This is a genomic window from Pseudomonas sp. RL_5y_Pfl2_73 (assembly GCF_963970515.1).
Lineage (GTDB): Bacteria > Pseudomonadota > Gammaproteobacteria > Pseudomonadales > Pseudomonadaceae > Aquipseudomonas.
The window spans coordinates 1-57,671 of the sequence record NZ_CAXAPD010000032.1 but is presented as its reverse complement, the minus strand read 5'-3'; the positions used below and the strand labels follow the sequence as shown (position 1 = coordinate 57,671).

The following is a 57,671-nucleotide window of genomic DNA, read 5'->3' as shown; positions in this document are numbered from 1 at the left end:
GACCTGCTCGGGATGCCGCTGCGGGTACGCCTTGAGGTCCGTCAGCACCGGCTGGTAGGTATTCAAGGCATTGAGCAGCCAGAACAACGACACATCGGCCACGGCAAAATCGGCCATGCGCTGATTGCTTTCCCGACGCATGCTCATCAGTCGTTGCCGCTTGGCCGACAACTGCGTCAGCAGGTTATCCAGCTGGCCCAGGAGCCCCGGATGCGCGGCGAAACTGAGCAGCGGCGGCACGTAGGTCGAGTCGAGGCTCCACCCCTCCTGCCCCTCGCGCACCAGGCGCGCGATGGGGCAAGTCAGGTAATCGCCGTTGTCGTCCTTATCCAGGCGTAGGCTCAGCACGTGCTCCAGTACGCCGATCGACTGCACTTCGTCTGCATAAAGATCCTGTACCGCTCGCCAGTCCTGGCGATAACGGGTCGGCCGATCAGCCCGGCCTTCCTGCAACAGGCAGTTGTTACCGTTGGCCTGCTCCAAGGGCAAAGCCAGCAGCACGAGCGTTTGCTGGATATCGTCAGGCAGCAGCCGCGCCAACTCCAGCCCTGGCGGCAAACGATCCACCCTTTCACTATCGAGCAGGGTTCCATCGGGCATGCGCACACTCAGCCGGGTTGCCTTGAGCTTGCCCAGGCGCAATGCGTCCAGGTCAAACGCAACAGCCTTCACCCCCCATGGGTGTGCCAAGGCCAGGTGAGCAAGCTGTTCGTTGGCCCAAGCTTCCCAGCGCGCCTGCTGCTGGAACTGTTGCGCAGACAACAAAGTCCCGGACGCCCACAAAGGACGATCGATTTTCATGGCATCGTTTCCTTGGGAGTGAGTCAGGCTTTTGCCTTGGGCATCTGCGAAACCAGTGACAAGTTGACGTCCATGCCCTCGACTTGAAAGTGCGGCACCGCGTACAACTTCACGCGGAAGAAACCGGGATTGTCTTCAATGTCTTCTACGGTCACTTTCGCGTCACGTAGCGGATGGGATGCCTGCAGGTCATCGCCCGGGTCGGTCATCTCGGTGACCAACCCGCCGATCCATTTATTGAGTTCCAACTCCAATAAACGACGGTCCTTGGTGGTGCCGATGTTTTCGCGCTGGATCAGTTTCAAATAATGGGCGATGCGCGAGAGCAGGAAGATATAAGGCAGGCGCGCGTTGATTCGGCTGTTGGCGGTGGCATCCGGGGTGTCGTACAAAGCTGGCTTCTGGGCGGAACTGGCGGAGAAGAAACACGCATAATCACGGTTCTTGTAATACGACAGCGGAATGAAACCGAGATTGGCGAATTCGAATTCGCGGGTTTCCGGAATCATCACCTCCGAAGGAATCTTCACCTGGTTACCGGTACCCAGGTCGTACAAATGGATCGGCAAGTCTGTAACCGCACCGCCGGACTGCGGCCCTCGAATCTGCACACACCAACCGTTCGCGATAAAGCTCTTGACCATGTTCGCAGCGAAGGCAAAAGACGCGTTGGTCCACAGGTACTTATCGTGGTCGGGGCCTTTGACGCTTTCGATGTAGTTGAAGCTGCGCACGGGAATCGTATCCGGCCCATACGGCAGGCGACCCAGGACCTGAGGCAGGGTCAGGCCGATGTAGCGCGCGTCGTCACTGTCGCGAAATGCTTTCCACTTGATGTATTCGGCACGATCGAAGTAGTTACCGATGTCCTTGATGGCCGCTACTTCCTCCATGGACTTCTTACCAAAGAACGCCGGGCCCACCGCACCAATGAACGGCATGTGCGCCGCTGCCGACACTTTCGAGATGTTGCGCAGCAACGCGATGTCCTGCGGGCTGCGATCGAACTCGTAGTTGGAGATGGCTGCCGCAATCGGCTCCCCACCCGGCGTGTCGTATTCGCGAGTGTACGTGTGCAAATACAAACCGCTCTGCGCTATTTCCGGTGCATCTTCGAAGTCCCGCACCAGATCGTCCTTGCTGATATCCAGCAATTCTATGCGCACGTTCTGGCGAAAATCGGTCTGGTCGATCAATGACTTCACGCCACGCCAGGTTGATTCGACTCGTTGAAAGTCGGGGTGATGCATCACTACGTCGAGTTGGCGACTGATCTGCATGTCCAGCGAGGCGATATGCTCATCGAGCAGAACCTTGTCCAAACGCTCCACTTTTTGCGATGACTGTTTTAGCAATTTCAAGAACACGCTGACAGCGGCAGTGACCCGTTCATCAGTCGACGCCTCCGACAAGGCCTCGGCGTGCTGGAAAGTTTCGATATCTGCCAACTCTGCGACAGGGCTTAGATTGATCTTGCTGAAAAGCGCAGCGTAGACACCACTTTCTTCGGACAACACTGTAGCGCCGCGCGATTGCACGTTAGAACTTTCAACGGACATAGTTAATGTACTCTTCTGGGCTGCCGGCAATTTTAATTAACGAACGGTTTCTGGCGCCAACGCTGCCAACTCGGCTCGCAACTCATCGCTGAGCGCATCATCCTTGAGGATGCGCTCCAACTCGTGACGAAAGGTTACGTTATCCAACAAGTTAGATTTCAGGTCACGTAATAGATTGCGCATGGCCAGCAATGCGCGCAATTGAGGAATCTGCCGTGCTACCTGCTCCGGTTCGAAATCCTTCATACTTTGAAACTTCAACTCGACAGACACGTCGGAATCATCATCAGCCAGGGTATTATTCGCTCTAAGTTTCAGTCTTGGAGAAAACTCACCCAAGACGCTATCGAAGTTATTTCGGTTGATGTCGATTTTTTCTCGCTCCGACAACTGGCGATGCTCCTTGCCGTTGCTGTAGTCACCCATCACCATCAATTTCAGTGGCAACTCGACTTTTTTCTGCGCGCCTCCGGTGTGCAAGTCGAGTTTGATATTGACCCGCGCTTTGGGCACCTCATTTTGGAAACTGTTTGAAGCCATGTTTTTGCTCCTTGTTTTCAACGGCCATTGCCGCATCTGAAGACGGCTCATGTACCGTCTGCTTGATCTTGCTCCCGCTGCCGATATAACCCACTTGCCCGCTCGCCCTCCCCTGTAGCCAGCCACACCTCACTGACACTCAGCAAACGCGCGAGCTGCTCCACCCGCAATCGAGGTACGCCTCGTCTTTTCCAGTAGCACAAACATTGAGGAGTTATACGCAGTACCTCGGCAAAACCCGAGGCAGGGATGCCGTACTCCTTCAGCAGGCCACTCAATCGTTGTGCGCAAGCTCGCCGGGCGCTGGACTGCGGATTACTTTGTTTCCACCAAACATTGACCATCGTGATTGCCCTGCATCTTGCTCGTACATTCAGTGGTACTGACTGTAAGCAACGCAGCACAAAGCTGGATAGGTTTAACAAGGTGGTCGCCATCGAAAAAGGAACAACCCCACAATAAGCAAACGGGGGGCTTACAGAAAATTCCCACAACAGTGCTCACCCATACGAATGTATGGGCGAGCGCTCAAATATTTAGGAAACAAATTACAGACGCAAAGCCGGACACAATGAGTTCCGCTTTGCACGCTCATTCTGGGAACTGATAACAAAAGACAAAGTTCAAGATTTTTGGCGGTCGGATGATTTATACCGTCAGATAGACGCGACCAAGCATCGGGGTTTCGGACACCGCGTCGATGACATTTTTCAGACGCTGCTCGAATTCACCCTTGACCCCGGCAACGCCTTTCCACGCAGGACGGCGCCCCGAACACATCTCCTGCCCGCTCGCCCTCCCCTGTGGCCAGCCACACCTTACTGACACTCAGCAAACGCGCCAGTTGCTCTACCCGCAACCGAGGTATGCCTCGCGCACTCCAATTCGTCAGGCATTGAGGGTTGATACGCAGCACCTCGGCAAACGCCACGGGATAAATGCCGTATTCCTCCAGCATGCCTCTCAAACGTTGCCCGCAAGCCCGTCGGGCACCTGACCGCGAATTACATTGCTGTTGCTGTTCCCACCAAGCATCAATCATTGCTATTGCTTTTCATCCTGCCTGTTCGTTTAGCGGGCCAAATGTAAGGAACTCGGCGCAAAACCGGGTAGGTCCAAGTACTGGTCCATCTGAATAAAAGGAATGCCCCCACAAACAGACAGGAGAGGGATTACAGACTGCACCTACGAACAGGTGCGTGCGTGGCCGAATCCTCAGATCTGTAAGAACAGGATTACGCAGGGATGCTCATACAGATACGCCTGGCGACGTGGCGAGGGAGCCGGAGCTTGCTCGCGCTGGGCTCCGTAGGAGGTGGCGAAGCCTGCGATCTTTTGATCTTTCGCTGGGGACTCACGTGGCTGGGGAAAGATCGCAGCCTCTTTGCACTCGACAGCGCCTACACAGCGTTCAATCAACCGCCGTGATCCGGCGTCAACTTGCAAGACCCAAGGCTTTTGTCGACGGGATGATCTATACCTTCAGATACACGCAGTCAGGCCGATGCAACAGACGGGCCTGTCCAGATAAAACGGTTGTGGCGAATCCGCTTTTTGGGGGGCTGCATCACATAAAATCGGCCAACAACACGCTGTTTCCTGCGCCGCCCCGTAAAATGGCGCACCACTTTCCAATGCCTGAAGTATTGATCATGAGCCCGAGCAAGCGCGTTTTGAATGCCCCCACCAGAGCGCTATCCAGGCTTTGTCTGTTGTTACCGCTGCTGGTTGTCGATAACGCGTGCGGTGAACCCCTGACGATTGAACTGCACATTCTGGATGCGCCCCCGCTGACCTTTGTCAACGACCCCAGGGGCCACGGCATCGTTGGCGATGTCGCCGTGGCAGCCATGGCCAAAGCCGGGTATGTGATGAAAATCCATGTACTGCCCTGGGCCAGGTCGCAGAAACACGTGAGCGAGGAGCATGACCACCTGATCGCTCCCCTGTCGCGCATACCGGAACGTGAAGAACGCTTCACCTGGATCGCCTCGATCATGCCCATGGAGCGGGCCTTCTTCAGCCTCGACCGGAAAGTGAGCAGCTTTGCCCAAGCAAAAGAAACCTACCACAAGATTGGCGTCGGCCTGGGCAGTGCGCAGGAACAGATCCTGCGCAGCGAAGGGTTCAGCGAAAGGCAGATCCATACGCTGGCCATTGGCGACAACCCCGCCCAGATGCTTTTAATGGGACGCATCGATGCCTGGTTCAACGGCGTCCCAGAGAGTCGATATATCTGGCCGAGGGTGTCCAAGCGCAAACTGCTCATGAGCCCGGTCGGCAGCCATGCCGATCTCTACCTGGCCTGTTCCAAGCAATGCTCGCCCCAAATGGTGGAGGACTTGCGCGATGCCATTGACGCACTTCGCAAGGATGGTTCAATCAAGCGCATCCATGACGTCTACTTGCCCGAATAGCTGTTCCCTGGAGACCCGCCGACCATCAACTACATTGATAGCCCCCTAACAAGATCCCCGCAATAGAGGCCTTGTCGATGGCTTATATCATTCTGAATGATAGTTACCTTTGCTTCATTCGATTCGTTCCTCTGCCTTGCGCCACGCATCATCCGCCCATTCTCAATACATTGGCGGATGGTATCCATGGAACATTCACTTTCAAAACTGCGTTTTCCCCTCGCGCTGCTGGCGGTGCTGGTGGTGAGCGCCTGCGGCAAGACTCCCGACTCGACAGCCTCGATGCCGCCGGCCAAAGTCAGTGTGGCCAAGGTACTGGAACAGCCGGTCAACGAATGGGATGAATTCACCGGACGCCTTGAGGCGCCGGAAACCGTCGAGATCCGCCCACGGGTTTCCGGGCAGATCGACAAAGTGGCCTTCACCGAAGGTTCGCTGGTCAAGAAAGGCGATCTGTTGTTCCAGATCGACCCACGCCCCTTCCAGGCTGAAGTACGTCGTCTCGACGCCCAACTGGCTCAAGCCCGCGCCACCGCCACCCGCAGCAAGAACGAAGCCCAGCGTGGTGAACGTCTGCGCTTGAGCAACGCCATTTCCGCCGAGCTGGCCGACTCGCGCACCAGCGCCGCCCAGGAAGCCCGCGCCGCTGCCGCGGCTATCCAGGCACAATTGGACCTGGCCAAGCTGAACCTGAGCTTCACCCGGGTGACCTCGCCCATCAGCGGTCGCGTCAGCCGAGCGGACATCACCGCCGGCAACCTGGTGACCGCTGACGTCACCCCGCTCACCAGCGTGGTCTCCACCGACAAGGTCTATGCCTACTTCGATGCCGACGAAGGTGTCTTCCTCAAGTACACCCAACTTGCCCGCCAGGGCCAGCGCGGCCAAGCCACGCCGGTCTACATGGGCCTGTCCAACGAAGACGGCAACCCGCACCAGGGCCACATGAACTTCGTTGACAACCAGGTCAACCCGCAGACCGGCACCATCCGTGGTCGCGCCGTGTTCGACAACAAGGACGGCGCCTACACCCCAGGCCTTTATGCCCGCCTGAAGCTGGTGGGCAGCGGTACTTACGCCGCCGTGCTGATCAACGACGAAGCCGTCGGCACCGACCTGGGCAAGAAATTCGTGCTGGTGATGGATGCCGAGAACAAGCCGGCCTACCGCGCCGTCGAGCTGGGTCCGAAGATCGAAGGCCTGCGCATCGTGCGCAGCGGCCTGAGCAAAGACGACACCATCATCGTCAAGGGGCTGCAACGGGCTCGCCCCGGTTCGCCGGTCACGCCTGAAACCGTGCCGATGGCCAGTGAAGAAACCATCGCCGCCCTGGCCCAACAACGTAAAGCGCTCGAAGCCAGCAACCTGCCCCAAGTCGCGCCATCCAAGAACGCGTCAGAGTCGGCAGGCAATTTGGCCGCTGCGACCCCACGCGGTTAAGGGACTGAATCCAAGATGAAATTTTCCCAGTTCTTCATTTCGCGGCCGATCTTCGCAGCAGTGCTTTCGCTGCTGATCCTGATCGCCGGCGCCATCTCGCTGTTCCAATTGCCAATCAGCGAATACCCGGAAGTCGTGCCGCCGACCGTGGTCGTGCGCGCCAATTTCCCGGGCGCCAACCCCAAGGTCATCGGCGAGACCGTGGCCGCGCCCCTGGAGCAAGCCATCACCGGCGTCGAGAACATGTTGTACATGTCTTCGCAGTCCACCGCTGACGGCAAGATCACCCTGACCATCACCTTCGCCCTGGGCACCGACCTGGACAACGCCCAGGTGCAGGTGCAAAACCGCGTCACCCGGACCGAGCCCAAGCTGCCGGAAGAAGTGACCCGGATCGGCATCACGGTGGACAAGGCATCGCCCGACCTGACCATGGTCGTGCACTTGACCTCGCCGGACAAACGCTACGACATGCTCTACCTGTCCAACTACGCCCTGCTCAACATCAAGGATGAGCTGGCGCGCCTGGGTGGCGTGGGTGATGTGCAGCTGTTCGGCATGGGCGACTACTCCCTGCGGGTCTGGCTGGATCCGAACAAGACCGCTTCGCGCAACCTGACCGCCACCGACGTGGTCACGGCGATCCGTGAACAGAACCGCCAGGTGGCTGCCGGTGCCCTGGGTGCGCCGCCAGCACCCAATGCCCAGGCTTTCCAGCTGTCGATCAACACCCAGGGTCGCCTGGTGAATGAGGAAGAGTTCGAGAACATCATCATTCGTTCCGGCGCCAACGGTGAGATCACTCGTCTGAAGGACATCGCCCGGGTCGAACTGGGTTCCAGCCAATACGCCCTGCGTTCGCTGCTGGACAACCAGCCGGCCGTAGCGATCCCGATCTTCCAGCGTCCGGGCTCCAACGCCATCCAGATCTCCAACGACGTCCGCGAGAAGATGGATGAGTTGAAGAAGGGCTTCCCGGCCGGGATGGACTACAGCATCGTCTATGACCCGACGATCTTCGTCCGTGGCTCCATCGAGGCCGTGGTACATACCCTGTTCGAAGCCCTGATTCTCGTGGTGCTGGTGGTGATCCTGTTTCTGCAGACCTGGCGCGCCTCGATCATTCCATTGGTGGCGGTACCGGTATCGCTGATCGGTACGTTCGCGGTGATGCACCTGTTTGGCTTCTCGTTGAACGCCCTCTCGCTGTTCGGCCTGGTACTGGCGATCGGTATCGTGGTGGATGACGCCATCGTGGTAGTGGAGAACGTCGAGCGTAACATTGGCCTCGGACTGACCCCGGTGGAAGCGACCAAGCGGGCCATGGGCGAAGTGACCGGGCCGATCATCGCCACCGCCCTGGTGCTGTGCGCGGTGTTCGTCCCGGCAGCGTTCATCAGTGGCTTGACCGGGCAGTTCTATAAGCAGTTCGCCCTGACCATTGCCATCTCCACGGTGATTTCGGCAGTCAACTCCCTGACCCTGTCGCCGGCCCTGGCCGCCGTATTGCTCAAGGGCCATGACGCGCCCAAGGACCGTTTCTCCAAGTTCCTCGACAAGCTCTTCGGTGGCTGGCTGTTCCGGCCGTTCAACCGCTTCTTCGAGCGTGCCAGCCACGGGTACGTGGGCACCGTCGCCCGGGTGATTCGTAGCAGCGGCATCGCCTTGGTCCTCTACGCGGGCCTGATGGTGTTGACCTTCTTCGGTTTCTCCAACACCCCCACCGGTTTCGTGCCCGGCCAGGACAAGCAATACCTGGTGGCCTTCGCCCAGTTGCCGGACGCCGCGAGCCTGGATCGTACCGAAGACGTGATCAAGCGCATGTCGGACCTGGCCCTCAAGCAACCGGGCGTTGAAAGCGCCGTGGCCTTCCCGGGCCTGTCGATCAACGGCTTCACCAACAGCCCGAACGCCGGCATCGTGTTCGTGACCCTCAAGCCCTTCGACGAGCGCAAGGACTCGAGCATGTCGGCCGGCGCCATCGCCGGTGCCTTGAACGGCCAGTACTCGGAGATCCAGGAAGCCTACATGGCGATCTTCCCGCCGCCGCCAGTACAGGGCCTGGGTACGATCGGTGGTTTCCGCCTGCAAATCGAAGACCGGGGCAACCTGGGCTACGACGAGCTGTACAAAGAAACCATGAACATCATCAACAAAAGCCACAACGTGCCGGAACTGGCCGGGTTGTTCACCAGCTACACCGTGAACGTACCCCAGGTCGATGCTGCCATCGATCGTGAAAAAGCCAAGACCCATGGCGTGGCTGTCAGCGACATCTTCGACACCCTGCAGATCTACCTGGGTTCGTTGTATGCCAACGACTTCAACCGCTTCGGCCGTACCTACCAGGTCAACGTCCAGGCCGAGCAGCAATTCCGTCTCGAGCCGGACCAGATCGGCCAGCTCAAGGTGCGTAACAACCGTGGTGAGATGATCCCGCTGGCGACCTTCATCAAGGTCAGCGATACCTCGGGGCCAGACCGCGTGATGCACTACAACGGTTTCATCACCGCTGAAATCAACGGTGCCGCCGCCCCGGGCTACAGTTCCGGCCAGGCTGAAAAAGCCATCGAGAAACTGCTCAGGGACGAACTGCCCAACGGCATGACGTACGAATGGACCGACCTGACGTACCAGCAGATTCTCTCGGGCAACACCGCGCTGTTCGTGTTCCCGCTCTGTGTACTGCTGGCGTTCCTGGTGCTCGCGGCACAGTACGAAAGCTGGAGCCTGCCATTGGCGGTGATCCTGATCGTGCCGATGACCCTGCTGTCGGCGATTACCGGGGTGATCCTCTCCGGCGGCGACAACAACATCTTTACCCAGATCGGCTTGATCGTACTGGTGGGGCTTGCCTGCAAGAACGCGATCCTGATCGTCGAGTTCGCCAAGGACAAACAGCTCGAAGGCATGAACCCGTTGGCGGCGGTCCTCGAAGCGTGCCGCCTGCGTCTGCGGCCGATCCTGATGACCTCCTTCGCCTTCATCATGGGCGTGGTGCCTCTGGTGTTCTCCAGCGGCGCCGGTGCCGAAATGCGCCATGCCATGGGTGTGGCGGTGTTCTCCGGGATGCTCGGCGTGACCTTCTTCGGTCTGCTGCTCACCCCCGTCTTCTATGTACTGATTCGCAACTTCGTCGAACGCAGCGAGGCACGCAAGGCGGCCCGGGCTTTGAAACTGGAGGCGCAACAATGAGTCTGAAAGCGTTCGTGCCGAGCTTGCTGGTGCTGGCCTTGAGTGCCTGCGCCGTGGGCCCGGACTACAAGGCCCCGCAAACGGAGGCGGCGAATATCACCACCGCCACCGACGGCGCCGCCGGCCAGAAGAATTTCGACCGCGCCCGGTTCGAAGGCATCTGGTGGCAGCAGTTCGACGACCCGACCCTTAACTCACTGGTGACCCGATCCCTGGAGGGCAACCGCGAGTTGCGCGTGGCTTTCGCCCGCTTGCGGGCCGCCCGGGCGATTCGCGATGACGCCAGCAATGACGCCATGCCGACCATTACCAGCCGCGCCAGCAGCGAACTGGGCAAAGGCCAGAATCCGATGGGGCAAACTGACGACCGGATCAACTCCGAGCGTTACGACCTGGGCCTGGACATGGCCTGGGAGCTGGACTTGTTCGGGCGTATCCGGCGCAACCTGGAAGCCACCGATGCCGATCAGCAGGCCGTCGAAGCCGACCTCTATCAGTTGCAAGTGACAATGATCGCCGAACTGGTGGACGCCTACGGTCAATTGCGCGGTGCGCAGCTGCGGGAAAAGATCGCCCTGGCGAACCTCAAGAACCAGCAGGATTCGCGCAAGATCACCGAAAGCCTGCGTGATGCCGGCGTCGGCGATCAGCTCGATGTGGTGCGTGCCGATGCACGACTGGCCTCGGTGGAAGCCAGCGTGCCGCAGCTGCAGGCCGAACAGGTGCGTCAACGTAATCGCATCGCCACGTTGCTGGGCGAACGCCCGGACAAGCTCAGCGTGGACCTGAGCCCGAAACAGTTGCCAGCCATCGCCAAGGCCCTGTCCATCGGCGACCCGGGCGAACTGCTGCAACGGCGCCCGGACATTCTCAGTGCCGAGCGCCAACTGGCCGCTGCCACGGCGCGCATCGGCGTGGCCAAGGCCGATCTGTTCCCACGGGTCAGCCTGAGCGGGTTCCTGGGCTTCACGGCTGGACGCGGTTCGCAGATCGGCTCCTCGGCGGCCAACGCCTGGGCGCTGGGCCCGAGCATTACCTGGGCCGCTTTCGACCTGGGCAGCGTGCGGGCTCGCTTGCGCGGTGCCGGCGCTGAGGCGGACGGCGCCCTGGCGACCTACGAACAGCAAGTGCTGCTGGCCCTGGAAGAATCGGAAAACGCCTTCAGCGACTACGGCAAGCGCCAACAACGGCTGATCTCGCTGATCCGCCAGAGTGAATCGAGCCGCGCCGCCGCTGACCTGGCAGAGATTCGCTACCGCGAAGGCACCGTGGACTTCCTCGTGCTGCTCGACGCCCAGCGCGAACGCCTGGCAGCCGAAGACACCCAGGCCCAGGCCGAAGTGGACCTGTACCGCGGCATCGTCGCGATCTACAAGACCCTGGGCGGCGGCTGGAAACCGGAAACCGTTGCCAGCAACTGATCTCCCCTGCTCAACCGAGCTCCTTTGGTTGGCCGCAACCAACCAAATTTTTGCCCCGCGTCTCATTTGGACGCGGGGCTTTTTTTCGGCTAAAGGGTGCTGAGGAAGACCCCGTGGGAGCAAAGCTTGCTCGCGATAACGGTGTGTCAGATGCGTTGATGCTAAATGTGCCGCCCTCATCGCGGGCAAGCCTTGCTCCCACATTGACTTGGGCAAGCTTACCCAAGGCGCCTCAGAGGCTTCACAAGGTTTGACTCAAGCCCCCACCTGACCGAAGCTTGCGACATTTCACGCTCCTGGTTATGGATTACCTGCATGTCTTCGTCTCGCCGCCGCTATCTGCTCCTCAGCCTTTGTGTCCTGTTGGTGATTGGTTTTGTCGCGGTGTGGCTACGCAGCACCACGCCGCAGATCCCCGACGCGATCAAGCGTGGCTACAGTGAAGCCTTGGGAAGCGCCCGCAACGGGCAGCCAGGGGCGGCGCGGATGCTTTACCAGCAATTGGGGCGTCCGGACCTTTCGCCCAAGCGTCGTGTGTGGCTGCACGCCGAACTGCCCAACTATCCCAGCCCCCAAGCCCTGAAGCTGGCGGATGCGGACCTGCACAGCAAATCACCGGACGTGCGGCGGGCCGCCATCGGCAGTGTCGTCGGGCTGGTGCCGACAGGCCAGCGCAGCCTGTTGCTCGGCCCGCTCCTGGAGGATGATGACCAGAACGTCCGGTTCGCCGCCGTGAACGCGCTGCTGGGCTTGTCGCCGGATGACCTCGGCTTGTATTTCGGGGCGATGCAGTCAGCCATCGACACCTGGAAACAGGTGCTCGAGGACGGTCCGAAAACCGCTGAGACCCACTACCAGCTCGCCCGACTGCACCTGCACAACGCCGAACTGAAGAAAGCCCAGCGGGCCCTAGAACAAGCCTTGAGCCTGCAACCGGACAACCTGCCGGCGCTGGTCATGCAGATCAAGGTGCTGGACAAACAGGGCCAAAGCGAAGCCGCACGATTATTGCTCGCCCGACAGCTAAAAACCCAGCCAGCGTCGGCTTATCTGCAACACGCGCTGGGCATGTGGCTGCTGCAACACGGCCAGAACGAGTATGCAGTGCTCGGCTTGGCAAAAGCTGTGGAACTGGAGCCCGAGAACCGCCATTACCGCTTTGACCTGGCGACCACCCTGCATGCCGAGCAGGAAGTGGAGGCGGCGCAGAAACAGTTGCAGGAAATCGTCCAGCGCTATCCCGCCGACCGCAAGGCGCGGGTGCTGCTGATCAACTATTGGAAGGAGACCGGCCAGCTGCAGAATGTTCAAATCCTGCTGGCGCAACTTGAACAGTTGAACCCCGACGACCCGGCGCTGCAACAGGGTCTGTAGGCGCTGCCGAAGGCTCGGGCCGCGTTCGGGTGATCGTTTGATCTAGAGCGTTCGAGTGTTCGCTTGTCATTCAATTGGCTTGGTAAAGATCGCAGCCTCGCTTCGCTCGACAGCTCCTACACAGCGCCTACCAAAGTTGTGCAGTACTCCTCGTTTTATCGATGTAAGCGGAACCGCCATCACCGCCAAAGGTCAAGTGTTCAGGCAGTTGAATTCAGGCGTGACCCCGCCTGCTGCCCACTTCCCTAGTCATGAGAGGGCTTTTTTTGTCTACATCTAACGAGTTGATCAGTGCAAAAGCCGCCACCGGCATCGAAGGGCTGGACAATGTCCTTTCCGGTGGTTTGTCCCGCGGCCATGTGTTCCTGCTTGAGGGGGAACCGGGGACTGGTAAGACCACGGTCGCGCTGCATTTTCTGTTGGCCGGCGCCCAGGCTGGCGAGCGCTCGTTGTACATCACGCTATCGGAAACCGAGCGTGAACTGCGTCAGGGCGCAACCTCCCACGGGTGGACGCTGGACGACAACATTCATATTTTCGAACTGACCCCACCCGAAAGCCTGCTCAATGCCGAGCACCAGCAGAGCCTGCTGTACTCCTCGGACCTAGAGCTGGGCGAAGCAACCCGACAGATCTTCGAAGTGGTCGAACGGGTCAAGCCGACCCGAGTCGTGCTCGACAGCCTGTCGGAGATTCGCCTGCTGGCACAAAGCTCCTTGCGCTATCGTCGCCAGATCCTCGCGATCAAGCACTATTTCGTGCGTTACGACGCCACAGTCCTGTTGCTCGACGACCTGACCACCGAGTCCCTCGACAAGACTGTCCACAGTGTTGCCCACGGGGTGATACGCCTGGAGGAACTGACCCCCGACTATGGCGCCGAACGACGCCGGATCCGGGTGGTCAAGTATCGCGGACAGAAATACCGTGGCGGTTACCATGACTTCACCATCATGGGCGATGGCGTACACGTCTTCCCACGCCTGGTGGCCGCCGAACACCGTGGTCAGTACCTGCGCCAGCAACTCTCCAGCGGCATCGGCGAAATGGACGCTCTGCTCGGCGGTGGTATCGAGACCGGTTCCAGCACGTTGATCCTGGGTCCGGCGGGGACTGGCAAATCACTGATAGCGCTGATTTTTGCCGCAGCCGCCGTGCATCGCGGCGAAAAAGCCGCGCTGTTCATCTTCGACGAAGAACTGGGCTTGTTGTTCGAACGCATGAAAAACATCGGCATCGACCTGCAAGCCCTGCAAGAGACCGGCAACCTGCTGATCGAGCAAGTGGACGCTGCCGAGCTGTCCCCTGGCGAGTTCTCCCACCGCGTACGCCGTTGTGTCGATGAGGGCGACATCAAGACCGTGGTCATCGACAGCATCAATGGCTATCAAGCGGCCATGCCGGAAGAGAACGCCCTGGTGCTGCACATGCACGAATTGTTGCTCTATCTCAACCGCAAGGGCGCGGCGACCTTCATGACGGTTGCACAGCACGGTCTGGTCGGTGACATGCAGGCGCCCGTGGACATTACTTACCTGGCTGACACGGTGATTCTGTTGCGTTATTTCGAAGCACTGGGCAAGGTCCGGCGGGCGATTTCCATTATCAAGAAACGTACGGGCAGCCATGAATCGACCATCCGCGAATACCGCATCAGCGGCCAGGGCATGACCATTGGCGAACCGCTGGAGGCATTCCAGGGCGTATTGCGTGGCGTGCCGACCTACATGGGAGCGGACCACCCGCTGCTCAAGGATGATCTCCAGTGACCTTGACCGAGCCCCTATCAGAGCGAGCATTGATCCTCGCGCCGCTGGGACGGGACAGCCAGATCGCCTTGATGATCCTCAATGAAGCCGGTTTCACCGGTCTCATTTGCCGTCATCTGGGGCATTTGTGCGAAGAACTGGAAAATGGTGCCGGCCTGCTGGTGATTTCATCGGAAGCGCTGCTGGGGCCCAATCTGGAAACGTTGTTCCTGCACATCGAGCAGCAGCCGGCCTGGTCTGACCTGCCCATTGTCTTGCTGACCCATCACGGCGGCCCGGAACAGAACCCGGCGGCGCGCCTGGGTACGCAACTGGGCAACGTGACCTTCCTTGAGCGCCCTTTCCACCCTGTGACCCTGATCAGCCTGGTGACCACCGCCCTGCGAGGCCGTCGAAGGCAGTACGAAGCCCGCGACCGCCTGATCGACCTCAGCAACAGCGAACAGCGCCTGCAAACCACCCTTGAAACCCTCGAGCAACAGGTGGAAGAGCGCACTGCCCAGTTGCGCCATAACGAAGAAGCACTGCGCCAGTCGCAGAAAATGGAAGCGGTTGGCCAACTCACCGGCGGTATCGCCCACGACTTCAACAACATGCTCACCGGGATCATTGGCAGTCTCGAACTGCTGCGCCGGCGCCTGGCGCGGGGCCGCACCGAGGATCTGGACAGCCTGATCGACCTGGGCGTGACCTCGGCCAACCGCGCGGCCGGCCTCACCCACCGCCTGCTGGCGTTTTCCCGTCGCCAATCGCTGGACTCCAAAGCCGTCCAGATGAACACGCTGGTGCTGTCCATGGGCGAGTTGCTGCAACGCAGCCTCAACGAAAGCATCCGCCTGGACATGCAACTGGACGAGCAGCTCTGGGTCGCCGAAGCTGACCCCAACCAACTGGAAAGCGCCCTGCTCAACCTGGTCCTCAATGCCCGGGATGCCATGCCCAACGGCGGGACCCTGGTGGTACAGACCTGCAATCGGCACCTGGACGCCGATTTTACCGACGCCTCTACCCACCTGCAGCCCGGCGACTATGTGGTGCTGAGCGTGCAGGACAGTGGTTGCGGCATGCCCGAAGCGATCATCGGTCGTGCGTTCGATCCGTTCTTCACCACCAAGCCCATCGGCCAGGGCACGGGGCTGGGCCTGTCGATGATCTATGGCTTCAGCAAGCAATCGCACGGCCATGTGACCATCGACAGCGAAGTCGACAAAGGCACCACCGTAACCCTTTACCTACCACGCTTTGTCGGTGAAGAAACACACGAACCCCCGATCTTCCCCCCCCACACGCCCTATGCGCAGGACGGCGAGACCGTGCTGATCGTCGAGGACGATCCGGCGGTGCGGGTGCTGGTAAGCGCGGTGCTGAGCGAACTGGGCTATACCTTTGTGGAGGTGGGGGACGCCAACGGCGCGGTACCGATCCTCCAATCAGACCAACGCATCGACCTGCTGATCAGCGACGTAGGCCTGCCCGGCATGAATGGCCGGCAACTGGCAGAAATTGGCCGGCAGATCCGTCCGGACCTGCGGGTGCTGTTCATCACCGGTTATGCGGAACATGCCGCTGTACGCGGCGGTTTCCTTGACCCGGGGATGCAGATGATCACCAAGCCGTTCACCTTTGATTTGTTGACAGCCAAGGTCCGGGAGATGATCCGGAACCCTTGATTTCGTGGGAGCAAAGGCCTTGCCCTATCCAGACCATGCGTCTTGAACCTACGACAACATTGACTGCATGATGCTCTGCAGCTCATCCAGGTCGAACGGTTTGTCCAGGATCGGCGCCTTACGGGTAATGGGGCTATCGGTGTCGCGCACTTCCTGCGCGTAGCCACTGATGAAAATGACCTTCAGTTCCGGGCGCAACTTGACCGCAGGTTCGGCAATCTGCACCCCGGAGATACCACCCGGCAGGCGGAAGTCAGTAATCATCATGTCCAGATGAGGCTTGCTCGCCAGGATATCGAACGCCTGGGCACCGCTTTGCGCCTGCAGCACCCGGTATCCCTCGCCCGACAGGTAGGCCGACAGCACCATCAGGATCGACGGGTCATCCTCAACGATCAATACAACATCTTGCGCATCTTCACTCATGAGAAGCCTTTGTTCGATCAATAGCTGCTGATACGACCTTAGGGTCTCTCAGAGGTTGCGTCTGTTCGGCGGTTTTGTCCAAGGCTGTTTTCTGTAAAGGCAGACAAACACGAAACAAGGCCCCTTCATTGAGGCGACTGTTGACCGTGATCGTCCCGCCATGGGCCATAACAATCTGCTCGGAAATGAACAGCCCTAGCCCAAGACCAGCAGCAGCCGCCTTGGACGATACGCGCTCGAATTGCTGAAAGATACGTTTCTGGTTCTCCTCGCCGATGCCGATGCCGTGATCCTGAACCTCGATACAGGCATGGTCGGGCGTCTTGTAGACGCGCACCTCGATCGGCCCCTTGCCGCCGTAGCGCAACGCATTGGTCAACAGGTTCGAGATCACCTGCTCGATACGAAACTCATCCCAAAGCCCCTCCACCGACGGCTCGACCAAGCAGGTCAACGAGCACTCGGCGTCGGCGATCTGTGGCTGGAAATTACGCAGTAAATTTTCCAACAATGCCGTCAGGTTGAAGTGGCTCGGACGGATCGACAGCTTGCCGGTGCGAATCCGCGAGACATCCAGCATGTCCTCGATCAGCCGGATCAGGCTCTTGATCTGCCGCTCGTCGCGGTCGACCATTGCCCGCACTTTGTCCAGGCTGAAGGCCGCGGCGTTGTCCCGGGCCAGGTGCATTTTGCGCAGTTGTGTCTCGAGAATGAGCCCATTGAGGGGCGTGCGCACCTCGTGAGCAACGATGGACATGAAGTCGTCACGCATGCGCACTGCCTGCTCCAGCTCGCCACGAGTGGCCTCCAGTTGCTGCACCAGAACCTCCTGCTCGCGGCGACTCTGCTCAAGGGCGACGACCTGCTCCTTCATGGCCTTTCGTTGGCGGTATAACTCAACGAATACACTGACCTTGCTTTTGACTGCCTGGGTGTCCAACGGCTTGTACAGGAAGTCCACCGCACCGTTTTCATAACCGGTAAAGGCATAGTTGCGTTCACGACCAGCGGCACTGACGAAAATGATAGGGATGCTACGGGTCTTCTCCGTGCCACGCATCAACTCGGCCAGTTGGAAACCGTTCATGTCCGGCATCTGCACATCGATGATGGCCAGAGCAAAGTCGTGTTGCAGCAGCAGGGACAGCGCTTCGTCCGCCGACAGGGCCTTGAAGACCTCGCGGTTGCCCCCCTTGATCAGCGCTTCCAGGGCCAACAGATTCTCAGGCAGATCATCGACGATCAGCAGTTTGGCTTGCATATCTCTTGGCATGTGGTTCATTCCAGCCCGAGCAGCAATTGGCCGATGCCTTGCAAAGTAAGGATATGGTTGGGCTCGTGCAGGGCCAGCGCCGCTTCGGGCATGGTCGAGACCTGGGCCTCATCGGGGTCCTGGACCACCGTGATCCCGCCCAGCGCCCTGACCTTCGCCAAGCCACTGGCGCCATCGTCGTTGGCGCCGGTCAGCACCACGGCCAGCAATTTCTGGCCGTAGACATCGGCGGCCGATTCAAACAAAACATCGATGGACGGCCGCGAATGATGCACCGGTTCCTCCAGACTCAACGACAGGCTACGGTCAGCCTCGACCGACAAGTGATAGCCGGGCGTGGCGACATACAAGGTTCCCGGCACGATGTCCTGCTTGTCCCGGGCTTCCTCCACCGGCACCGCCAGACGATGTCCGAATACATGGGCCAGTTGGCTCACTCGCTCGTCCGGCAAATGCAATACCACCAGGATGGGCACGCCAAAGCCTTTGCGCAGGTATCCAAACACCCTGAGCAGCGCGTCGACGCCACCGGCCGATGCACCGACGACAATGGCCTCGATAGGCGGGTTGGATCTGTCCTTCGTCTGATTCATAACTTGCGATAGATCCGTTCCTGTTTGACCAACGGCTCGAATCGATGGCCGTAAGCCGAGAAATCCAACGTCTCCTTGCTGCCCAATACCAGGAAACCACGGTGACAAAGGGACTCATGAAACAGTCCAAACGCCCGATCCTGTAGTTTTTTATTGAAATATATCAATACGTTACGACATGAAATTAACTGAGTTTCTGAAAAGACACTGTCGGTCGCCAGGCTGTGATCGGCAAAGGTCACGTTCTCACACAGGGTTTTGTCGAACATCGCATAATCGTAGGCGGCGGTGTAGTAATCGGCAAACGAACGCCGGCCTCCGGCGTTCTGGTAGTTCTGAGTGTAGGTGCGCACGTTTTCCAGGGAAAAAATCCCCTGCTTGGCTTTCTCCAACGAGCGCGGATTGATATCGGTGGCATAGATGAATGTGCGGTCCAGCAGGCCTTCTTCGCGCAACAGGATCGCCATGGAGTAGACCTCCTCCCCCGTGCTGCAACCGGCGATCCAGATCTTGATCGAAGGATACGTTCTGAGTAGCGGCACGATTTCCTCGCGGATCGCGAGGAAATGCGAAGGGTCGCGAAACATCTCGCTGACCGGGATCGTCAGCAGTTGCAGCAGCTGCATGAACACCCCTGGGTCGTGCAGCACACGCTCCTGCAAGGCCGATATGGTCCTGCACTCGAACTGACTCAGCGCATGATGGACCCTGCGCTTGATGGACGCACCGGAATAATCGCGAAAATCGTAGCTGTACTTGAGGTAGATCGCTTCGATCAACAAACGAATTTCAATGTCAGTGTCACGTTCCACTAAATTCTTTCCATATTCGGCAACCACACGCGAATCAGCGAGAACAGACGATCCAGATCGATCGGTTTGGCCAGGTAGTCGTTGGAACCCGCCGCCAGGCAGCGCTCCTGATCATCTTTCATGGCCTTGGCCGTCACCGCAATAATGGGCAGCTTGCGCCAGCGCGGGTCCTTGCGGATCAGCGCGGTGGCTTCGAAACCGTCCATCCCCGGCATCATTACATCCATCAGCACCAGGTCGATGTCGTCGAATTCGTTCAGGCGATCGATCGCCTCCAGGCCGTTACGGCCGATGACAACGATCGCCCCCTTCGCCTCCAGGGCGCTGGTCAGGGCAAAAATGTTGCGCACATCGTCGTCTACCAGCAGTACCTTGCGGCCCTCAAACACCTTGTCGCGGCTGCGGGCCGTCTTGAGCATCCGCTGCCGTTCATGGGACAACCGGGATTCGACTTTGTGCAGAAAGAGTGTCACCTCGTCCAGCAGGCGCTCGGGCGAACGGGCGCCCTTGATGATGATCGAGCGCGAATACTTGCGCAGTTCGGCCTCTTCATCGCGGGTCAGGTTGCGCCCGGTGTAGACAATCACCGGCGGGAAGGAACAGATGTCTTCGCTGGACATGCGCTTGAGCAGGTCATTGCCGAGCATGTCCGGCAACTTGAGGTCGATAATCATGCAGTCGTAGACGTTGGTCCGCAACAGATCCAGGGCTTGTTGGGCCAGGCCAACGGCGGTGATCTCGATGTCATCGTCGCCGATCAGGCGGGTAATACTGTCGCGTTGCAGGTCATCGTCCTCCACCAGCAGCACCCGCTTGACCTTCTGGGTCAGCTTGGCTTCCAGGCGGGCGAACACCTCCTTGAGCTCTTCGCGGGTGGTCGGTTTGACGGCGTAGCCGATGGCGCCCATGTGCATGGCGGCTTCGACACGGTCTTCGACGGAAATCACGTGCACCGGGATGTGCCGGGTTTCGGCCTGCTCCTTGAGCCGCTGCAACACCGTCAGCCCGGAATGATCCGGCAGTCGCATATCCAGCAGGATCGCGTCGGGTGCCAGTTGCAACGCCAGGTCGAAGCCTTCGTCGGCACCGTGGGCCACCAGGCACTGGTAACCGAGCTCATGGGCCAGGTCGAACAGGATCCGGGCGAATTTGGGCTCGTCCTCGATCACCAGAATGCACCGGGTGTCGAACGGCGCTTTGTCGCGGTCGTCGGCAAAGCGGGCAATCGGCGTATCCACTTCAGCGATCAACGGCGCCGCTGTTGGCGCGACGGACGCTGGCGCCGAGGCGGTCGGAGTGAACGTCATCGGCTCTGTTGGCGAGTCTCCGGGCTCGACGTAACGTTCAGGCAACACCAGCGTAAACACACTGCCCTGCCCCGGTTCGCTGGAAACGGAGATCGAGCCGCCGAGCAACGTGGCCAGGTCCCGGGAAATCGACAACCCCAGGCCTGTGCCGCCGTAACGACGATTGGTCGTGCCATCGGCCTGGCGGAACGCTTCGAAGATGCTTTGCTGCTGATTGACGGCGATGCCGATCCCGGAGTCGCGCACCATGAACGCGATGCCCGAGCCCGGTTGCCCGGCCACCGTCAGGCTGACGGCGCCGTGCTCGGTGAACTTCACGGCATTGGACAGCAGGTTCTTGATCACCTGCTCCAGGCGCTGGCGGTCGGTGTAGAGCATCGTCGGCGCATCGGGCAACACCTGGACCTCGAACCCCAGGCCCTTATCGGCCGCCAACGGTTCGAACATGTCCCGCAGCCCCTCCACCAGACGCTGCACGCTGGTGTTTTCCGGGCGCACTTCCAGCTTTCCGGCTTCGACCTTGGAGATGTCAAGAATATCGTTGATCAGGTTCAACAGGTCGTTGCCGGCGGAGTAGATCGACTCGGCAAACTTGACCTGCTCCTCGCTGAGGTTCTGCTGCGGATTTTCGGCCAACAGCTTGGACAGGATCAGCGAGCTGTTGAGCGGCGTGCGCAGCTCATGGGACATGTTGGCCAGGAACTCGGACTTGTACTTGCTCGAACGCTGCAGCTCTTCGGCGCGCTCCTGCAACTGGATCTGGGCCAGGTTCAGCTCACCGTTCTTCTGGTCCATGGCGTCGCGCTGTTCGGCCAATTGCTCGTTGCTCTGCTCCAGTTCCTGCTGCTGGGTTTCCAGGTGAGCCTGGGACTCCTTGAGGATGCGCGACTGCTCTTCCAGTTCCTCATTGGCGGTCTTGAGCTCTTCCTGCTGCACTTGCAGTTCTTCGTTCAACTGCTGGGTTTCGGCCAGCACTTCCTGCAAGCGTTGGCGATAACGGGCGGCCTCGATGGAGGTGCCGACATTGCCGGAAATCAGCTCCAGCAGCTCAATGTCGCGCTCGGTCAATGGCCGCAGCAAGCCCAGTTCGATGACACCGTTGATCCGGCCATCGTCACTGGTGGGCGCCACCAGCACGCTGTTGGGCAGCCCTTGCCCCAATCCGGAGCTGACTTTCAGGTAATCGTCCGGTACGTCATCCAGGCGAATGACACGCCCCTGTTGCAAGGCCTGGCCAGCGATGCCTTCACCGTCGACAATCACCTGCTGCTGCTCGTTATCCTCCCGGGACAAGCCATAACTGGCAACGCGCCTGAGGACGCCATTGTCTTCCCGTACATAGAGTGCAGCGACCGCCACATCCAGGTACTTTGCACAGAACTGCAAGATGTTGCGACCCAACAGGTTCAGGGACAACTGCCCCAGGACCTGCTCGGCCAGCAGCATCTGGCCATTGCGCAACCAGGCCTGCTTCTCCAGGTGCAGGGCGCTACGTTGCTGGACTTTCAAGCTGGCGCTGTAGCTCTCGGACAGGCTCAACAGATCCCGGCGGCCGACGTAGGCCAGCAACCCACTGACCGCGGCGACGAACAGCAAGTACAGGGCGATACTCCAGACCGTGGTCGTGCGCACCTCCTCATTGCGCGCCGCACGCAGTTGCTGCTCGGTCTCGACAATGTCTTCGAAGGACTGGCGAATTTCGTCGATCAGGCGCTTGCCGCGCCCGGCCTTCACCGCTCCCCGGTAATCGCCACGGGTGCGTTGCAAGTCGATCACGCCTTGGGCGTAATTGGCCCACTCGGTCTGGAGTGCCTGTATCTTGTGCAGGCGGTCGGTCTGGACGGGGTTGTCGGCGGTCAATTCCAGCAGTGTGTCCAGCGCAACGGCGATCCGGGGCTTGGCGACTTCATAGGGGTCGAGAAAATGCTCGTCACCACTCAAGAGATAGCCGCGCATGCCCGTTTCCAGGTCCACGCTCAGCTTGAACGCCTCATTGACGTTATTGATCACCCGGTCGGTATGGCCGACCCATTGGATCACCGACAGCAGGTAGGTGATCAGGATGATGAAAAACACCGAGCTGAGGGCGCCCATGCCCAGCGGCAGACCGATATTGCGGCTCAGGAGCTTGCGAAAACTTTTCTCGTCGACCGAAGACGAAGTGATCATGGAAAAGGCCTTGGTGGACAGTTGAAAACCGTGGAGTTTGCCCGAAAAATGGCGCTTGGATCCACATTATCTGACGAGTCAAAGGCGCAAGTGCGCGACGATCCACCGAGTAGCAAGGAAGCGACTATCCTTGTCAGCTCTTGTACTATAGATCCTTTCTTGTACAACCCTGGGAACTTGTGCCGCCTCGGGACTTACTCATAAAAGAGGCTCATAAAAGAGGCTCATGAATGAGACCGTTTTTTTTTTGAGTCTCCCTCCCGTTCCCTTTTTCGAGAATGTCTACTATGTCCACCCCTGCCACTCCGCCCACCATCCTGGTCGTCGAAGACGATGATATTGTGCGGATGTTGATCGTCGACGTGCTGGAGGAACTGGAATACCGGGTGTTGGAGGCGGAGGGTTGTGAGCAGGCGCTGGCTTTTTTGCACAACGACGCGCAGCCCATCGAACTGATGATGACCGACGTCGGTCTGCCGGTCATGGATGGGCGCGAATTGGCAAAACAGGCCCAAGCCGTGCGGCCAGAGCTGCCTGTGCTGTTTGCCAGTGGTTATGCCGAAAGTATCGATGTGCCGAAGGGCATGAGTGTGATCAGCAAGCCCTTCTCGATCGATCAATTGCGAGACGAGGTCAAACGCATTCTTTCTTGCCCCCCTTCTTGAGCCGGATCGTATTGTTGGTCACTATCGGCGCCCCGTGCGCCAACAGCGCCTGATTCGCTTCGAGGAACCCTCTGCTCATGCATCACCCCACCGCCACCAAAGTACTGGTTATCGGCTACGTCTGGCCCGAACCGCGCTCATCGGCTGCCAGCGGGCATGTCATGCAGATCCTCGACGCCTTCCTCGGGCAAGGCTGGGACATCACCTTCAGCAGTCCGGCGGGTCCCGGCGAACACCGCGCCGACCTGGTCGCGCTGGGTATCCAGGAAGTGCCGATCGAACTCAATAGCAGCAGCTTCGACGCCTTCATCAGCGAGCTGGCGCCGGACATCGTGCTGTTCGACCAATTCATGATGGAAGAACAGTTCGGCTGGCGGGTCGAGAAGCACTGCCCCGGCGCCCTGCGGGTGCTCGAGACGTCAGATTTGCAAAGCCTGCGCCACGCCCGGCATCAGCGCTTGAAGGACCGTTTGAAGCGCGATGAGGCTAGCCAGGAGTTCAGCGACCTCTTCGCTCCCGCCCTGGGCGAGGAGTTCCAGCGGATGGCCGACACCGACCTGGCCAAGCGGGAAATCGCTGCACTGTACCGCTGTGACCTCAACCTGATGGTGTCCGAGGTTGAAGTCGAACTGTTGGTGGAACATTTCAAGTTGCCCCGCAACCTGCTGCACTGGTGCCCTTTGATGCTGGACCTGCCCAGCGAACAGTCGGTGCCGTTCGAGGACCGGGCGCATTTCCTGAGTATCGGAAACTTTCGCCACGCGCCGAACTGGGACGCCGTGCTCTGGATGAAAAACGCCATCTGGCCACTGATCCGCCAACAATTACCCGGCGCGCAACTGCACCTGTACGGCGCCTACACCCCGCCCAAGGCCGCCGTGCTACATAACCCGGCCCAGGGTTTTCACATCATGAACTGGGCCGAGGACGCCTTGCAGGTGATGTCAGCGGCACGCATTTGCCTGGCACCTCTGCGTTTCGGCGCTGGCATCAAGGGCAAGCTGATCGACGCCATGCTTTGCGGCACACCCAACGTCACCACCCCCGTGGGGGCCGAAGCCATGCACGGCGGCATGCCCTGGCCCGGCGCAATTGCCCAGAGCGCCGAAGGCATCGCCAGCGCGGCGGTGCAGTTGTACAGCGACCAGGGGCGCTGGACCCAGGCCCAGGATGCAGGCCTCGCCCTGCTGGCGAGCCGCTACCAGCAACAGGTTCACGGCCCGGCGCTGATCGACAGCATCAACGCTTGCCGGGCGGACCTGGTACAACGGCGCCGGGACAACTTCACCGGCAGCATGCTGCGTCACCACCAACACAAAAGCACCCAATACATGTCCCAGTGGATTGAGGAAAAAAACCGCAACGCCTAATCGTCAGAGTGGCACCTGCCTGGGGAAGGGGGCATTATCCAACGGCGATAACAATAAAAGCGCCAGGCCCATGACCCGAACTGCCAGAATCACCGACCCCTCCTACGAGTTGATGGACGACCATAATGGGTTATCCATCATCTACCGCCAGCACGGTTTCCCTTGCCCGCTGGTGCGCTGGCATTTCCACAAGGAATACGAACTGCACTTGATCGTTGCCAGTTCCGGCAAGGTGTTCATTGGCGACTATATCGGCAACTTCTATCCCCAGTCGCTGTTCCTAACCGGGCCCAACCTGCCCCACAACTGGATCAGCCAGGTGGCTGAGGACGAAGTGGTGCACAAGCGCGACATGCTGGTGAACTTCACCGACGAGTTGTTCGAAAGCGGCCATCAGGTATTCGCCGAACTCAAGGCTGTCGCACCGCTGCTCGAACGTGCTCAATACGGCATCGAGTTTCGCTGCAAGCGCACCATCCGCCAGGCCATGACCCTGATGCAGCGCATCGCCGATTCCCAAGGCATGAGCCGCCTGGGGCATTTTTTCATTCTGATGGAATTGCTGGCCGCCACGGATGACTATCAACTGCTTTCCGGCGCGACCTCCCCGCAGGCGGCGGACGAACACAGCGTCGACCGCACCAACCGCGCGGTGGACTACATCTTCGCCCACTACGCCCGGGAACTGTCCCTGGAAGAAGTGGCCGAGCACCTGAGCATGAAACCCACCTACTTCAGCCGGGTGTTCAAGCAGGCCACCGGTCGCTGCTTCATTGAGTTCGTCAATCGCCTGCGCATCAGCAAATCCTGCGAGTTGCTCGCCGACGGCGACAAACCGGTGACAGACGTGTGCTTTGAATCCGGTTTCAACAATATCTCCAATTTCAACCGGCGTTTCCAGCAGCTCAAGGGCATGACCCCTTCCCACTACCGGCGGTTGGCGGTGCAGCGGCTGACGGAGCAAAACCAGGGCTGACAATCTCGGATTGTCCCTGTGGCGAGGATTTATGTGGGAGCCAAGCTTGCTCGCGACGCAGGCGCCTCGGTTTCCCGGCAGACCACGTCATCTTCATCGCGGGCAACCCTTGCTTCCACAAAGCGGGACGGTGCGACATTTCGCTAAATTCCCTCGCCACAAATCTTCGCCAGTGCAAAAAAGTATCAGCACAAGTGCGACGGATGATTTGTCACGCCGCCCATTGAGGGCTGTAATCAGCGCACATTCTTCCCTTCATCCGGAAGACACAAAAACAATAACTGTCCTTCTGCAACCTTCGGGCGCAGAAAAGGAGTGCGCGATGAAACCTTCGGTAAAAGCTCTGTTTGTCTCCACCTGCATGACCCTCAGCAGCGTCAGTTTCGGCGCACAGACCCTCACCATTGCCACCGTCAACAACAGCGACATGATCCGCATGCAAAAGCTCTCGAAAACCTTCGAGGCCGAGCACCCGGACATCAAGCTGAACTGGGTGGTGCTCGAAGAAAACGTCCTGCGCCAGCGCCTGACCACCGACATCGCTACCCAGGGCGGACAGTTCGATGTGCTGACCATTGGCATGTACGAAGCTGCACTCTGGGGTGCCAAGGGCTGGCTGGAACCGATGAAGGACCTGCCGGCTTCCTACGACCTGGAAGACGTGTTCCCTTCCGTGCGCGATGGCTTGTCGGTCAAAGGTTCGCTGTACGCCCTGCCGTTTTATGCCGAAAGCTCGATCACCTATTACCGCACGGACCTGTTCAAGGACGCCGGGCTGACCATGCCCGAACACCCGACCTGGACCCAGATCGGTGAGTTCGCGGAAAAGCTCACCGACAAATCCAAGGAACAATATGGCCTGTGCCTGCGGGGCAAGGCCGGTTGGGGCGAGAACATGGCGCTCATCACCACCCTGGCCAACGGTTATGGCGCGCGCTGGTTCGATGAGAAGTGGCAGCCGCAATTCAATGGGCCCGAGTGGAAGCAAGCACTCAATTTTTACGTCGACAACATGAAGAAGTCCGGCCCGCCGGGCGCTTCCAGTAATGGTTTCAACGAAAACCTGGCGCTGTTCAACAGCGGTAAATGCGCGATCTGGGTGGACGCCAGCGTCGCCGGGTCGTTCGTCACCGACAAGACTCAGAGCAAGGTGGCCGATCACGTTGGATTCACCTTCGCCCCCCACGAAAAAACCGACAAGGGCACTTCGTGGATGTACTCCTGGTCCCTGGCCATCCCGACCAGCTCCAAAGCCAAGGACGCGGCCACGGCCTTTACCACCTGGGCGACGTCCAAGGAGTACAGCCAATTGGTTGCCAAGACCGACGGCATTGCCAACGTCCCGCCAGGCACCCGCACCTCGACCTACAGCGACGAGTACATGAAGGCCGCGCCGTTTGCCAAGGTGACCCTGGAATCGTTGAAAGTCGCCGACCCGAAAGCGCCGACCCTCAAACCTGTGCCCTACATCGGCATCCAGTTGGTGACCATTCCCGAGTTCCAGGCCATCGGCACCCAGGTGGGCAAGTTCTTTTCGGGTGCGCTGACCGGCCAGCAGACCGTGGACCAGGCGTTGACCGCTGCGCAGTCCACCACCGAACGCGAGATGAAACGCGCCGGGTATCCCAAGTAATCCGCGTCGCCGCTCTGCCTTTTGTGGGAGCGGGCTTGCTCGCGAAAGCGATCTGTCAGTCACATTGATGTTGGATGTGCCGCCCTATTCGCGAGCACGCTCGCTCCCACAGTGGATCTTCATAGGCCCGCAAAAATCGGTTCAATGCCATGAATAGCTCAACAACAACTGCCAAAGCCCCCATCGAGATTGCTCCGCCGGCACGCAAGCTCCGCCTGGCCAACCCCGGTTGGTTCCTGGTCAGCCCTTCGGTGGCCTTGTTGCTGCTGTGGATGATCGTGCCGCTGGGCATGACCGTCTACTTCTCGCTGATCCGCTACAACCTGCTCTACCCCGGTGAAAACCAATTCGTCGGGCTGGAGAACTTCACTTATTTCCTCACCGACTCAGGTTTCGTGCCCGGCGCCACCAATACCCTGTTGCTGGTGGGCAGCGTGCTGTTGATCAGTATCGTCCTCGGGGTGTTGATCAGCGCGCTGCTGGAGGCCAGTGAGTTTTTTGGTCGTGGCATCGTCCGTGTGCTGCTGATCTCGCCGTTCTTCATCATGCCCACCGTCGGCGCGTTGATCTGGAAGAACCTGATCTTCCACCCGGTCTCGGGCATCCTCGCCTCGGTGTGGAAACTGTTCGGCGCCCAACCGGTGGACTGGCTGGCCCACTATCCGCTGCTGTCGATCATCATCATCGTGAGTTGGCAATGGCTGCCATTCGCGATCCTGATTCTGATGACCGCCATGCAGTCGCTGGATCAGGAACAGAAAGAAGCCGCGCGCCTGGACGGTGCCGGCCCGATCGCGATCTTCTGGCACCTGACCCTGCCGCACCTGGCCCGCCCGATTGCCGTGGTGGTGATGATCGAAACGATCTTCCTGCTGTCGGTATTCGCCGAGATATTCACCACCACCAACGGTGGCCCCGGCTACGCCTCCACCAACCTTGCCTACCTGATCTACAACCAGGCACTGGTGCAGTTCGACGTCGGCATGGCTTCGGCCGGTGGCCTGATTGCCGTGGTCATTGCCAACATCGCCGCCATCATCCTGGTCCGGATGATCGGCAAAAACCTCACCGACAAGCATTGAGGCCGTCGCCATGACTCTTCAACAATCCCGTCGCCTGCAAAGCCTGCTGCTGGGCACGCTGGCCTGGGCCATCGCGATCCTGATCTTCTTCCCGATCTTCTGGATGGTGCTGACCAGCTTCAAGACCGAAATCGACGCGTTCGCCACACCGCCGCAGTTCATCTTCGCGCCCACGCTGGAGAACTACCTGCACATCAACGAGCGCAGCAACTACTTCAGCTTCGCCTGGAACTCGGTGGTGATTTCCTTCAGTGCCACCGCCCTGTGCTTGCTGATTGCGGTGCCTGCGGCCTACTCCATGGCGTTCTATGAAACCCAGCGCACCAAAGGCACGTTGCTGTGGATGCTCTCCACCAAGATGCTGCCGCCAGTGGGCGTGCTGATGCCGATCTACCTGCTGGCCAAGCAGTTTGGCCTGCTGGACACGCGTGTCGCGTTGATCATCATCTACACCTTGATCAACCTGCCCATCGTGGTCTGGATGATTTACACCTACTTCAAAGACATTCCTCGCGACATCCTCGAGGCCGCGCGTCTGGATGGCGCCACCCTGTGGCAGGAGATGGTCCGGGTGCTGCTGCCGATTGCCAAGGGCGGCCTGGCCTCCACTGTGCTGCTGTCGCTGATCCTGTGCTGGAACGAGGCCTTCTGGTCGCTGAACCTCACCTCCTCCAAAGCCGCACCACTGACGGCGTTGATCGCCTCTTATTCCAGCCCGGAAGGGTTGTTCTGGGCCAAATTGTCGGCCGTCTCGACCCTGGCCTGCGCGCCGATCCTGATCTTCGGCTGGATCAGCCAGAAACAGCTGGTGCGCGGTTTGTCCTTCGGCGCGGTGAAATGAACCGCCAGAAGATCGCAGGCTTCGCCAGCGCCCACCGGATCGCTGTAGGAGCGGTCGAGTGCAACGAGGCTGCGATCTTTCCCGGCCAACTGAATAAATAACAAGTGGAGGCCCATCATCATGGCCAACCTGAAAATCAAGAATTTGCAAAAGGCTTTCGAAGGCTTCTCCATCATCAAAGGCATCGACCTTGAGGTGAACGACCGCGAGTTCGTGGTCTTCGTTGGCCCATCGGGCTGTGGCAAGTCCACGCTGCTGCGGCTGATCGCCGGCCTTGAAGAGGTCAGCGACGGCACCATCGAACTGGATGGCCGGGACATCACTGAAGTCAGCCCGGCCAAGCGCGACCTGGCGATGGTATTCCAGACCTACGCCTTGTACCCGCACATGAGCGTGCGCAAGAACATGTCCTTTGCCCTGGACCTGGCCGGTGTGCCCAAGGCCGAGGTCGAGAAGAAGGTCAACGAGGCGGCACGCATCCTCGAACTGGGGCCGATGCTCGAGCGCAAGCCCAAGCAACTGTCCGGCGGCCAGCGCCAACGTGTTGCGATCGGCCGGGCCATCGTGCGTAATCCGAAAATCTTCCTGTTCGACGAACCACTGTCCAACCTCGACGCCGCCCTGCGGGTGCAAATGCGCCTGGAACTGGCACGCCTGCACAAAGAGCTGCAGGCGACCATGATCTACGTGACTCACGACCAGGTCGAAGCCATGACCCTGGCCGACAAGGTAGTGGTGCTCAATGGCGGGCGCATTGAGCAGGTCGGCTCACCGCTGGAGCTGTACCACCAGCCGGCCAACCTGTTTGTCGCCGGGTTCCTCGGCACACCGAAAATGGGTTTTCTCAAAGGCAGGGTCACCGGCCTGGACAGCCAGGGTTGTGAAGTGCAGTTGGACGCCGGCACGCGTATCAGCCTGCCCTTGAGCGGTGCCAGCCTGAACGTCGGCGGCGCGGTGACCCTGGGGATTCGCCCAGAGCATCTGAACCTGGCGCAACCGGGTGATTGCACCCTGCAAGTCACCGCCGACGTCAGCGAACGGCTGGGCAGCGACACTTTCTGTCACGTCGTCACCGCATCCGACGAAGCCTTGACCATGCGCGTTCGCGGCGACTTGGCGAGCCGTTTCGGCGAGCAACTGAGCCTGCACCTGGACGCCGAACACTGTCACTTATTCGATGCCGAGGGCGTTGCGGTGACCCGCGCGCTGCGCGCCGCCGCCTGATTGCCGAGACCTGCGATGAAACTCAACCGACAAAACCTGCACAACCTCAACCCTGACGTCGCCCTGCCCGCCTACCCTGTGGGCGACATTCGCCAGGGCATCGCCCACATCGGCGTCGGCGGTTTCCACCGCGCTCACCAGGCCTACTACACCGATGCGTTGATGAACACCGGTGCCGACCTGGACTGGGCCATCTGCGGCGTGGGCCTGCGAGCCGAGGATCGCCGTGCCCGGGACGACCTGGCCGCCCAGGAATACCTGTTCACCCTGTACGAACTGGGCGACACCGATGACACCGAAGTCCGGGTGATTGGCGCGATCAATGACATGTTGCTGGCTGAAGATGGCGCCCAGGCGCTGATCGACAAACTGGCCGACCCGCAGATCCGCATCGTCTCGCTGACCATCACCGAAGGTGGCTATTGCATCGACGACAGCACCGGCGAGTTCATGGCCCACTTGCCGCAGATCCAGCACGACCTGGCCCATCCTGAGACGCCGAAAACCGTTTTCGGTTTCCTCTGCGCCGCCCTGGCCAAGCGCCGTGCGGCCGGCACTCCGGCGTTCACCCTGATGTCCTGCGATAACCTGCCCCACAATGGTGCTGTGACCCGCAAGGCGTTGCTGGCCTTCGCCGCGCTGGGCGACGCCGATCTGGGGCAATGGATCGACCGCAATGTCAGTTTCCCCAATGCCATGGTCGATCGCATCACGCCCATGACCAGCGTGGCCCATCGCCTGCAACTGCATGACGAACATGGCATCGACGACGCCTGGCCGGTGGTCTGCGAACCCTTCGTGCAATGGGTCCTGGAAGACAAGTTCGTCAACGGTCGCCCGGCCTGGGAAAAGGTCGGCGTGCAGTTCACCGATGACGTCACACCTTATGAAGAGATGAAAATCAAGCTGCTCAACGGCAGCCACCTGGCGTTGACCTACCTGGGCTTTCTCAAGGGTTATCGCTTCGTCCACGAGACCATGAACGATCCGCTGTTCGTACGTTACATGCGCGCCTACATGGACCTGGACGTGACGCCGCAACTGGCGCCAGTGCCGGGCATCGACCTGAGCGACTACAAGAACACCCTGGTGGAGCGTTTTTCCAACCAGGCGATTGCCGACCAGTTGGAACGGGTCTGTTCGGACGGCTCGTCGAAGTTTCCGAAATTCACTGTGCCAACCATCAACCGCTTGATCGCCAACGGTGGCGAGACCCGCCGCGCGGCGCTGGTAGTGGCCGCCTGGGCCGTGTACTTGAAGGGTGTGGACGAGAACGGCGTGACGTATTCAATCCCGGACCCACGGGCGGCGTTCTGCCAGGCACTGGTGGCTGACGATGCGCTGGTGACCCAGCGGATGCTGGAGGTGGAAGAAATCTTTGGCACTGCCATTCCTCGCTCGCCGGAGTTCGTGGCAGCATTCGAATGGTGCTGCAACAGCTTGCGTGAACACGGGGTAACACGAACACTTGAGCGAGTGTTGGCTGACGGCGCTTAAACAGCAATCCGCTTTTGTGGCGAGGGAGCTTGCTCCCGCTGGGCCGTAGGAGCTGTGTAGGAGCTGTCGAGTGCAACGAGGCTGCGATTTTTCCCTGACACTTGAATCCCAAGCGAAAGATCAAAAGATCGCAGGCTTCGCCAGCTCCTACAGAGCCCAGCGGAAGCAAGCTCCCTCGCCCCGGGTTGTGTGTTTGCTGACCGAGCTGCTATTACCTGCTGGTATTGATCTGACGACCAAGGATTTCTATGGCAAACCAACAACTGTTCCTGGGCATCGACTGCGGCACCCAAGGCACCAAGGCGCTGGTCCTGGACGCGACCAGTGGCCAGGTCCTCGGCCAGGGTGCCGCGGCGCACGCCATGATCAGCGGCCCCAACGGTCGCCGCGAACAAGACACCCAGCAATGGCTCGAGGCATTCACCCAAGCCACTCACCAAGCCTTGGCTGTCGCTGGGGTCGATGGCCAGGCGATCCACGGTATCGGCGTCTCCGGCCAACAACACGGCCTGGTGTTGCTCGATGACCAAGGCCAGGTGCTGCGCCCGGCCAAGCTGTGGTGCGACACCGAGACAACGCCGGAAAACGATCGACTCCTGCTGCACCTGGGTGGTGAAGGCGGCAGCCTCGAACGCCTCGGCGTGGTGATCGCGCCGGGCTACACGGTTTCCAAACTGCTCTGGACTCGAGAGCAACATCCCCAGGTTTTCGAACGCATCGCCAGCGTCCTGCTGCCCCACGACTACCTCAACTACTGGCTCACCGGCCGCCATTGCAGCGAATACGGCGACGCCTCAGGAACCGGCTATTTCAACGTGCGCACCCGCCAGTGGGACGTGCAACTGTTACAACACATCGACCCCAGCGCACGCTTGCAAGCGGCGCTGCCGGAACTGATCGAGGCCCATCAGCCAGTTGGACGTATCCTGCCAGCCATTGCTGCGCACCTGGGCATCAACCCCAACGCGGTGGTGGCAAGTGGTGGCGGCGACAACATGATGGGGGCCATCGGTACGGGTAATATCCAGCCCGGCGTGATTACTATGAGCCTCGGTTCCTCCGGTACGGTCTACGCCTATGCCGCCGAACCTGCGGTCAGTCCACAGCCGTCCGTGGCGACATTCTGCTCCTCCAGCGGTGGCTGGCTGCCGCTGATCTGCACCATGAACCTGACCAACGCCACCGGGGCGATTCGCCAATTGCTGGCGCTGGACATCGACACATTCAACGCCCTGGTGGTCCAGGCTCCGATTGGTGCAGAGGGCGTGTGCATGCTGCCGTTCCTCAACGGCGAGCGTGTTCCCGCCCTGCCCCATGCCACCGGCAGCCTGTTGGGCCTGACCACCACCAACCTGACCCGGGCCAACCTGTGTCGCGCCGTGGTCGAAGGCACGACATTCGGTTTGCGCTATGGCTTGGACCTGTTGCGGGCCAACGGACTCCAGGCCCAGAGCATTCGCCTGATCGGCGGTGGCTCCAAAAGCGCGGAGTGGCGGCAGATCGTCGCCGACACCATGGACACCACGGTCATTTGCACCGAGCAGAGCGAAGCCGCGGCTTTGGGGGCGGCGATCCAGGCGGCATGGTGTCACTCGGGTTCGCAAACAGGCTTGGCCGAGCTGTGTGAGCGCTGCGTCAAGCTCGACCCGACCAGCGAAACCCGGCCAATTGCCGCGCATGTCGCGGCGTCGCAACAAGTTTATGAACGTTATCGACAACACGTCGCAACCCTTTGAGAGCGGGCAACTATGTATTTGGTGTGTGGTGAAGCGCTGTTTGATTTTTTCAGTGAGACCGAGGCGAATGGCTTGGCCTCGCAAGTGAACTACAAGGCCATTGCCGGCGGTTCACCGTTCAACGTAGCCGTGGGGCTGCGCCGCCTGGGTGTTGAATCGGCGCTGTTGACCGGGCTGTCCACCGACTACTTGGGCCGACGCTTGCAGCAGGTGCTGCTCAATGAAGGTGTCAGCGCCCAATACCTGGTGGAGTTCGACGCACCGACCACCCTGGCAATGGTTGCCGTGGGCGCCAATGGTTCGCCCCACTACAGTTTTCGCGGCGAAGGCTGTGCGGACCGACAACTGAGCCTGGCGCATCTACCGGACCTGGGCCCCGAGGTGCGCGGCTTGCATTTCGGCTCGTTCTCGCTGGTGGTCCAGCCCATTGCCGATACGCTCCTGGCCCTGATGCAACGCGAAAGCGGCCGCCGCCTGATCAGCCTCGACCCGAATGTGCGACTCAACCCGCAGCCGGATATCGAGCTGTGGCGCTCACGGATTGCGACGCTGGTGCAATATGCCGACCTGATCAAGGTCAGTGACGAAGACCTGGAGCTGCTCTACCCAGGGGTTGAGCCCAAGGCGATCGTCGAAGGTTGGCTGGGGAACCGCTGCCAATTGGTCTTCCTGACCCGTGGCGGCCAGGGCGCTACGGTCTTCAGTCGCCAACACGGCTCATGGTCGCTGCCGTCCTGTCCGGTGAAGATCGCCGACACCGTGGGTGCAGGCGACACCTTCCAGGCCGCGCTGATTGCGTGGTTGACGGAACAACAATTGGATTCGGTCGAGGGGTTGCATACCCTGACCCGGGAACAGATCAGCACCATGCTTGAGTTCGCCATTCGCGCCGCCGCCCTGACTTGCGGCAAAACCGGGCCGGACCTGCCATACAGACAACAATTGAACTGAATGGCGCATCGCTGCTAAAAAATCGCAGCTAAAAAACTGGACGCCGGGTTCGGACATGACCGGACCCGAGCGTCAGGCTTACAAGGACAAGGCCGTTATCAGCGGCCAGTCATCCGATGGTGTTGCTGATGAAAGTGATTGCCAGCGGCAGGGTTGTGGTCGAGCTCGGTACGCAGCTCGGCGATCAAGTCGTTGATGGCCCGGCAACCGGTGAGTTTATTGGCATCGATGTCGGTTTTGATCAAGGCCACGCGATCGGTTTCGTGATCGTCGTAAATCTTGACTGTCATCGTCAGCTCAGGTGACAAGGTGCATTGCGAGCGCTTGGGTAACAAGCTGCTTTCAATGATGTTTCGCATTTCGAGGGCAGATAGAAACATGGCGACTCTCTCCTGTTGAGGCGGCCAACTTATGTTCACGGCAGCGGTATTTCGTCCGTTTTCTTCCCTGCGGACTGGAACTACGAATACCGTGCCGTTCGTTTTTTTCAGCACTTTCAGTCAACGAGTTCGCCAAACGAACCCTTGAATCATCCCGCAAGAAGTATGCCTGTATTGAAAACGTTGCGGATTGATCTGAATCAAGCGTTTAGCTTCGTCCCGCGCCAGATAGTTCGTGCAAAATGCAAGGAAACGCTACTTTCCCCCCTGCAAATTGCAATCGCTTTTATCCGGTTCGCAACCTAGAGTAGCCCCTAATGCGAAGATGCAAGTGGGCATCCGTCGCCTGCTTCAAAAAATGTGTGACGTAGCGTAAATCACTCAAACCGCGCCCACCGCTGCACGCTCGGCCACGTGGCGCAAACTGTCGAAATTGATGTTGGCACCGGAATCGATCGCCACCAATGTCTGGCCTCGCGCCCCCGTGTGCGCCACGTATTGCTTGATGCCTGCCACTGCCAGTGCGCCCGACGGTTCGGTGATGGAACGGGTATCGTCATAGATGTCCTTGATCGCGGCGCACAGTTGATCGTTGCTCACGGTGATCACTTCATCGACACAGAAACGGCAGATATCGAAGCCATGGGCGCCAATCTGCGCCACGGCCACGCCATCGGCGAAGGTTCCCACCTCTGGCAGGGTTACCTGCTCACCGGCTGCCAGCGCTGCCTGGAGGCAGGCAGAATGCTGCGACTCGACGCCGATGATGCGTACTTCCGGGCGCAGGTACTTGACGTAGGCCGCGATCCCGGCGATCAACCCACCGCCGCCGACCGGGACGAAGATCGCATCCAGCTGGCCGGGGTGCTGGCGCAGGATTTCCATGGCGACAGTGCCCTGCCCGGCGATCACGTCCGGGTCATCGAAAGGCGAGACGAACTCCCGTCCGGTCTGCCCGGCCAGGTCCAGCGCATGCGCCAGGGCAAACGGAAAGCTTTCCCCGTGCAGAATCGCTTCGGCGCCTCGGTTGCGCACGCCCAGCACCTTCAATTGCACAGTGGTCACAGGCATGACGATGCTGGCCGAAATACCCAATTCCCGTGCCGCCAGCGCAACGCCCTGGGCATGATTGCCGGCAGACGCGGTGATGACGCCACGGGCGCGCTGCTGCGGGGTCAGATGCACGAGTTTGTTATAGGCACCGCGGATCTTGAAAGAAAAGGTTGGTTGCAGGTCTTCGCGCTTGAGCAGGATCCGGTTACCCAAGGCCTCGGACAGTGCGGAAGCCGCTTGCAGCGGCGTGCGTACGGCCAATTCATAGACTGGCGCGGCGAGAATCTTCTTAACGTAGTGCTCAAGCAGGGCTTGCTCGGTGCGGGTAACGGTCATGGCGATCTCCTGGTTCGGGCGGAGCCCAGGAGACAGAAAGAAAAAACCCGCCTCCAGGGCGGGTTGGGTGCAGCCGTCAGCTAACCCGCCAAATAAGGAATGGCGGTAATAATGCTTGGCTGGCTGCGCAGTACGGTTGAAGTCATGGCTGGAAGTTAGCGGTGCGTTGGTGGCAAGTCAATGGCAAATATGTTGGAGCTGGCGAAGCTTTTGATCTTTTGATCTTTTGATCTTTTGATCTTTTGATCTTTCGCTTGAGATTCAATTGTCTTGGGAAAGATCGCAGCCTCGTTGCACTCGACAGCTCCTACACAGCTCCTACGCAGTTCCTAGATGAATGGCTGCACATGAACGCCTACAGGGCGGTGCGTCATTTGAGTCCGACTTTATACAACGCCCCGTCGTCCTCATCCGTCAGCACATACAGGTAACCGTCCGGGCCTTGACGAACGTCCCGGACTCGCGCCTTGAGCTCACCCAGCAAACGCTCTTCGTGGACGACCTTGTCGCCCTGCAATTGCAGGCGAATCAGTTCCCCGGGCACCAGCGCCCCGATGAACACGTTGCGCTGCCAGGCCTTGAAACGATCATGGTCGTAGAACGCCATGCCACTGAGCCCCGGTGACACCTGCCAGACGTGATGTGGGCCAAGGCTGCCCTCGACAGTCTTGCCCTGGGCTTCGGGAATCGGGGCGCCGGAGTAGTTGATGCCATGGGTCGCCAATGGCCAGCCGTAGTTCTTGCCGCGCTCGATGATGTTCATCTCATCACCGCCCTTGGGTCCGTGTTCGTTCTCCCACAACGTGCCATTCCAAGGGTTGAGGGCCGCCCCCTGGGGGTTACGCATGCCGTAGGACCATATTTCGGGACGGACGTTTTTCTGGCCGACAAAGGGGTTGTCGTCGGGCACCTTGCCGTCGGGGTAGATGCGCACGACCTTGCCTTGCAGCTTGTCCAGGTCCTGGGCGGTGGGCCGCTCGTTATTTTCCCCCAAGGTAATGAACAGATAGCCATCGCGGTCGAAGACCAGGCGCGAGCCAAAGTGGTTGCCCGTGGACAGCTTGGGTTGCTGACGGAAGATCACGTCGAAATTCTTCAGGCTTTTGAGGTCTTCGGCCAGTTGCCCACGCCCCACGGCGGTGCCGGCCTTGCCGTCTGCGCCCGCCTCGGCGTAAGACAGGTAGACGGTACGATCCTGCTTGAAATCGGGCGACAGCACCACGTCCAGCAGACCGCCCTGCCCCTTGGCCCATACTTCAGGCACGCCACTCAAGGGTGTGGACAATTGGCCATCGAGGCTGACCACGCGCAGGTTGCCCGGTCGCTCCGTCACCAGCATGCCCTGCTGGCCAGGCAGGAATGCGACAGACCAAGGGTGCTCAAGTCCCTTGACCACGGTGGTCACTTCCACGGTGCCCTCCTCGCTCTTGAATGATTGGGTCGGCGCGGCAGCAGCCGACGTGGCAAGGGTCAGGGCAGCGCTGGCGCAACATGCGGCCAGGAGTGTTTTACGCAACATGCACAATTCCTTCTGTGGTGTGAAAAGAGCGCGACGACCTAGCGGTTGCCATTCTGGGTGCTCCTGGGTGGCGTCGGAGCCTCGATGGTGGGCCGCGGCGAGCCCGGTGGCTGGCCGGAACGGGGATAACCATTGCCAATGCCGCCGTTTTCCAGGGTCGGTGGGCGCAGTACCGGCACCGTCGGGTTGTCATGAATCGTCGGCACGTTGGACCGCGTGCCCTGCATGCTATTGGGATTGGCCCGCCGCGTCGGGCTGTTATAGGGATTGTTGTTGCCCGGTAGATTCTGGGCCAGAACCATGGGGCCTCCGCCCGGCGTGGCAGCTTGGGCAGCGGCGGTCAGAAATAGCGTAATGATGGCAACCATCAGCCTGTTCATTCGGACACCTCTTGAGTTCAGGCATATCGAAAGCACGCTACGCCGCAGGTTCGCCCTTGTTAAGCGAAATGTCCGGGTGAAGATGTAACGAAACGTCTGCGAACCAATGCGTGCGGGCTTGCTCGTGACAGCGGAGGGTCAACTTGCGTCAATGGCGCCTGTACTGCCGCCATCGCGAGCAAGCTCGCAAAATGGAAACTTTTCCCAAGCCGCGAAGGTCACCAGAAAGACATCCACCGGCAAGGACAACACCACCATGGCACGGGCAATTTGGAAAGGCGCAATCAGTTTCGGACTGGTCCATATTCCTGTCGCGCTGGTGTCGGCCACCTCCTCCCAGGGTGTGGATTTTGACTGGCTGGACAAACGCAGCATGGACCCGGTGGGCTACAAACGGGTCAACAAGGCGACGGGTAAGGAGGTGACCAAGGACGACATCGTCAAGGGCGTCCAGTACCACAAAGGCCAGTACGTGTTGCTCAGCGAGGAAGAAATTCGTTCCGCCCACCCCAAGTCCACCCAGACCATCGATATCTTTTCCTTTGTCAACAGCGAGAAGATCCCACTGCAAAACATCGACACACCCTATTTCCTCGCCCCTGACAAACGCGGTGGCAAAGTCTATGCCCTACTGCGCGAAACCCTGGTCAAGACTCACAAGGTCGCCCTGGCTCATGTCGTGTTGCATACCCGCCAGCACCTGGCGGCGCTCATGCCCCTTGAATCGGCGCTGGTACTGGTGATGCTGCGCTGGCCTGCTGACGTGCGCGACCTTGATGTCCTGGAGCTGAGCGACGAGGTGACGAACCCGACCCTGGCCAAGGGCGAGCTGGAAATGGCCAAGCGTCTCGTGCAAGACATGAGCGCCGACTGGGAGCCGCAAGAATACCGGGACAGTTTCGAAGACAAAATCATGGAGCTGGTGGAAAAAAAAGCCAACGAAGGCCGCCTCGAAGCGGTGGAGACTGCCCCAGGCGAAGAACAACGCAAGACGGCCGATGTCGTCGACCTTACAGAGTTGCTCAAGCGCAGCCTGGGCAGCAAGGGCAAAGCCACCGACAAATCCGCCGGGAAGGCGCCTGCAAAACCTGCAAAACCCCGCAAATCCGTTCCTGCCAAAAAAGCCACCAAGGCCTCCCGGGGGTAACCCCTGGCGTGCGCAATAGAAGGGAATCTGTCATGGCCAACGCCAAGAGTGAATCTGCTCGTTTGTCTAACGCCAAGTCGGACACTACAACGGCCCGCAAGGCGCCTCAAAACCGCCTGCCCGAGCGCCTGTCGCCGCACCTGGCCACGCCCGTGGAAGAACCGCCCACCGGCGAATGGCGCTATGAAGTCCAGTTCCACGGTTATCGACTGCTGACCCGCATCGAACAGGGCGAAATCCGCTTGTTCAATAGCAATCACCAGGACTGGACCGAGCGTCTGAAGCTGCATGCCGATGCCCTGGCCGAGTTGAACCTGGGGGACAGTTGGCTCGACGGCGAACTGGTGCTGCTCGATGAGACCGGCCACTGCGATTTCGCGGCCCTGCGCCAGGCTTTCGACATCAGCCGCACGGTCGACATGGTGTACTTCCTATTCGATGCGCCGTTCCTCAACGGTGTCGACCTGCGCCAGGCGCCGGTGGAGGAACGCCGTGCGGCCCTGAAAAAAGCCCTTGGCAACAACGCCAGCAAGCGCCTGCGCTTTTCCGAGTCGTTTTCTGCCAGCCAGCACGACATGTTCGAAAGCGCTATCGCGCTCTCACTGGACAGCGTGGTCGGCAAGCGCCTGGGCAGCCCTTATATGTCCCGGCGAAGCGCCGATTGGGTAAAACTCAAGTGCCGGTTGCGCCAAGCCTTCGTCATCGTCGGGTTCACCCGCCCCCAAGGCAAGCGCAGCGGTTTCGGCGCGTTGCTGCTGGCCGTCAACGGGCCGTCTGGGCTGGTGTACGCCGGTCGGGTCGGCACGGGGTTCAGCCAGGCGCAAATCAAACAATTACACCCGCAACTGTGCGCGCAGCAGCGCGAGACTCCGCCACTGGCTTTGCCACTCAACGGTGTGCGGGGACGGGGCGTGCAGTGGGTCGAGCCTGGCCTGACCTGCGAGGTCGAGTTCACTGAATGGACTCACGATAACCGGGTGCGGCAGGCTACTTTCCTGGACTTGTCGGGCAATATGCCGGCCAACAAGGTGTTTCGCGAACAGCCTCTGCCAATAAAGCCCACGACGCCAGAACCCAAGCGCCGCAGCAAAGCCCGCGCGGCCAAAGTCGACGGCGTGACCATCACCCACCCTGATCGGGTCATCGACGGTGTCAGCGGTGTGCAGAAAGCCGAGTTGGCGCAGTATTACCTGGACATCGCTCCGTGGATCCTGCCGCACCTCAAGCGGCGCCCGGTCGCGCTGTTGCGGGCGCCGGACGGTATCGGTGAAGAGCAGTTCTTCCAAAAACACGCCGATCGCCTGGACATTCCCCATATCAAACAGCTGGATCCGCGACTGGACCCGGGCCATGCAGCGCTGATGGAAATCGATGACATCCACGCCCTGGTCAGCGCGGCGCAGATGGGTACAGTGGAACTGCACACCTGGACCGCGACCCACGACCGGATCGAGACGCCCGACCTGTTTGTCCTGGACCTGGACCCGGACCCTTCGCTGCCCTGGAGCGCCATAATCGAGGCGACCCATATGACCTTGGCGGTGCTCGACGAGTTGGGTTTGCAGGCTTTTCTCAAGACCAGCGGTGGCAACGGCATGCACGTGATCGTGCCCTTGGCGAGAAGTGAAGGCTGGGACACCGCCAAGGCGTTCGCCAAAGCCATCTCGCAGTTCCTGACCCGGCAAATGCCAGAGCGCATCACGGCCACCATGGGCCCAAAGAACCGCGTCGGGAAAATATTCGTCGACTACCTGCGCAACGCTCGCGGTGCCAGCACGGTAGCTGCCTACTCGGTACGCGCCAGGCCAGGCCTGCCAGTCTCGGTGCCAATCGCCCGGGCCGAACTGTCGACCCTGCGCAACGCCCAGCAATGGGACATCTATACCGCGCAGGAACGGGCAAAGGGCTTGGGCGCCGATCCCTGGGAAGGCTACAACCACCGCCAGCGCATCACGGCCAGGATGTGGGAGCAACTGAATGCACAAAAACCCACCAACTGAACACCCTGTAGGGACGTAGGGACGTAGGAGCTGTCGAGTACAACGAGGCTGCGATCTTTCCACAACCCATAGAGTCCAGAGCAAACGATCAAAATCAAAATCAAAAGTTCGCAGGCCTCCCCAGCGCCTACATCCAGATAAAGATCACCAGCAGGCCACCAAAGAACGCCCACTTCTGCAGGTAATACAGCGTGCGGTTGCGCTTTTTCAGGGCCTTGCCCTGCAACCGTATCTTGTAGAGCCTGGAGAACGCCCGGTTCAAGGCGCCCGTCCTGTCGCCCGCGTCGTTGGGCGCGCCGGCCGCTGTCATCACGGTGCGGCTGAACCAGCGGTTGAACGCGGTAGCCCAGCGAAACTTCATGGGCCGTTCCACGTCGCAGAACAGGATGATGCGATTATGGCCGGTGGTGTTATGGGCGTAATGAATGAACGTTTCGTCGAAGATCACCGCCTCGCCATCGCGCCAATGATAAGGCTCGCCATCGACATTGATGTAGCAACCAGCATCGTTGGGTGTTTCCAGGCCCAGGTGATACCGATAGGACCCGGCATAGGGGTCGCGGTGCCGGACCAGCTTCGAGCCCGGCGGCAACTCGGCGAACATCGCCGCCTTGATCGAGCCGATGCTCTGCACCAGTTCGGTGGTACGGGGGCACAGCTTCATGGCCGAAGGATGGCTGTCGCCGTACCACTTCAGGTAGAAGCGCTTCCAACCGGTCTTGAAGAACGAGTTGAAGCCCACATCGTCGTATTGATCGGAACGCTTGATCTCCCCCGCGCGCAGCAGCTCCTGGCCTTCCGCCCGGATCTCCTCCCAGTGGGCCTGCAACGGGCTCAGGTCCGGGAACTGCGCCGGGCTCAGGAAAGGCCTGTTGGGCAGTTTCGAGCACAGGTAAAGCAGGCAATTGATCGGGGCGAGAAACGACGAATGATCGCTCAACTGGCGTCCGAACTTATGCCGCACGCGACCGCGCAGGTGAACGTAGCCAATGGAGAAGATGTAGATCGCGACAATGATGAGCTTCACGAAAAACCGCCACAATGCTGGAGTGGACAGGTCGTTTCCCTGGCCAGTCAAGCGACAGGCAGATGGCACAGGGGGAAATGGCATTTTAGCCACAGTTTGTAACCAAAAGTTATCCTTCCATTGTGAAAAACTGTCTTGCCCGGGCAATACCCTATCGTTTATGCGGCCAGACCAGTACAATCGCCGCCAACTATTACGCGCCCCCTTTGGCCGATGCCGCAAACGCGGCCTCGGCGCACGTCTACCGGGCCAGGCGCTCCGTATGCTGCTGTCCTCTTATGCCGGATGGACCCTTGCGCTTGCGACCGCGACACCTTTGCGCGGTCGGGACGTGCGCAAATAGGTACTGAACAGGTACTGCCGCACCCTTAGCTACTCTGAATGTTCCGCAGGATAAACCTTTGATCTCTACAGCTAACATCACGATGCAGTTCGGCGCCAAGCCACTGTTCGAAAACGTCTCTGTCAAATTCGGCGCGGGTAACCGCTACGGTCTGATTGGCGCCAACGGTTGCGGCAAGTCGACCTTCATGAAAATCCTCGGCGGTGACCTCGAGCCGTCCGGCGGCCAGGTCATGCTCGAGCCGAACGTGCGCCTGGGTAAACTGCGCCAGGACCAGTTCGCCTACGAAGAATTCACCGTGATCGACACCGTGATCATGGGTCACGAAGAGCTGTGGAAGGTCAAGGCCGAGCGCGATCGCATCTATTCGCTGCCGGAAATGACCGAAGAAGACGGCATGGCCGTGGCCGAGCTGGAAACCGAATTTGCCGAGATGGACGGCTACACCGCCGAATCCCGTGCCGGTGAACTGCTGTTGGGCCTGGGGATTGGCATCGAGCAGCATTTCGGCCCGATGAGCGAAGTATCACCAGGCTGGAAACTGCGTGTGTTGCTGGCCCAGGCACTGTTCTCCGACCCGGAAGTGCTGCTGCTCGACGAACCGACCAACCACCTGGATATCAACACCATCCGCTGGCTGGAAAACGTGCTGACCCAGCGTTCGAGCCTGATGATCATCATCTCCCACGACCGTCACTTCCTGAACAGTGTCTGCACCCACATGGCGGACCTGGACTACGGCGAGCTGCGCCTGTTCCCGGGCAACTACGACGAGTACATGACCGTGGCGACCCAGTCCCGCGAGCAACTGCTGTCGGACAACGCCAAGAAGAAAGCGCAGATTTCCGAGCTGCAGTCGTTCGTCAGCCGTTTCTCGGCAAACGCCTCGAAAGCCAAGCAGGCCACCTCTCGCGCCAAGCAGATCGACAAGATCCAACTGGCCGAGGTCAAGCCATCGAGCCGCGTCAGCCCGTTCATTCGCTTCGAACAAACCAAAAAGCTGCACCGTCAGGCGGTCATTGTCGAACGCATGGCCAAGGGTTTTGACGGCAAGCCACTGTTCAAGGACTTCAGTTTCACCGTCGAAGCCGGTGAACGCGTGGCGATCATTGGCCCGAACGGTATCGGCAAGACCACCTTGCTGCGCACCCTGGTCAATGAGCTGGAACCCGATGCCGGCACCGTGAAATGGACCGACGCCGCGGAACTGGGCTACTACGCCCAGGACCATGCCCACGATTTCGAAGACGACGTCAACCTGTTCGACTGGATGGGCCAATGGACCCAGGGCGGCGAACAACTGGTTCGTGGCACCTTGGGCCGTATGCTGTTTTCCAACGACGAGATCCTCAAGTCGGTCAAGGTCATTTCCGGTGGTGAGCAAGGCCGCATGCTGTTCGGCAAGCTGATCCTGCAAAAGCCGAACGTGCTGGTGATGGACGAACCGACCAACCACTTGGACATGGAATCGATCGAGGCGCTGAACCTGGCGCTGGAAAACTACCCGGGCACGCTGATCTTCGTCAGCCATGACCGTGAGTTCGTCTCCTCCCTGGCCACCCGCATCATCGAACTGAGCGCCGATGGCGTGGTCGACTTCAGCGGCACCTATGACGACTACCTGCGTAGCCAGGGTGTGGTGTTCTAAGGACGGCCCTTGGCTGTTCGCTGTAAAAGCAAAGCCCTGTCCACTGTGACAGGGCTTTTTGTATTGCAAGGGTAAAACTGTGAGCGGGCTTGCTCGCGAAGCGGCCGGTGCATACAACCTCAATTGAAACTGACCATCCGCCTTCGCCAGCACATTTAGTTAGCCTGCTTTCTTTTATCCCCTCCTCGCGCCATGATGAGGCTCTCTTACCGCTGCCCGCGAACGAGCCCTATGCCCAAGCCCTCACCTGCCTCCAGCTCCCTGTCGATCACCCTGCAGATCGTCTCCATCGTTTTCTACACCTTCATCGCCTTTCTCTGCATCGGCCTGCCCATTGCCGTGCTGCCGGGTTATGTCCACGAACAACTGGGCTTCAGCGCGGTGGTGGCCGGGTTGACCATCGGCTCACAGTACCTGGCGACCCTGCTCAGCCGCCCCATGGCCGGGCGGCTGTCGGACAGCGTTGGCACCAAGCGGGCAATCGTCTACGGGCTGACGGGGATTGTGCTCAGCGGCTTGCTGACGCTGCTCTCGATCTTGTTGCAAAGTTTTCCCCTGGCCAGTCTGTTGATTCTGATTGTTGGGCGCTTGCTGCTTGGCGTGGCCCAAGGGCTGATTGGCGTGGGCACCATCAGCTGGTGCATGGGCCAGGTGGGTGTGGAGCACACCGCCCGCTCGATTTCCTGGAACGGCATCGCCTCGTACGGAGCCATCGCCATCGGTGCGCCGCTGGGCGTGGTGATGGTCGGTGAGCTGGGGTTCGCCAGCCTGGGCGTTGCGTTGTCGCTGCTAGCCGGGGCGGCGCTGTTGATCATTCGCAACAAGCCGTCGGTGCCGGTCATTCGCGGTGAGCGCTTGCCTTTCTGGGCGGTGTTTGGACGCATTGCGCCATTCGGGGCGGGCCTGAGCCTGGCATCGATCGGCTACGGCACGCTCACCACGTTCATCACATTGTTTTATGTCAGTCGCGGCTGGACCGGCGCGGCCTGGTGCCTGACGGTCTTCGGTGCCTGCTTCATCCTGGCGCGGTTGTTGTTCATTTCCAGCATCGCCCGCTTCGGTGGCTTCAACTCAGCCATTGCCTGCATGAGCATCGAAACCCTCGGCCTGGTATTGCTGTGGCTGGCGCCGTCCACCGCGTTCGCCCTGGTCGGTGCCGGGCTGGCCGGTTTCGGGCTATCGCTGGTATACCCGGCGCTGGGGGTGGAGGCCATCAAGCAAGTGCCGAACACCAGCCGTGGCGCGGGTTTGAGCGCCTATGCGGTGTTCTTCGACCTGGCGCTGGCGATTGCCGGTCCGCTGATGGGGGCGGTGGCGTTGAACCTGGGCTATTCATCGATCTTCTTCTGCGCCGCCTTGTTATCCGTCACTGGTCTGGGCCTGACCCTGCTGCTGCGTCGCCGAGCTATAAACGCACCTTGTTGATCATAATGCTGTTCACTCTGGGAAAAACGGTGCTTGTTTCACGAATGGAAAGCCAGGCCCTTCAAAAAAAACCAAAAAAAACGGCGCTTTTCATTTCTGAAAAAACGCCGTTGTTTCTATGTGAACAGCATCACGCCAAAGCGGGCTTCTCACTCATCACCAATGCAATCAGTCGTCGCGACCCATCAGGCCGAACAGCTGCAGCAAGCTGACGAACAGGTTGTAGATCGATACATACAGGCTAATAGTGGCCATGATGTAGTTACGCTCGCCGCCGTGGATGATAGCGCTGGTCTGGTACAGGATGCAGACCGACGAAAACAGCACGAAGCCGGCGCTGATCGCCAGTTGCAGGCCGCTGATCTGGAAGAAGAAGCTGGCCAGCACTGCCCCCAGCAACACGAAGAAACCTGCGGTGATGAAGCCACCCAGGAAGCTCATGTCCTTGCGGGAAATCAGCACGTAGGCCGACAGACCACCGAACACCAATGCGGTCATTGCGAAGGCCGAGCTGACCACTTCAGCGCCGCCCTGCATTTGCAGGTAGCGATTGAGGATCGGGCCGAGCAAAAAGCCCATGAAGCCGGTCAGGGCGAAAGCCGACACCAGGCCCCAGGCCGAATCACGGAGTTTGTTGGTGAGGAAGAAAAGGCCGTAGAAACCGATCAGCACAACGAAGATGTTCGGGTAACCCACCCGCATCTGTTGTGCGACGTAAGCCATCACACCGCTGAAAGCGAGTGTGAGTGCCAGCAACCCATAAGTGTTGCGCAGGACGCGGCTAACCTCTAGCTGCTCAGCCTGCACGCTGTTGTTCACTGCGTAATCCTGTTCGCGCATGGCGACACTCCTCCGGTTTTGAAACATTCAGTGGCAAGGATAATAACAGACGCTCTGTAACAAGCTACGTAGAGAGTTTGACAGTGTGTTTCATTCGGGTATTATGGCGCCCGCAACGCAATACGGAGGTGTGGCCGAGTGGTTTAAGGCAACGGTCTTGAAAACCGTCGACTGTAACAGGTCCATGAGTTCGAATCCCATCGCCTCCGCCATCTTTATACGAAAAAGCCCTGATTATTCAGGGCTTTTTCGTGTCTGGCATTCGCAATACCGATTGCAGCTTCAACATTGGACACAGCTATGGCAAACCCCATCCAGCCACTCAAGGAAAGAAAAGTGCCCCATAAAACCATCGGCTCCATCGTCGCAGCAATCGGGGGCATCCTCCTGTTGTGTATATTCTTCAGCAGCTGGTACACGGTCGACGAAACCGAGCGCGGCGTGCTGCTGCGCAACGGGGCGTTGGTCGGGGTGATTGAACCGGGGCTGTCCTTCAAGATGCCATTTATCGAGTCGGTACGCCTGATCAGCGTCCAGAACCAAGTGACGGCTTATGAAGACCTACAGGCCTACAGCAAGGACCAACAGTCTGCCCAGCTCAAGGTGTCCGTGTCCTGGCACATCGCGCCTTTGGATGTCGCGAAGGTCTATACCCAGTTCAAGGACCTTGAAGGTATCCGCGACCGGATGATCAGCCGCCAAGTGCCTACCCAGGTGGAAAACGTCTTTGGCAAGTTCAACGCCGTGGCTGCCGTGCAGAACCGCGTCCAACTGGTCAACGATATTTCCACGGCCATCAAGGCCAGCATTACCGGCCCCGTGATCATCGACAGCGTTCAGGTCGAGAACATTGACTTCAGTGATGCCTACGAAAAAGCCATCGAAGCGCGCATGGCTGCGGAAGTCCAGGTCAAGACCCGCGAACAACAGCTCGCCACCGAGCAGGTGCAAGCACAGATTCGCGTGACCCAGGCGCAGGCGGAGGCCGATTCGCAAGTGGCACAGGCCAAGGCAGACGCACTGGCTACCGAGTTGCGCGGCAAAGCCGAAGCCGAAGCCATTAAGGCGCGGGCCCAGGCCCTGGCCAGCAACCAGAACCTGGTGGAGCTGACCAAGGCCGAGCGCTGGAATGGTGTCTTGCCAACCACCGTGCTGCCAAACGGCGCCCTGCCCTTCATCGACATCAAGTAACGCCACGGGCGCGGCCTGCACGGCCGCGCCTGCTCCACTGCGGCGTACTTGCGCAGCAGCATCGCCCCTCTCGTTAGCGCTACACTCAACCATGAACCCGACGTTCATCGTTAGCACGGAGCTCAACGTGTACCCAGGCCAAAGCAAACCTGAACACCAACCCGCACGACGCTTACCTTTCCCCCCTTCCGCCCCCCTTCGAGCATCTCTCCCCCTCGGGAATTCATCGACTCCTTCGGTCAGCGCCCTGAACAGGAGAATAACGTGACCACTATTATCAAAAAATATAAATGGCCCGCCCTGTTGGCTGTCGCGCTTGTTGTGTTTTGCGCACTGATATTCTTTTTAATCAAGTCATACACGTACGACTCATCGACCTACTTTGAATCCCGCGACTTCATTCGCCAGCTCAAGCAGGCCGATGCTAACTGGAACGTCAAGATCCTCAGGAAAAAGATCGGCGTGAACAACAACCTGTCGCTGGCACTGCCGCTTGAGGCCGGCAGTCGATGGGAGCAGTTGGAGCAACTCAATAATTCCGGCCCTTTAGCGGCGCTTTGGGCCTCCAGGCGCAAGGGCTATGTGGAGGCCGTCAAGAACAAGACCTTGTTGGTGGAGCAATTCGAACAGCACAACGCCAATCTACGCACATCCCTGGATGCGTTGCCGCAGGTCGAAGACCAGATTCAAACGCTACTCAACGACATGAATATCGAAAACCCCATGGAGCGCCTGACCGCAGCGTCCAATGTGCTTGAGTTGACCCTGACAACGCTGGAGTTCGCACTTTATGTCTCGACGGACAAAGCCAAGGAAGTGCAGGGCAAATTAACTGAGCTGGAGCCTTACATTCACCAGTTGCCTGCGGCCTATCAGCCCCCGTTCATGACCCTGACCCACCACGTCCAGACCATTGCCCAGGAACAACCTGTCGTCAATGACCTACTTGATCGCATCAGCGTCATTCCGGTTGCCCAGGAGCTGGACAGCATCAATGAGCTGCTGAACGAGACACAGCGCAGGACCGCCGCAACGGACCGTCAATATCATCTCTACCTGGCGGTGTGCGCCAGCGTGATGGCACTGTTGATGATCTACCTGGCGGTGCGACTGGTTCGCAGTTACGCCGTCATCAATCAGATCAACCAGGAACTGCAAGTGTCCAATGAACGGCTCGAGGAGCGCGTACAGGAGCGCACCCAAGAGCTGAAGGAGGCCGAACGCGAATTGGTGGATGCGGCCCGAATGGCGGGCATGGCCGAAATAGCCACGAATGTGTTGCACAACGTCGGAAATGTGCTCAACAGCGTGAATATTTCGGCCGAGCTCGTGACCCGCAAGTTGAGGAACAGCAAGACGCTCGGGCTGACTAAAGCGGTCAAGATGATGAATGAACATGCCGAGGATCTTGGACAGTTCATCACCCTTGATGAAAAAGGCCGGTTGCTGCCACGCTATTTCAACGAACTGGTCGATTCCATCGCCGCGGAACAGGCAGTGCTTATCGATGAGCTGGCGCAGTTGACCAAGAGCATCGATCACATCAAGGAAATCGTCACCACTCAACAAACCTATGCAGGGGCCGCCAGACTGATCGAACCGCTCAATGTCAGCAATCTGTTCGAAGATGCGCTACGTATGAATTCGGGCGCGCTCAGCCGGCATCACGTCACTGTCATCAAGGAATACCAGGACGTTCCTGCGATCATGGGAGACAAGCACAGGTTGCTGCTGATCCTGATCAACCTGATCAGCAACGCCAAAATCGCCATGTCGCACATCAGTGAGCATCCGCGGGAAATGACCCTGGGGATTCGCATCCTCGACGAAACCACGCTATGCCTCAGCGTCAAGGACCGAGGCGAAGGTATTGCCCCGGAGAACCTGGCCCGCATCTTCAACCATGGCTTCACGACCCGCAAGGACGGCCATGGATTTGGCTTGCACAGCTGCGCCCTGGCGGCGGTAGAAATGAATGGCCGCCTCTATGTCCATAGCGACGGACCGGGGCAAGGCGCCCTATTTACCTTGGAAGTTCCGCTGGAATTGGCACGCGCCTGATGAGTGACGGACGTTGGCTGCCCCCGCTGCTATCGTAAGCAAGCTCCCACAGGGGACGATTGCTGAACACCCGGGAAACCTGTGGGAGCGAGCTTGCTCGCGATGGCGGCGTACCTGTCACCGAGAGGTTGGATGTACCGCCCCCTACCTATTTCGTGTTGACAGACCGATCGCTACAGCTTCTGCGGGTCGGCAACGCGGCGGCGTAGGCCAGCGCTTCCTCACGGGAAGCAAAGGAACCCAACCGGTCAGCCTGGGTACAGACCCTCCATGGGCCGCTGTTTACGCTAAGCACGTCATAACCGTTGATGTGCATTTTCGTCAGCATCGCAGTACTCATTGGTCACCTCCTACTTTAACCAAGGGTGCACGGCCTACCATACACGCCGATTGCGCTGGGCGGCCAACCGACCGTCGCGACACCCGCCGCATTCGTGGCGCCCTCAGTGGGAATCCGAATCCCACAACCAGTCCCACAGTCCTGGCAAATGCACGGGCTCGGTACTGTGATCGACCGTCCGAGCCAAGGCCGCTCGCTCCAGTGCCTGGTGGTCATCATAGAACGGCTTGGCGTCGGTCCTCACGCCGGTAGCCTTGGCACTGTCGAGCAGGATCTGCAGGTATTCGCGGGCATGCCGAGCGGTATAACGATTGATGTCGTGAAACGTCACCACCACCGGAATGACCCCATCCACCACCGGCAACTGCCCGGCGGCGATGCGCTCGCGCACCTCGGAAAGTTGCCGGGTCAGGTTGATCCGCCGCCGCGGGCTCATCGTGATGCCCCAGACTTTGCCGTCATTTGCGCTCAGGTCGGTCAACAAAATATGCAGGCCATGGCGCCGGTAGGCGGCAGAAGTACGCCTGTCGAAGCTCCAGAATGGCGGCCTCAGCAAGGTCGGCGCCGCACCTGTAATGGAGGCGATATCGCGCCGGCCACGGGCCAGCGATTGCTCCAGCTCATCCGGATTCAGGAACCGGTGATTGGTGTGCCAGTGGGTCGCCGTATGAAAGGCCAACACATGGCCCTCCTGCTGTTCACGGCGCATTACCGAGCGGCCAATATCACTGCCACCGGCCCGTGGTACGCGGGTCTGCAGAAAAAACACCGCTTTGATGTCGGGCTGTACCGGATTGTCTGCGAGTGCGTCGAGCACCTCCAAGCTAGGGTTCCAGATAGATGAGGCGCTGGGCCCATCATCGAATGTCAGCAGGAAACGGATCGGGGGTTGTTCACGCAAGCGTTGCTCGGTTTGCGGCGTCAGTTCGATGGGGGCGCCAATGCAGCCCGACAAACCGATGGCGAGGGCTGCGATGAACAGCACCCTGGCGATGTTTTTCATGTTTTGCCTTTTGTTGATGCCGCATTGCGTCGCCTTTGATCCTTGGCCTAAGGTGTTGAAGCTCACCTTGGAGAAGGGTAACCGGCTTTGGTTCCTGGCCGCGAGTTCCGGCTGTTTGGCTGTCGCTCCGCGCTCGAGTCTGAGCGGTATTAATTTGACCGTCTGGAAGCTCAATGGAATTTTCCGAATGCCTTTGTATCCATCCGTATAGGACTAATTAGGGAGGACTTATGGGCGGGCCATCGCTTTACATCATTGATTACATGCTCCATGGCGAACCCAAGTCATTCATTATTCGCGCAGAAGTGATGAATAATTCCGAGGCTTGGCATTGGGCCAGTTGCGACGCGGGGGTCGGGCGAATACCGAAATTCGGGAGGGAAAAGGTCAAGCGGGTCTCCAAACCCCTTGCTGAAAAATACGGTATTACCGACGTGCGCTGGCGGGCGAGCGTCACGCCGTCCTGGGTCAAGGAGTCCAGCTGACACCACTCGCATTGTTTCCGACGCACCGGCTGTCTAACCGGACGCCGGATTCTTCGACAGACCTGAAATAACTCAACTACGCTTAAACCACGGCACAGCCCGCCCCTGGCGGGTTTTGTGCTGCCTCATCAACCCTTGAATGGAGGTGTGACATGTCCGAAAAAGAGTCCATCACCACCCTGCTCACCTTGCTGGAATCGCGTCAGGCCAGGCTCACGGCAGCCTGCAAGGAAATCGCCGACTGGGTCGACCACCAAGGCGGGCATCCTACCGCAGTGCGCATCCGGGACCGGCTCAACGACATCGATAAAGACGCCCCGTCGATCCAAAGTGCGCTAACGTCGCTCAAGCCTGCAGAACCCCCTCTGCCCAAGTTCCGCTGACGCGCTGCGCCAGACCTGTTCTCCCTGAGTTCTACCGGTTGGAAAACCGATGGAACGCGTTTTTTTGCGCCTCGAAATTGATCGGCACCGGTGCAAAAGCACAAAGGGAAGCGCAACGCCAGCACGAAATTAGGCACAGCCTTGCAGGCGCCGATCAACGCGCTGGCACCTATCCCCGCTCGTTCAGATAAGCAACCCACTGCTCATAAGCTTCGTGTTGACGCTGGACCGCCTCATCCCAGGTCGATCCGCTCATTTGATGAACACATATGAGCTTCATCATTTCCGACGTTGCCGTATCAAGCTCCACCAGAAGCTCATGGGATTTGATCTTGAAGTCTTCAACAGTGGTCATTTCTCGCTTCCTTCCCCTATCGGGGTCGGCCAGTGCACCCAACATGGATTCATTTTTTTTAAGCTGATTCATTTGAGGCGATAACCGGTCGAAAGCCTAGTGCTAGTGGTCGGAGAAATGAAGCAATGGCAAGCACAAATAATCTCAGTCTTTCCCGCGCCGTCGCGGTCTTAGTGGATAAGACCAGGCAAAACTCGACATTTGAACGAAACAGATACTGTCAGGCGCAAATATTGCAGTTATATTTCAGTTTAATGACAGTCACAGATCGAGTACGACCATGAAAATTCGAGCGACCGTCATCTGCGAGGAAAATCGCCACATCCTCCTGGTTCGCAAAGCCAATAGTCGTTGGGCGCTGCCGGGCGGTACCGTCGAGTGCGGCGAAACCCATGCTGGGGCAGCTATCCGGGAATTGGCAGAGGAAACCGGCCTGGACGTCGAGAACCTGCTCTACTTGATGCGAATGAGTGACGGGCAGACCGAACATCATGTGTTCGAAGCATCGGTCAGCGACTCGACGGCAGCCAAGCCACAGAATGAAATCAGCGATTGCCTCTGGCACCCGCTGGACGCCATTGCCCAACTGCAAATGAAAAAGGGGACGCGGGACATTCTCGAGGCGTTTCGGCGGCGGTTGTGAGGAGCCGGCACCGGTGGTCAACACCTAATAGGCTGCATAATAAATATCATGCAGCCTATTGTTTTATAAGATTTTATCTACAACAGAATCCCCACAACTCTACCGCCAAGCCGCTTTAGCGCGACGGGTTCATTTTTCCTTCCAAGCGGTACTGATTGGATTGACCACGGTATTCTTTTCCTGCGTATAGGTTCCGTTCTGCTGGGCTATCGCTTCGCCGGTGTCGACAATTGCGTTCTGGATAAACACGTTTTGTGCATCACCGCGAATAAAGGTGAGCTGGTGATACGCCGTTTTATTTCCCCAGTCGGGGGACGGTAGGGAGATAAACTTCACCGTGTATGTTTCATCGCTGTGCTGTCCCTGCAAGACATAGACACCGTAATGATTTTCTCCCTGAGAGATGATTTTGTACAAACCGTTGCTGTAGTAATAAATTTCCGCATCGGGATAAGGTTTCTTATCGTACATTTTCCGATAGTGCAGAACTTGTTTAATAGTCGGCTCGCCAAAGTTTACCGCTAGCGTTTTCCCATCAACGGACGTTGTCTCCCCTGCGTATACAGCGCTGCTGCCCATCAAGGTCAACAGACTCATCGTTGCGATTGTTTTCACTCGTCACCTCTCCATGGTTAAAGGATTAGCATACTGGGTAAGGCAGCCTGGAGGACATAACCGCCGGCCACTCACCTTGCCAATCTCAACGCCGAGTGTAGAGGTTTGCGCTTGAAAATACCCGCAGGCTTGGACCCGGTTTCTGCGCCAGTTTTTCAGAAGCAGAAACGAACAAGGGTTTGCGTTAGCTTTCGCTCGCAAACCCTTGATTTTAGATGGTGCCCGAAGCCGGAATCGAACCGGCACGCCCTTACGAGCGGGGGATTTTAAGTCCCATGCGTCTACCAGTTTCGCCATTCGGGCGGTAGCGCGGTTAGCCATGGGAACGTCGGCAAAATCCAATGGCCGATGTTCTGGCTGGTGCAGCAAGAGGGGGAATATATACATCCCTCCCCTGCGAAGCAAGGTAGCTCATGTCCTTTTCGATACAAAAGCTTTCAATGCTTAGCAAATAAAAAAGCTCCGTAAATCATAGATCTACAGAGCTTTTTAAAAGTGGAGGCCGAAGTCGGAATCGAACCGGCGTAGGTGGATTTGCAATCCACTGCATAACCATTTTGCTATTCGGCCTCAGAACGTTTGATGCGATGCTGCCACATCAACCGCGTACAAACCTGATCAGGACACAGGACCTCTAGGTGTCGCTATCCCCTTGAAAACATTGAGATTTTTTACGTCCCAGTGCGTTCGATGGGCGCAATTATGTACTCATTTGCCTAGGCTGACAACCCCTTGATTTCAAAAAAAAATCGTCCAGCGGTCTCGGTGCGCCAGGTAGATATCGGAAGGCTTTTGGGGCTGCTGCGCGGCCCACCAGGAGCAGGCTCCCTCGCCACAGGCGTTTGTGGGGTTGCAGGGTCTTACAGTGCAACGCATGAACCGGCTGTCGCAGGCCTGGACCATTATGGGTAACATACCGGCCGTCCCCGCAGCCCTCCTGCGACCTGCTAGATAAGCCTATTCCATGCCTTTTGAACTCAGCGTTGACCTCACGACCCTCGCTATCCTTGCTGTTGTCGCATTCATTGCCGGTTTCATCGATGCCATTGCCGGTGGCGGTGGGTTGCTGACAACGCCAGCCCTGCTGACGGCAGGCTTGCCGCCACATCTGGTCCTGGGAACCAACAAACTCAGTTCGACCTTCGGCTCTGCAACGGCCAGCCTCACCTTCTACAAGCGCAAGCTGTTCCACCCAAGGCAGTGGACTCATGCCCTCGTTGGCACCCTGGTCGGGGCCCTGGCCGGCGCCATCGTCGCCCATTACTTACCCGCCGAGTGGCTGAACAAGATGCTGCCAGTCATCGTCTTCGCCTGCGGCCTGTACCTGTTGTTCGGCGGCACGCCCAAGGCGCCGCTGGACAGCGACGCCCCGATCAAGAAGACATGGCAGGCGCCCCAAGGCTTCAGCCTGGGCTTCTATGACGGTGTGGCCGGGCCGGGGACGGGGGCGTTCTGGACTGTGAGCAGCCTGCTGCTCTACCCCATCGATCTGGTCAAGGCCAGTGGCGTGGCCCGTAGCATGAACTTCGTCAGTAACATCGCGGCGCTGTCGGTGTTCATCTTTTCCGGGCAGGTGGACTGGGTCATCGGCCTGAGCATGGGCCTGTCGGTGATGACCGGCGCGTTCTTCGGCGCTCGCACCGCCATCAGTGGCGGCGCGAAGTTCATCCGACCGGTGTTCATCACCGTGGTGCTGGGCTTGACCGTGCGCCTAGCCTGGCAGCACTGGTTCAGCGTGGCCTAAGCGTCGCGCCACATACAGGTCGATCAGGTAGCGGGCGATGGAACGCGAGGCCGGCAACGGTGGCAAGTCATGGACGTTGAACCACTGGGCGTCCTCGATTTCATCTTCCTGGGGCACGATGTCGCCACCGGCATATTCAGCGTGGAAACCGAGCATCATCGAGTGGGGGAACGGCCAGCATTGGCTGCCCATGTACTGAATGTTCTTCACCTCGATGCTGACTTCCTCGCAAACCTCGCGCACCAGGCAATCCTCGGCCGACTCGCCAGGCTCGGCAAACCCCGCCAGGGTGCTATAGACGCCCGGGACGAAACGCGGCGAACGGGCCAGCAGGACTTCATCGCCGCGAGTGATCAACACGATCATGCTCGGTGAAATCCGCGGATAGTGCCGCAGCTCACAGGTGTCGCAATACATGGCCCGCTCCAGCGGAATCTGGTCCATGCGCTTGCCGCAACTGCCACAGAAACGATGGTCCCGGGCCCAGGTGCCGATCTGCGCGGCATAGCCCAACACTTTGTACAGCGTGTGGTCATCCTCAAGCATGAACGCCCGCAAGCCTTTCCAATTACAGCCTGGGATTTCCAGCGGGCTGTGCAATTCCAGCAGGTAGACCGGCTCGCCATCCAGGTGACCGATGCCGTGCTCGGCGAGGATCGACAGGTCTTGGCGCTTGAGCCATTCGCGAGGAAACAGCGCGCCGTTGTCATCGAACAGAAAGCCTTCGGGACTGCGGGCAACGGCCCAACCGCCAGGAAGAGCGGTATCGAGTACTGCGGTGGTCCAGCGTGAAATCATGGTCAATCAATCCTGGAATTCAGGTTTCTGTTTGCTCATATGGGCGGCCATGGCCACACGCAGGTCGGTCGATTGCAACATGGCGGCGTTCCAGGTGGCGACGTATTCCAAGCCATCATCGATGCGGTGGTCGCGCATGTAACCGATCATTTCCTTGGTGCCGGTCACGGCAATCGGCGACTTGGCGGCGATTTCCCGGGCGATGTCCATCACGCCGTCGAGCAGGCTGACGGTGTCACTGTAGACACGATTGACCAGGCCGATGCTGCGCGCTTCGTCGGCACCGAAGGTGCGCCCCGTATAAGCGAGTTCACGCAGCATGCCGTCCCCGATGATCCGGGGCAAGCGTTGCAATGTGCCAACATCGGCGGCCATGCCGATATCGATTTCCTTGATGGAGAACTGGGCGTCCTCGGCGGCGTAACGCATGTCGCAGGCGGCAATCAGGTCGATGGCCCCGCCCAGGCAGTAGCCTTGGATCGCCGCAAGCACGGGTTTTCGGCAGTTATCCACGGCATTGAACGAGGCTTGCAGTTGCAGGATTTTGCGTCGCAGCAGGCGTGCATTGCGCCCTACGTCCTTGCCCAGCTCGTTGGCCACGCCCGCCAGCATCATCAAGTCTATCCCTGAAGAAAAATGCTTGCCGGCACCACTGAGTACCACCACCCGCGCGGCATCGGTGTCGTCGATCCATTGGAAGATCTCGATGATCTCGCTCCAGAACGCGGCGTTCATCGAGTTGATCTTTTCCGGGCGATTGATCTGCACATGGGCAATGTTGTCTGCAAGTTCGACGTTGAACGCTTGGTATTGCGACATGACAGTGATCCTTTACCGGCTGAAAAGAGGCTTGAACTATAACAAGCCATCGCGACAGGACGTAGGCAGTGCATCGGCCAAAGGCGGGACTGACCGCCGACATGACCAAGGAAAGCTTTATGGCAAAAGGGGAACTCTGTGGGAGCAAGGCTTGCCCGCGATGAAGGCAATGCGGTCTTTCAAGAATAGAGCTGCCTGTTTCGCGGGGGCCTTGCTCCCACTTACCCCCGTCACAATGATCAGGGCTTCTCTTGCGCCTGCAACTGCCCGGGGGGGGGGGGGGGGGGGGGGGGGGGGGGGGGGGGGGGGGGGGGGGGGGGGGGGGGGGGGGGGGGGGGGGGGGGGGGGGGGGGGGGGGGGGGGGGGGGGGGGGGGGGGGGGGGGGGGGGGGGGGG

General features: G+C 59.4%; 47 protein-coding genes and 3 tRNA genes (1 of these 50 running past the window's edge). 28 read left to right on the top strand and 22 right to left on the bottom strand.

What is annotated here, in order from left to right; translation table 11 throughout:
• The 3 genes in view from tssK to tssB are tightly spaced (at most 36 nt apart) and all read right to left on the bottom strand, a layout consistent with a single transcriptional unit that may run on beyond the window.
• Window positions 1–801, bottom strand: partial view of a type VI secretion system baseplate subunit TssK gene (tssK, locus tag AACY42_RS24375; RefSeq protein WP_339482840.1) — the 5' portion only. 555 nt of this gene lie to the left of the window's left edge; 801 of the gene's 1,356 nt are visible here — the first part of the coding sequence; its start codon is at window positions 799–801; its stop codon lies off the left edge, out of view.
• Window positions 802–824: 23 nt separating this feature from the next.
• Entirely contained in the window at window positions 825–2,360 is a 1,536-nt protein-coding gene (gene tssC / locus AACY42_RS24370) for a type VI secretion system contractile sheath large subunit (RefSeq protein WP_339482839.1), read from the bottom strand.
• 36 nt (window positions 2,361–2,396) lie between these two features.
• Window positions 2,397–2,900: a type VI secretion system contractile sheath small subunit gene (gene tssB, locus AACY42_RS24365; RefSeq protein WP_339482854.1), complete on the bottom strand. Its 504-nt coding sequence runs from the start codon at window positions 2,898–2,900 to the stop codon at window positions 2,397–2,399.
• Between the two features lie 1,652 nt (window positions 2,901–4,552).
• On the opposite strand from tssB, the gene AACY42_RS24360 reads away from it, so the two are divergent.
• The 7 genes from AACY42_RS24360 to AACY42_RS24330 all read left to right on the top strand — a co-directional run bounded on the left by AACY42_RS24360 (window position 4,553) and on the right by AACY42_RS24330 (window position 16,186).
• Window positions 4,553–5,317 carry a substrate-binding periplasmic protein gene (locus tag AACY42_RS24360; protein ID WP_339482852.1) on the top strand — a complete coding sequence of 255 codons (765 nt, stop codon included), beginning with the start codon at window positions 4,553–4,555 and terminating at the stop codon, window positions 5,315–5,317.
• A gap of 186 nt (window positions 5,318–5,503) precedes the next feature.
• The gene (gene mexE / locus AACY42_RS24355; protein WP_339482838.1) at window positions 5,504–6,757 is read left to right on the top strand and encodes a multidrug efflux RND transporter periplasmic adaptor subunit MexE; all 1,254 of its coding nucleotides are present in this window, start codon (window positions 5,504–5,506) and stop codon (window positions 6,755–6,757) included.
• 15 nt (window positions 6,758–6,772) lie between these two features.
• A complete protein-coding gene (locus tag AACY42_RS24350) occupies window positions 6,773–9,952 on the top strand; it encodes an efflux RND transporter permease subunit (protein ID WP_339482837.1) in 3,180 nt (1,059 codons plus the stop codon).
• Entirely contained in the window at window positions 9,949–11,373 is a 1,425-nt protein-coding gene (locus tag AACY42_RS24345; protein ID WP_339482835.1) for a TolC family protein, read from the top strand. Before AACY42_RS24350 ends, AACY42_RS24345 begins: the two co-directional genes overlap by 4 nt.
• Before the next feature lie 315 nt (window positions 11,374–11,688).
• Complete coding sequence (locus AACY42_RS24340) at window positions 11,689–12,747, top strand: tetratricopeptide repeat protein (RefSeq protein ID WP_339482834.1); 1,059 nt, start codon at window positions 11,689–11,691, stop codon at window positions 12,745–12,747.
• Window positions 12,748–13,013: 266 nt separating this feature from the next.
• The gene (locus AACY42_RS24335) at window positions 13,014–14,516 is read left to right on the top strand and encodes an ATPase domain-containing protein (protein WP_339482833.1); all 1,503 of its coding nucleotides are present in this window, start codon (window positions 13,014–13,016) and stop codon (window positions 14,514–14,516) included.
• Complete coding sequence (locus tag AACY42_RS24330) at window positions 14,513–16,186, top strand: ATP-binding protein (protein ID WP_339482832.1); 1,674 nt, start codon at window positions 14,513–14,515, stop codon at window positions 16,184–16,186. The genes AACY42_RS24335 and AACY42_RS24330 overlap by 4 nt, the downstream gene beginning before the upstream one ends.
• 48 nt (window positions 16,187–16,234) lie before the next feature.
• Here the strand turns inward: AACY42_RS24330 and AACY42_RS24325 are convergent, their stop codons facing one another.
• Genes AACY42_RS24325 through AACY42_RS24305 form a run of 5 tightly spaced genes read right to left on the bottom strand, consistent with a single transcriptional unit; the run spans window position 16,235 to window position 22,766 of the window.
• A complete protein-coding gene (locus AACY42_RS24325; RefSeq protein ID WP_339482831.1) occupies window positions 16,235–16,612 on the bottom strand; it encodes a response regulator in 378 nt (125 codons plus the stop codon).
• Window positions 16,605–17,885 (bottom strand): hybrid sensor histidine kinase/response regulator, encoded by a 1,281-nt coding sequence (locus AACY42_RS24320; protein ID WP_339482830.1) that lies wholly within the window; start codon window positions 17,883–17,885, stop codon window positions 16,605–16,607. The genes AACY42_RS24325 and AACY42_RS24320 overlap by 8 nt, the downstream gene beginning before the upstream one ends.
• A 5-nt stretch (window positions 17,886–17,890) precedes the next feature.
• Window positions 17,891–18,478 carry a chemotaxis protein CheB gene (locus tag AACY42_RS24315; protein ID WP_339482829.1) on the bottom strand — a complete coding sequence of 196 codons (588 nt, stop codon included), beginning with the start codon at window positions 18,476–18,478 and terminating at the stop codon, window positions 17,891–17,893.
• The gene (locus AACY42_RS24310; RefSeq protein WP_339482828.1) at window positions 18,475–19,290 is read right to left on the bottom strand and encodes a CheR family methyltransferase; all 816 of its coding nucleotides are present in this window, start codon (window positions 19,288–19,290) and stop codon (window positions 18,475–18,477) included. The genes AACY42_RS24315 and AACY42_RS24310 overlap by 4 nt, the downstream gene beginning before the upstream one ends.
• Window positions 19,290–22,766, bottom strand: a complete 3,477-nt coding sequence (locus AACY42_RS24305; RefSeq protein ID WP_339482827.1) for a response regulator — start codon at window positions 22,764–22,766, stop codon at window positions 19,290–19,292. The genes AACY42_RS24310 and AACY42_RS24305 overlap by 1 nt, the downstream gene beginning before the upstream one ends.
• 287 nt (window positions 22,767–23,053) lie before the next feature.
• On the opposite strand from AACY42_RS24305, the gene AACY42_RS24300 reads away from it, so the two are divergent.
• The 10 genes from AACY42_RS24300 (at window position 23,054) to AACY42_RS24255 (ending at window position 34,741) form a co-directional block, all read left to right on the top strand.
• A complete protein-coding gene (locus AACY42_RS24300) occupies window positions 23,054–23,431 on the top strand; it encodes a response regulator (protein ID WP_339482826.1) in 378 nt (125 codons plus the stop codon).
• A 77-nt stretch (window positions 23,432–23,508) separates the two neighbouring features.
• Window positions 23,509–24,801, top strand: coding sequence for a glycosyltransferase (locus AACY42_RS24295; protein ID WP_339482825.1), 1,293 nt, complete (start codon window positions 23,509–23,511; stop codon window positions 24,799–24,801).
• A gap of 70 nt (window positions 24,802–24,871) precedes the next feature.
• Entirely contained in the window at window positions 24,872–25,777 is a 906-nt protein-coding gene (locus AACY42_RS24290) for an AraC family transcriptional regulator (protein ID WP_339482824.1), read from the top strand.
• A 322-nt stretch (window positions 25,778–26,099) separates the two neighbouring features.
• Entirely contained in the window at window positions 26,100–27,410 is a 1,311-nt protein-coding gene (locus tag AACY42_RS24285; protein ID WP_339482823.1) for an ABC transporter substrate-binding protein, read from the top strand.
• Between the two features lie 149 nt (window positions 27,411–27,559).
• On the top strand, window positions 27,560–28,492 hold the full coding sequence (locus AACY42_RS24280) for a carbohydrate ABC transporter permease (RefSeq protein WP_339482821.1): 933 nt from the start codon (window positions 27,560–27,562) through the stop codon (window positions 28,490–28,492).
• A gap of 10 nt (window positions 28,493–28,502) precedes the next feature.
• Window positions 28,503–29,333, top strand: a complete 831-nt coding sequence (locus AACY42_RS24275; protein ID WP_018601515.1) for a carbohydrate ABC transporter permease — start codon at window positions 28,503–28,505, stop codon at window positions 29,331–29,333.
• A 120-nt stretch (window positions 29,334–29,453) separates the two neighbouring features.
• Window positions 29,454–30,557: an ABC transporter ATP-binding protein gene (locus AACY42_RS24270; RefSeq protein WP_339482819.1), complete on the top strand. Its 1,104-nt coding sequence runs from the start codon at window positions 29,454–29,456 to the stop codon at window positions 30,555–30,557.
• Between the two features lie 15 nt (window positions 30,558–30,572).
• Window positions 30,573–32,054, top strand: coding sequence for a mannitol dehydrogenase family protein (locus AACY42_RS24265; RefSeq protein WP_339482817.1), 1,482 nt, complete (start codon window positions 30,573–30,575; stop codon window positions 32,052–32,054).
• A gap of 248 nt (window positions 32,055–32,302) precedes the next feature.
• Window positions 32,303–33,790, top strand: a complete 1,488-nt coding sequence (gene xylB, locus AACY42_RS24260; RefSeq protein WP_339482816.1) for a xylulokinase — start codon at window positions 32,303–32,305, stop codon at window positions 33,788–33,790.
• A gap of 12 nt (window positions 33,791–33,802) precedes the next feature.
• Window positions 33,803–34,741 (top strand): carbohydrate kinase family protein, encoded by a 939-nt coding sequence (locus AACY42_RS24255; RefSeq protein ID WP_339482815.1) that lies wholly within the window; start codon window positions 33,803–33,805, stop codon window positions 34,739–34,741.
• Between the two features lie 98 nt (window positions 34,742–34,839).
• Here the strand turns inward: AACY42_RS24255 and AACY42_RS24250 are convergent, their stop codons facing one another.
• From AACY42_RS24250 to AACY42_RS24235, 4 genes are all read right to left on the bottom strand, one after another.
• Entirely contained in the window at window positions 34,840–35,121 is a 282-nt protein-coding gene (locus AACY42_RS24250; protein WP_339482814.1) for a DUF1652 domain-containing protein, read from the bottom strand.
• A 381-nt stretch (window positions 35,122–35,502) separates the two neighbouring features.
• Complete coding sequence (gene ilvA, locus AACY42_RS24245) at window positions 35,503–36,510, bottom strand: threonine ammonia-lyase, biosynthetic (RefSeq protein WP_339482813.1); 1,008 nt, start codon at window positions 36,508–36,510, stop codon at window positions 35,503–35,505.
• 370 nt (window positions 36,511–36,880) lie between these two features.
• Window positions 36,881–38,029 (bottom strand): PQQ-dependent sugar dehydrogenase, encoded by a 1,149-nt coding sequence (locus tag AACY42_RS24240; RefSeq protein WP_339482812.1) that lies wholly within the window; start codon window positions 38,027–38,029, stop codon window positions 36,881–36,883.
• A 38-nt stretch (window positions 38,030–38,067) separates the two neighbouring features.
• Window positions 38,068–38,409 carry a hypothetical protein gene (locus AACY42_RS24235; protein WP_339482811.1) on the bottom strand — a complete coding sequence of 114 codons (342 nt, stop codon included), beginning with the start codon at window positions 38,407–38,409 and terminating at the stop codon, window positions 38,068–38,070.
• Between the two features lie 256 nt (window positions 38,410–38,665).
• Between AACY42_RS24235 and ku the strand changes: the two genes are divergently transcribed.
• Together ku and ligD are read left to right on the top strand one after the other, a co-directional pair.
• The gene (ku, locus tag AACY42_RS24230) at window positions 38,666–39,556 is read left to right on the top strand and encodes a non-homologous end joining protein Ku (RefSeq protein WP_339482810.1); all 891 of its coding nucleotides are present in this window, start codon (window positions 38,666–38,668) and stop codon (window positions 39,554–39,556) included.
• 32 nt (window positions 39,557–39,588) lie between these two features.
• Window positions 39,589–41,556, top strand: a complete 1,968-nt coding sequence (gene ligD / locus AACY42_RS24225; protein ID WP_339482809.1) for a DNA ligase D — start codon at window positions 39,589–39,591, stop codon at window positions 41,554–41,556.
• Window positions 41,557–41,683: 127 nt separating this feature from the next.
• On the opposite strand, the gene lpxO is transcribed toward ligD, so the two are convergent.
• Entirely contained in the window at window positions 41,684–42,583 is a 900-nt protein-coding gene (gene lpxO / locus AACY42_RS24220) for a lipid A hydroxylase LpxO (protein ID WP_339482808.1), read from the bottom strand.
• A gap of 401 nt (window positions 42,584–42,984) precedes the next feature.
• On the opposite strand from lpxO, the gene AACY42_RS24215 reads away from it, so the two are divergent.
• Together AACY42_RS24215 and AACY42_RS24210 are read left to right on the top strand one after the other, a co-directional pair.
• Window positions 42,985–44,574, top strand: a complete 1,590-nt coding sequence (locus tag AACY42_RS24215; protein WP_003181279.1) for an ABC-F family ATPase — start codon at window positions 42,985–42,987, stop codon at window positions 44,572–44,574.
• Between the two features lie 231 nt (window positions 44,575–44,805).
• A complete protein-coding gene (locus AACY42_RS24210) occupies window positions 44,806–45,999 on the top strand; it encodes an MFS transporter (RefSeq protein ID WP_339482807.1) in 1,194 nt (397 codons plus the stop codon).
• A gap of 168 nt (window positions 46,000–46,167) precedes the next feature.
• Here AACY42_RS24210 and AACY42_RS24205 read toward each other — a convergent pair whose 3' ends face one another.
• The gene (locus tag AACY42_RS24205; protein ID WP_339482806.1) at window positions 46,168–46,839 is read right to left on the bottom strand and encodes a Bax inhibitor-1/YccA family protein; all 672 of its coding nucleotides are present in this window, start codon (window positions 46,837–46,839) and stop codon (window positions 46,168–46,170) included.
• 124 nt (window positions 46,840–46,963) lie between these two features.
• On the opposite strand from AACY42_RS24205, the gene AACY42_RS24200 reads away from it, so the two are divergent.
• From AACY42_RS24200 to AACY42_RS24190, 3 genes are all read left to right on the top strand, one after another.
• Window positions 46,964–47,051: transfer RNA gene (locus tag AACY42_RS24200), tRNA-Ser, on the top strand.
• 124 nt (window positions 47,052–47,175) lie between these two features.
• Complete coding sequence (locus tag AACY42_RS24195) at window positions 47,176–48,030, top strand: SPFH domain-containing protein (RefSeq protein WP_339482850.1); 855 nt, start codon at window positions 47,176–47,178, stop codon at window positions 48,028–48,030.
• Window positions 48,031–48,294: 264 nt separating this feature from the next.
• Window positions 48,295–50,091 (top strand): DAHL domain-containing protein, encoded by a 1,797-nt coding sequence (locus tag AACY42_RS24190; protein ID WP_339482805.1) that lies wholly within the window; start codon window positions 48,295–48,297, stop codon window positions 50,089–50,091.
• Window positions 50,092–50,239: 148 nt separating this feature from the next.
• Here the strand turns inward: AACY42_RS24190 and AACY42_RS24185 are convergent, their stop codons facing one another.
• Both AACY42_RS24185 and AACY42_RS24180 read right to left on the bottom strand, forming a co-directional pair.
• Window positions 50,240–50,431 carry a DUF2188 domain-containing protein gene (locus AACY42_RS24185; RefSeq protein ID WP_339482803.1) on the bottom strand — a complete coding sequence of 64 codons (192 nt, stop codon included), beginning with the start codon at window positions 50,429–50,431 and terminating at the stop codon, window positions 50,240–50,242.
• Window positions 50,432–50,534: 103 nt separating this feature from the next.
• Window positions 50,535–51,434 carry a polysaccharide deacetylase family protein gene (locus AACY42_RS24180; protein WP_339482801.1) on the bottom strand — a complete coding sequence of 300 codons (900 nt, stop codon included), beginning with the start codon at window positions 51,432–51,434 and terminating at the stop codon, window positions 50,535–50,537.
• 230 nt (window positions 51,435–51,664) lie between these two features.
• Here AACY42_RS24180 and AACY42_RS24175 point away from each other — a divergent pair, with 230 nt between their 5' ends.
• Both AACY42_RS24175 and AACY42_RS24170 read left to right on the top strand, forming a co-directional pair.
• Window positions 51,665–51,919, top strand: coding sequence for a DUF6555 family protein (locus AACY42_RS24175; protein WP_212800349.1), 255 nt, complete (start codon window positions 51,665–51,667; stop codon window positions 51,917–51,919).
• Between the two features lie 152 nt (window positions 51,920–52,071).
• The gene (locus tag AACY42_RS24170) at window positions 52,072–52,302 is read left to right on the top strand and encodes a hypothetical protein (protein WP_003201752.1); all 231 of its coding nucleotides are present in this window, start codon (window positions 52,072–52,074) and stop codon (window positions 52,300–52,302) included.
• Between the two features lie 169 nt (window positions 52,303–52,471).
• Here AACY42_RS24170 and AACY42_RS24165 read toward each other — a convergent pair whose 3' ends face one another.
• A complete protein-coding gene (locus tag AACY42_RS24165; RefSeq protein WP_003201747.1) occupies window positions 52,472–52,657 on the bottom strand; it encodes a hypothetical protein in 186 nt (61 codons plus the stop codon).
• 280 nt (window positions 52,658–52,937) lie between these two features.
• Here AACY42_RS24165 and AACY42_RS24160 point away from each other — a divergent pair, with 280 nt between their 5' ends.
• Window positions 52,938–53,300 (top strand): NUDIX hydrolase, encoded by a 363-nt coding sequence (locus tag AACY42_RS24160; RefSeq protein ID WP_339482800.1) that lies wholly within the window; start codon window positions 52,938–52,940, stop codon window positions 53,298–53,300.
• Window positions 53,301–53,429: 129 nt separating this feature from the next.
• On the opposite strand, the gene AACY42_RS24155 is transcribed toward AACY42_RS24160, so the two are convergent.
• The 3 genes from AACY42_RS24155 to AACY42_RS24145 all read right to left on the bottom strand — a co-directional run bounded on the left by AACY42_RS24155 (window position 53,430) and on the right by AACY42_RS24145 (window position 54,485).
• Window positions 53,430–53,879: a hypothetical protein gene (locus AACY42_RS24155; protein ID WP_339482849.1), complete on the bottom strand. Its 450-nt coding sequence runs from the start codon at window positions 53,877–53,879 to the stop codon at window positions 53,430–53,432.
• 252 nt (window positions 53,880–54,131) lie between these two features.
• Window positions 54,132–54,218: transfer RNA gene (locus AACY42_RS24150), tRNA-Leu, on the bottom strand.
• Window positions 54,219–54,411: 193 nt separating this feature from the next.
• A tRNA-Cys gene (locus AACY42_RS24145) sits at window positions 54,412–54,485 on the bottom strand.
• 394 nt (window positions 54,486–54,879) lie between these two features.
• Here AACY42_RS24145 and AACY42_RS24140 point away from each other — a divergent pair.
• Window positions 54,880–55,659: a TSUP family transporter gene (locus AACY42_RS24140; RefSeq protein WP_339482798.1), complete on the top strand. Its 780-nt coding sequence runs from the start codon at window positions 54,880–54,882 to the stop codon at window positions 55,657–55,659.
• Here the strand turns inward: AACY42_RS24140 and nudC are convergent.
• Together nudC and AACY42_RS24130 are read right to left on the bottom strand one after the other, a co-directional pair.
• Window positions 55,627–56,457: an NAD(+) diphosphatase gene (gene nudC, locus AACY42_RS24135; RefSeq protein ID WP_339482797.1), complete on the bottom strand. Its 831-nt coding sequence runs from the start codon at window positions 56,455–56,457 to the stop codon at window positions 55,627–55,629. The two genes, AACY42_RS24140 and nudC, sit on opposite strands and share 33 nt — an antisense overlap.
• A gap of 6 nt (window positions 56,458–56,463) precedes the next feature.
• Window positions 56,464–57,276 (bottom strand): crotonase/enoyl-CoA hydratase family protein, encoded by an 813-nt coding sequence (locus tag AACY42_RS24130; protein WP_339482796.1) that lies wholly within the window; start codon window positions 57,274–57,276, stop codon window positions 56,464–56,466.
• Window positions 57,277–57,671 lie beyond the last annotated feature (395 nt).

Excerpts from the sequence above, each read along its gene's own strand:
- tssC (WP_339482839.1), bottom strand. The coding sequence starts at position 2,360 with ATGTCCGTTGAAAGTTCTAACGTGCAATCGCGCGGCGCTACAGTGTTG.
- tssB (WP_339482854.1), bottom strand. The coding sequence starts at position 2,900 with ATGGCTTCAAACAGTTTCCAAAATGAGGTGCCCAAAGCGCGGGTCAAT.
- AACY42_RS24360 (WP_339482852.1), top strand. The coding sequence starts at position 4,553 with ATGAGCCCGAGCAAGCGCGTTTTGAATGCCCCCACCAGAGCGCTATCC.
- mexE (WP_339482838.1), top strand. The coding sequence starts at position 5,504 with ATGGAACATTCACTTTCAAAACTGCGTTTTCCCCTCGCGCTGCTGGCG.
- AACY42_RS24350 (WP_339482837.1), top strand. The coding sequence starts at position 6,773 with ATGAAATTTTCCCAGTTCTTCATTTCGCGGCCGATCTTCGCAGCAGTG.
- AACY42_RS24345 (WP_339482835.1), top strand. The coding sequence starts at position 9,949 with ATGAGTCTGAAAGCGTTCGTGCCGAGCTTGCTGGTGCTGGCCTTGAGT.
- AACY42_RS24340 (WP_339482834.1), top strand. The coding sequence starts at position 11,689 with ATGTCTTCGTCTCGCCGCCGCTATCTGCTCCTCAGCCTTTGTGTCCTG.
- AACY42_RS24325 (WP_339482831.1), bottom strand. The coding sequence starts at position 16,612 with ATGAGTGAAGATGCGCAAGATGTTGTATTGATCGTTGAGGATGACCCG.
- AACY42_RS24320 (WP_339482830.1), bottom strand. The coding sequence starts at position 17,885 with ATGCCAAGAGATATGCAAGCCAAACTGCTGATCGTCGATGATCTGCCT.
- AACY42_RS24315 (WP_339482829.1), bottom strand. The coding sequence starts at position 18,478 with ATGAATCAGACGAAGGACAGATCCAACCCGCCTATCGAGGCCATTGTC.
- AACY42_RS24305 (WP_339482827.1), bottom strand. The coding sequence starts at position 22,766 with ATGATCACTTCGTCTTCGGTCGACGAGAAAAGTTTTCGCAAGCTCCTG.
- AACY42_RS24300 (WP_339482826.1), top strand. The coding sequence starts at position 23,054 with ATGTCCACCCCTGCCACTCCGCCCACCATCCTGGTCGTCGAAGACGAT.
- AACY42_RS24295 (WP_339482825.1), top strand. The coding sequence starts at position 23,509 with ATGCATCACCCCACCGCCACCAAAGTACTGGTTATCGGCTACGTCTGG.
- AACY42_RS24290 (WP_339482824.1), top strand. The coding sequence starts at position 24,872 with ATGACCCGAACTGCCAGAATCACCGACCCCTCCTACGAGTTGATGGAC.
- AACY42_RS24285 (WP_339482823.1), top strand. The coding sequence starts at position 26,100 with ATGAAACCTTCGGTAAAAGCTCTGTTTGTCTCCACCTGCATGACCCTC.
- AACY42_RS24280 (WP_339482821.1), top strand. The coding sequence starts at position 27,560 with ATGAATAGCTCAACAACAACTGCCAAAGCCCCCATCGAGATTGCTCCG.
- AACY42_RS24275 (WP_018601515.1), top strand. The coding sequence starts at position 28,503 with ATGACTCTTCAACAATCCCGTCGCCTGCAAAGCCTGCTGCTGGGCACG.
- AACY42_RS24270 (WP_339482819.1), top strand. The coding sequence starts at position 29,454 with ATGGCCAACCTGAAAATCAAGAATTTGCAAAAGGCTTTCGAAGGCTTC.
- AACY42_RS24265 (WP_339482817.1), top strand. The coding sequence starts at position 30,573 with ATGAAACTCAACCGACAAAACCTGCACAACCTCAACCCTGACGTCGCC.
- xylB (WP_339482816.1), top strand. The coding sequence starts at position 32,303 with ATGGCAAACCAACAACTGTTCCTGGGCATCGACTGCGGCACCCAAGGC.
- AACY42_RS24255 (WP_339482815.1), top strand. The coding sequence starts at position 33,803 with ATGTATTTGGTGTGTGGTGAAGCGCTGTTTGATTTTTTCAGTGAGACC.
- AACY42_RS24250 (WP_339482814.1), bottom strand. The coding sequence starts at position 35,121 with ATGTTTCTATCTGCCCTCGAAATGCGAAACATCATTGAAAGCAGCTTG.
- ilvA (WP_339482813.1), bottom strand. The coding sequence starts at position 36,510 with ATGACCGTTACCCGCACCGAGCAAGCCCTGCTTGAGCACTACGTTAAG.
- AACY42_RS24240 (WP_339482812.1), bottom strand. The coding sequence starts at position 38,029 with ATGTTGCGTAAAACACTCCTGGCCGCATGTTGCGCCAGCGCTGCCCTG.
- AACY42_RS24235 (WP_339482811.1), bottom strand. The coding sequence starts at position 38,409 with ATGAACAGGCTGATGGTTGCCATCATTACGCTATTTCTGACCGCCGCT.
- ku (WP_339482810.1), top strand. The coding sequence starts at position 38,666 with ATGGCACGGGCAATTTGGAAAGGCGCAATCAGTTTCGGACTGGTCCAT.
- ligD (WP_339482809.1), top strand. The coding sequence starts at position 39,589 with ATGGCCAACGCCAAGAGTGAATCTGCTCGTTTGTCTAACGCCAAGTCG.
- AACY42_RS24210 (WP_339482807.1), top strand. The coding sequence starts at position 44,806 with ATGCCCAAGCCCTCACCTGCCTCCAGCTCCCTGTCGATCACCCTGCAG.
- AACY42_RS24205 (WP_339482806.1), bottom strand. The coding sequence starts at position 46,839 with ATGCGCGAACAGGATTACGCAGTGAACAACAGCGTGCAGGCTGAGCAG.
- AACY42_RS24185 (WP_339482803.1), bottom strand. The coding sequence starts at position 50,431 with ATGAGTACTGCGATGCTGACGAAAATGCACATCAACGGTTATGACGTG.
- AACY42_RS24180 (WP_339482801.1), bottom strand. The coding sequence starts at position 51,434 with ATGAAAAACATCGCCAGGGTGCTGTTCATCGCAGCCCTCGCCATCGGT.
- AACY42_RS24175 (WP_212800349.1), top strand. The coding sequence starts at position 51,665 with ATGGGCGGGCCATCGCTTTACATCATTGATTACATGCTCCATGGCGAA.
- AACY42_RS24170 (WP_003201752.1), top strand. The coding sequence starts at position 52,072 with ATGTCCGAAAAAGAGTCCATCACCACCCTGCTCACCTTGCTGGAATCG.
- AACY42_RS24165 (WP_003201747.1), bottom strand. The coding sequence starts at position 52,657 with ATGACCACTGTTGAAGACTTCAAGATCAAATCCCATGAGCTTCTGGTG.
- AACY42_RS24160 (WP_339482800.1), top strand. The coding sequence starts at position 52,938 with ATGAAAATTCGAGCGACCGTCATCTGCGAGGAAAATCGCCACATCCTC.
- AACY42_RS24155 (WP_339482849.1), bottom strand. The coding sequence starts at position 53,879 with ATGGGCAGCAGCGCTGTATACGCAGGGGAGACAACGTCCGTTGATGGG.
- AACY42_RS24140 (WP_339482798.1), top strand. The coding sequence starts at position 54,880 with ATGCCTTTTGAACTCAGCGTTGACCTCACGACCCTCGCTATCCTTGCT.
- nudC (WP_339482797.1), bottom strand. The coding sequence starts at position 56,457 with ATGATTTCACGCTGGACCACCGCAGTACTCGATACCGCTCTTCCTGGC.
- AACY42_RS24130 (WP_339482796.1), bottom strand. The coding sequence starts at position 57,276 with ATGTCGCAATACCAAGCGTTCAACGTCGAACTTGCAGACAACATTGCC.